This is a genomic window from Citrifermentans bremense R1 (assembly GCF_000426865.1).
Taxonomy (GTDB): domain Bacteria; phylum Desulfobacterota; class Desulfuromonadia; order Geobacterales; family Geobacteraceae; genus Geomonas; species Geomonas bremensis.
Window position 1 is genome coordinate 280,558 of sequence record NZ_KE384581.1, and the last position, 57,133, is coordinate 337,690.

49 protein-coding genes (1 of these 49 cut by a window edge) are annotated in these 57,133 nt (G+C 61.6%); 33 read left to right on the top strand and 16 right to left on the bottom strand.

Annotation, left to right across the window (positions count from 1 at the left end; translation table 11 throughout):
* The 3 genes from K419_RS22540 to K419_RS0120215 form a co-directional block, all read left to right on the top strand.
* Positions 1-1,854, top strand: a 1,854-nt coding sequence (locus K419_RS22540) for a DUF11 domain-containing protein (RefSeq protein WP_035497657.1), incomplete at its 5' end; no start/stop codon positions are given.
* Position 1,855: 1 nt separating this feature from the next.
* Positions 1,856-2,458, top strand: coding sequence for a LysM peptidoglycan-binding domain-containing protein (locus tag K419_RS0120210; RefSeq protein ID WP_026843127.1), 603 nt, complete (start codon positions 1,856-1,858; stop codon positions 2,456-2,458).
* Positions 2,459-2,607: 149 nt separating this feature from the next.
* Positions 2,608-3,081 carry a hypothetical protein gene (locus K419_RS0120215; RefSeq protein ID WP_012529130.1) on the top strand — a complete coding sequence of 158 codons (474 nt, stop codon included), beginning with the start codon at positions 2,608-2,610 and terminating at the stop codon, positions 3,079-3,081.
* A 2-nt stretch (positions 3,082-3,083) separates the two neighbouring features.
* Here K419_RS0120215 and K419_RS0120220 read toward each other — a convergent pair whose 3' ends face one another.
* Genes K419_RS0120220 through K419_RS0120230 form a run of 3 tightly spaced genes read right to left on the bottom strand, consistent with a single transcriptional unit; the run spans position 3,084 to position 4,861 of the window.
* Positions 3,084-3,890 carry an amidohydrolase family protein gene (locus K419_RS0120220; RefSeq protein ID WP_035497660.1) on the bottom strand — a complete coding sequence of 269 codons (807 nt, stop codon included), beginning with the start codon at positions 3,888-3,890 and terminating at the stop codon, positions 3,084-3,086.
* 22 nt (positions 3,891-3,912) lie between these two features.
* Positions 3,913-4,356, bottom strand: a complete 444-nt coding sequence (locus tag K419_RS0120225; RefSeq protein ID WP_012529132.1) for a DUF2721 domain-containing protein — start codon at positions 4,354-4,356, stop codon at positions 3,913-3,915.
* A 13-nt stretch (positions 4,357-4,369) separates the two neighbouring features.
* Complete coding sequence (locus K419_RS0120230; protein ID WP_026843129.1) at positions 4,370-4,861, bottom strand: hypothetical protein; 492 nt, start codon at positions 4,859-4,861, stop codon at positions 4,370-4,372.
* A 376-nt stretch (positions 4,862-5,237) separates the two neighbouring features.
* Between K419_RS0120230 and K419_RS0120235 the strand changes: the two genes are divergently transcribed.
* The 10 genes from K419_RS0120235 to K419_RS0120280 all read left to right on the top strand — a co-directional run bounded on the left by K419_RS0120235 (position 5,238) and on the right by K419_RS0120280 (position 19,765).
* A complete protein-coding gene (locus K419_RS0120235; protein WP_026843130.1) occupies positions 5,238-7,997 on the top strand; it encodes an Rne/Rng family ribonuclease in 2,760 nt (919 codons plus the stop codon).
* 142 nt (positions 7,998-8,139) lie between these two features.
* Positions 8,140-8,514, top strand: coding sequence for a fluoride efflux transporter CrcB (gene crcB / locus K419_RS0120240; RefSeq protein WP_026843131.1), 375 nt, complete (start codon positions 8,140-8,142; stop codon positions 8,512-8,514).
* Positions 8,515-8,574: 60 nt separating this feature from the next.
* The gene (locus K419_RS0120245; RefSeq protein ID WP_084154298.1) at positions 8,575-8,952 is read left to right on the top strand and encodes a DUF190 domain-containing protein; all 378 of its coding nucleotides are present in this window, start codon (positions 8,575-8,577) and stop codon (positions 8,950-8,952) included.
* Positions 8,953-9,018: 66 nt separating this feature from the next.
* Positions 9,019-11,709, top strand: coding sequence for a 2-oxoglutarate dehydrogenase E1 component (locus K419_RS0120250; protein WP_026843133.1), 2,691 nt, complete (start codon positions 9,019-9,021; stop codon positions 11,707-11,709).
* A gap of 160 nt (positions 11,710-11,869) precedes the next feature.
* Positions 11,870-13,141 carry a 2-oxoglutarate dehydrogenase complex dihydrolipoyllysine-residue succinyltransferase gene (gene odhB / locus K419_RS0120255; RefSeq protein ID WP_026843134.1) on the top strand — a complete coding sequence of 424 codons (1,272 nt, stop codon included), beginning with the start codon at positions 11,870-11,872 and terminating at the stop codon, positions 13,139-13,141.
* A gap of 51 nt (positions 13,142-13,192) precedes the next feature.
* Positions 13,193-14,605: a dihydrolipoyl dehydrogenase gene (gene lpdA, locus K419_RS0120260; RefSeq protein ID WP_026843135.1), complete on the top strand. Its 1,413-nt coding sequence runs from the start codon at positions 13,193-13,195 to the stop codon at positions 14,603-14,605.
* A gap of 21 nt (positions 14,606-14,626) precedes the next feature.
* On the top strand, positions 14,627-15,241 hold the full coding sequence (lipB, locus tag K419_RS0120265) for a lipoyl(octanoyl) transferase LipB (protein ID WP_026843136.1): 615 nt from the start codon (positions 14,627-14,629) through the stop codon (positions 15,239-15,241).
* A gap of 30 nt (positions 15,242-15,271) precedes the next feature.
* Positions 15,272-17,731 carry a Lon protease family protein gene (locus K419_RS0120270; protein ID WP_026843137.1) on the top strand — a complete coding sequence of 820 codons (2,460 nt, stop codon included), beginning with the start codon at positions 15,272-15,274 and terminating at the stop codon, positions 17,729-17,731.
* 266 nt (positions 17,732-17,997) lie between these two features.
* The gene (locus K419_RS0120275; protein WP_026843138.1) at positions 17,998-18,867 is read left to right on the top strand and encodes a diacylglycerol/lipid kinase family protein; all 870 of its coding nucleotides are present in this window, start codon (positions 17,998-18,000) and stop codon (positions 18,865-18,867) included.
* A gap of 175 nt (positions 18,868-19,042) precedes the next feature.
* Positions 19,043-19,765 (top strand): response regulator, encoded by a 723-nt coding sequence (locus K419_RS0120280; protein ID WP_026843139.1) that lies wholly within the window; start codon positions 19,043-19,045, stop codon positions 19,763-19,765.
* Here K419_RS0120280 and K419_RS0120285 read toward each other — a convergent pair.
* The 3 genes from K419_RS0120285 to K419_RS0120295 all read right to left on the bottom strand — a co-directional run bounded on the left by K419_RS0120285 (position 19,762) and on the right by K419_RS0120295 (position 23,827).
* Positions 19,762-20,808 carry a TIGR04283 family arsenosugar biosynthesis glycosyltransferase gene (locus K419_RS0120285; RefSeq protein ID WP_026843140.1) on the bottom strand — a complete coding sequence of 349 codons (1,047 nt, stop codon included), beginning with the start codon at positions 20,806-20,808 and terminating at the stop codon, positions 19,762-19,764. The genes K419_RS0120280 and K419_RS0120285 overlap by 4 nt on opposite strands.
* Positions 20,798-21,739 carry a chemotaxis protein CheV gene (locus K419_RS0120290; RefSeq protein WP_026843141.1) on the bottom strand — a complete coding sequence of 314 codons (942 nt, stop codon included), beginning with the start codon at positions 21,737-21,739 and terminating at the stop codon, positions 20,798-20,800. Before K419_RS0120290 ends, K419_RS0120285 begins: the two co-directional genes overlap by 11 nt.
* 81 nt (positions 21,740-21,820) lie before the next feature.
* Positions 21,821-23,827 (bottom strand): molybdopterin oxidoreductase family protein, encoded by a 2,007-nt coding sequence (locus K419_RS0120295; protein ID WP_026843142.1) that lies wholly within the window; start codon positions 23,825-23,827, stop codon positions 21,821-21,823.
* Positions 23,828-24,052: 225 nt separating this feature from the next.
* Here K419_RS0120295 and K419_RS0120300 point away from each other — a divergent pair, with 225 nt between their 5' ends.
* Positions 24,053-24,589 carry a chromate transporter gene (locus tag K419_RS0120300; RefSeq protein ID WP_404813219.1) on the top strand — a complete coding sequence of 179 codons (537 nt, stop codon included), beginning with the start codon at positions 24,053-24,055 and terminating at the stop codon, positions 24,587-24,589.
* A complete protein-coding gene (locus K419_RS0120305) occupies positions 24,589-25,113 on the top strand; it encodes a chromate transporter (protein WP_026843144.1) in 525 nt (174 codons plus the stop codon). The genes K419_RS0120300 and K419_RS0120305 overlap by 1 nt, the downstream gene beginning before the upstream one ends.
* Positions 25,114-25,119: 6 nt before the next feature.
* Here the strand turns inward: K419_RS0120305 and K419_RS0120310 are convergent, their stop codons facing one another.
* Entirely contained in the window at positions 25,120-25,428 is a 309-nt protein-coding gene (locus K419_RS0120310) for a cytochrome c3 family protein (RefSeq protein ID WP_026843145.1), read from the bottom strand.
* Positions 25,429-25,620: 192 nt separating this feature from the next.
* Here K419_RS0120310 and K419_RS0120315 point away from each other — a divergent pair, with 192 nt between their 5' ends.
* Positions 25,621-26,616, top strand: a complete 996-nt coding sequence (locus tag K419_RS0120315) for a PilZ-like domain-containing protein (RefSeq protein WP_026843146.1) — start codon at positions 25,621-25,623, stop codon at positions 26,614-26,616.
* A gap of 232 nt (positions 26,617-26,848) precedes the next feature.
* On the top strand, positions 26,849-27,325 hold the full coding sequence (locus K419_RS0120320; protein ID WP_026843147.1) for a GreA/GreB family elongation factor: 477 nt from the start codon (positions 26,849-26,851) through the stop codon (positions 27,323-27,325).
* Positions 27,326-27,331: 6 nt separating this feature from the next.
* Here the strand turns inward: K419_RS0120320 and K419_RS0120325 are convergent, their stop codons facing one another.
* Complete coding sequence (locus K419_RS0120325; protein ID WP_026843148.1) at positions 27,332-27,601, bottom strand: phosphopantetheine-binding protein; 270 nt, start codon at positions 27,599-27,601, stop codon at positions 27,332-27,334.
* Between the two features lie 282 nt (positions 27,602-27,883).
* On the opposite strand from K419_RS0120325, the gene K419_RS0120330 reads away from it, so the two are divergent.
* Positions 27,884-28,570 (top strand): PilZ domain-containing protein, encoded by a 687-nt coding sequence (locus K419_RS0120330; protein ID WP_026843149.1) that lies wholly within the window; start codon positions 27,884-27,886, stop codon positions 28,568-28,570.
* 23 nt (positions 28,571-28,593) lie between these two features.
* A complete protein-coding gene (locus K419_RS0120335; protein WP_026843150.1) occupies positions 28,594-29,370 on the top strand; it encodes an NRDE family protein in 777 nt (258 codons plus the stop codon).
* Positions 29,371-29,498: 128 nt separating this feature from the next.
* Here K419_RS0120335 and K419_RS0120340 read toward each other — a convergent pair whose 3' ends face one another.
* Positions 29,499-30,686, bottom strand: coding sequence for a hypothetical protein (locus K419_RS0120340; protein ID WP_026843151.1), 1,188 nt, complete (start codon positions 30,684-30,686; stop codon positions 29,499-29,501).
* A 533-nt stretch (positions 30,687-31,219) separates the two neighbouring features.
* Between K419_RS0120340 and K419_RS0120345 the strand changes: the two genes are divergently transcribed.
* The 5 genes from K419_RS0120345 to hisG all read left to right on the top strand — a co-directional run bounded on the left by K419_RS0120345 (position 31,220) and on the right by hisG (position 35,688).
* On the top strand, positions 31,220-32,218 hold the full coding sequence (locus K419_RS0120345; RefSeq protein WP_026843152.1) for an ABC transporter substrate-binding protein: 999 nt from the start codon (positions 31,220-31,222) through the stop codon (positions 32,216-32,218).
* A gap of 153 nt (positions 32,219-32,371) precedes the next feature.
* The gene (locus K419_RS0120350; RefSeq protein WP_026843153.1) at positions 32,372-33,271 is read left to right on the top strand and encodes an ABC transporter permease; all 900 of its coding nucleotides are present in this window, start codon (positions 32,372-32,374) and stop codon (positions 33,269-33,271) included.
* Positions 33,268-34,065 (top strand): ABC transporter ATP-binding protein, encoded by a 798-nt coding sequence (locus K419_RS0120355; protein WP_026843154.1) that lies wholly within the window; start codon positions 33,268-33,270, stop codon positions 34,063-34,065. Before K419_RS0120350 ends, K419_RS0120355 begins: the two co-directional genes overlap by 4 nt.
* 220 nt (positions 34,066-34,285) lie before the next feature.
* Positions 34,286-34,663, top strand: coding sequence for a phosphoribosyl-AMP cyclohydrolase (gene hisI / locus K419_RS0120360; RefSeq protein WP_012529160.1), 378 nt, complete (start codon positions 34,286-34,288; stop codon positions 34,661-34,663).
* Positions 34,664-34,815: 152 nt separating this feature from the next.
* The gene (hisG, locus tag K419_RS0120365; protein ID WP_026843155.1) at positions 34,816-35,688 is read left to right on the top strand and encodes an ATP phosphoribosyltransferase; all 873 of its coding nucleotides are present in this window, start codon (positions 34,816-34,818) and stop codon (positions 35,686-35,688) included.
* 111 nt (positions 35,689-35,799) lie between these two features.
* On the opposite strand, the gene K419_RS24220 is transcribed toward hisG, so the two are convergent.
* Complete coding sequence (locus tag K419_RS24220) at positions 35,800-39,351, bottom strand: PAS domain S-box protein (RefSeq protein ID WP_084154299.1); 3,552 nt, start codon at positions 39,349-39,351, stop codon at positions 35,800-35,802.
* 423 nt (positions 39,352-39,774) lie between these two features.
* Between K419_RS24220 and K419_RS0120375 the strand changes: the two genes are divergently transcribed.
* Entirely contained in the window at positions 39,775-41,388 is a 1,614-nt protein-coding gene (locus K419_RS0120375; protein WP_035497663.1) for a methyl-accepting chemotaxis protein, read from the top strand.
* A 127-nt stretch (positions 41,389-41,515) separates the two neighbouring features.
* Here K419_RS0120375 and K419_RS0120380 read toward each other — a convergent pair whose 3' ends face one another.
* Positions 41,516-41,704 (bottom strand): hypothetical protein, encoded by a 189-nt coding sequence (locus K419_RS0120380; protein WP_012529163.1) that lies wholly within the window; start codon positions 41,702-41,704, stop codon positions 41,516-41,518.
* Positions 41,705-42,350: 646 nt separating this feature from the next.
* Positions 42,351-42,713, bottom strand: a complete 363-nt coding sequence (locus K419_RS0120390) for a hypothetical protein (protein ID WP_026843158.1) — start codon at positions 42,711-42,713, stop codon at positions 42,351-42,353.
* 209 nt (positions 42,714-42,922) lie between these two features.
* On the opposite strand from K419_RS0120390, the gene K419_RS22550 reads away from it, so the two are divergent.
* Entirely contained in the window at positions 42,923-44,119 is a 1,197-nt protein-coding gene (locus K419_RS22550; RefSeq protein ID WP_084154300.1) for a PP2C family protein-serine/threonine phosphatase, read from the top strand.
* A gap of 49 nt (positions 44,120-44,168) precedes the next feature.
* Here the strand turns inward: K419_RS22550 and K419_RS0120400 are convergent, their stop codons facing one another.
* From K419_RS0120400 to K419_RS0120410, 3 genes are all read right to left on the bottom strand, one after another.
* Positions 44,169-44,360 carry a hypothetical protein gene (locus tag K419_RS0120400; protein WP_026843159.1) on the bottom strand — a complete coding sequence of 64 codons (192 nt, stop codon included), beginning with the start codon at positions 44,358-44,360 and terminating at the stop codon, positions 44,169-44,171.
* 51 nt (positions 44,361-44,411) lie between these two features.
* A complete protein-coding gene (gene pckA, locus K419_RS0120405) occupies positions 44,412-46,001 on the bottom strand; it encodes a phosphoenolpyruvate carboxykinase (ATP) (protein WP_026843160.1) in 1,590 nt (529 codons plus the stop codon).
* A 146-nt stretch (positions 46,002-46,147) separates the two neighbouring features.
* The gene (locus tag K419_RS0120410) at positions 46,148-48,064 is read right to left on the bottom strand and encodes a phosphoenolpyruvate carboxykinase (GTP) (RefSeq protein WP_156912269.1); all 1,917 of its coding nucleotides are present in this window, start codon (positions 48,062-48,064) and stop codon (positions 46,148-46,150) included.
* 610 nt (positions 48,065-48,674) lie between these two features.
* Here K419_RS0120410 and rd point away from each other — a divergent pair.
* Positions 48,675-48,833 (top strand): rubredoxin, encoded by a 159-nt coding sequence (gene rd / locus K419_RS0120415; RefSeq protein WP_012529168.1) that lies wholly within the window; start codon positions 48,675-48,677, stop codon positions 48,831-48,833.
* Between the two features lie 44 nt (positions 48,834-48,877).
* On the opposite strand, the gene K419_RS0120420 is transcribed toward rd, so the two are convergent.
* On the bottom strand, positions 48,878-49,948 hold the full coding sequence (locus K419_RS0120420) for a pyridoxal-phosphate-dependent aminotransferase family protein (protein WP_026843162.1): 1,071 nt from the start codon (positions 49,946-49,948) through the stop codon (positions 48,878-48,880).
* Between the two features lie 348 nt (positions 49,949-50,296).
* Here K419_RS0120420 and der point away from each other — a divergent pair, with 348 nt between their 5' ends.
* From der to K419_RS0120450, 6 genes are all read left to right on the top strand, one after another.
* On the top strand, positions 50,297-51,619 hold the full coding sequence (der, locus tag K419_RS0120425; protein WP_026843163.1) for a ribosome biogenesis GTPase Der: 1,323 nt from the start codon (positions 50,297-50,299) through the stop codon (positions 51,617-51,619).
* Positions 51,620-51,696: 77 nt separating this feature from the next.
* The gene (locus K419_RS0120430) at positions 51,697-53,475 is read left to right on the top strand and encodes a DUF4388 domain-containing protein (RefSeq protein WP_026843164.1); all 1,779 of its coding nucleotides are present in this window, start codon (positions 51,697-51,699) and stop codon (positions 53,473-53,475) included.
* Between the two features lies 1 nt (position 53,476).
* Positions 53,477-53,842, top strand: a complete 366-nt coding sequence (locus K419_RS0120435; protein WP_012529172.1) for a response regulator — start codon at positions 53,477-53,479, stop codon at positions 53,840-53,842.
* Positions 53,843-54,099: 257 nt separating this feature from the next.
* Positions 54,100-56,160: a chemotaxis protein CheA gene (locus K419_RS0120440; RefSeq protein ID WP_026843165.1), complete on the top strand. Its 2,061-nt coding sequence runs from the start codon at positions 54,100-54,102 to the stop codon at positions 56,158-56,160.
* A complete protein-coding gene (locus K419_RS0120445) occupies positions 56,160-56,960 on the top strand; it encodes an ExeA family protein (RefSeq protein WP_026843166.1) in 801 nt (266 codons plus the stop codon). Before K419_RS0120440 ends, K419_RS0120445 begins: the two co-directional genes overlap by 1 nt.
* Positions 56,961-57,003: 43 nt before the next feature.
* A protein-coding gene (locus tag K419_RS0120450; protein ID WP_026843167.1) for a chemotaxis protein CheW crosses the window boundary here: on the top strand, positions 57,004-57,133 show its 5' portion. The gene runs 698 nt beyond the window's last position; only the first 130 of its 828 coding nucleotides appear in the window; the start codon lies at positions 57,004-57,006; the stop codon falls past the right edge of the window.

The window sequence follows — 57,133 nt, forward strand, 5'->3', positions numbered from 1 at the left end:
GCTGCAGAGAAGGCCGCTGCAGAGAAGGCCGCTGCAGAGAAGGCCGCTGCAGAGAAGGCCGCTGCCGAGAAGGCCGCTGCCGAGAAGGCCGCTGCAGAGAAAGCCGCTGCCGAGAAGGCCGCTGCCGACAAGGTCGCTGCAAATAGAGCCGTTGCTGAGAAGGCCGCCAGCCAGAAGGCGGCGCGGCAGAAGACAAAGCAGAGTAAGAAAAGGGAAACCCGCGAGCAGAAGACGGCCAACGCTATGCGCGCCAAAGCCATTGCAGCATACAAAGACGTTATCGACCGCTACCCCGGAACTACTGCTGCCGCGAATGCCTCTGCCAAGCTGCAGCAGATGGGCATCGACTACCCCGCTGCCCAGAAAGCTGCTGCAAGTGCCGCTCCCCAGGCCGAAGTCTCGCAGGTTTTCAACCTGGAGGTGGCTCAATACGCCGACCTCGACGTCGCATTCGGCCCGGCGGCTGAGACCCAGGAAGCAGGCAAAAAATTCATCATTCCGCTGGACATAGTCAACAACGGCAACGGCAGTGACAGCTTCTATCTGGAATCCGGTTTCCCCTCCGAGTACGCTTTCCATTTTGCAGCCGCGACTTCCCCCGACACCCCTATCAACACCACTCCCCCTCTTGAGGTAGGGGAGAAGTTCCGCGCCGTTGCTGTAGGCATCATGCCGCGCGGCACCATAGACGGCCAAAAGAGCAGCTTCCCGGTGAAGATCGGCTCCGCGTTCGCTCGCGAGGTGTCCCTGTCCAGGGAAATCACGCTGGTTGCTTCCGCACCGCTGCTGCGTGCCGTGGTGAAGAGCGACAAGGCGAAACTGCTCCCGGGCGAGAAGATCTCCTACCGGATCTCATTGCTGAACATCGGCACCGCCGCCGCGCGTGGGGTCACCATGAGGCTCAACTATCCGCCGCAGTACGAGCCGGTCAGCTTCCTCCCCACCGGGTTCCGACAGGAGGCGAAGGCTGCCCTGGTGCTCGATGGGATGCAGCTCAAGTCGGGCGAGAGCCAGGACTTCAACGTCACCTTCCAGTTGAAGGACGAGGCGCTCGCCGACCAGGAACTCTTCGTCCGGGCCGACGTCGTCAACAACGACCTCGACAAGAAGGAGTCGTTCGTATCGGCAACCAGCGTGGTGCAGAAGGTCAGCTCTGTCGCCGCGAGGAGCACCGCCGGCAAGCTGGTGGTCATCCCCGGCCAGACGGTGGCGATTCCGTTGATCGTGACCAACACCGGAAACGCCCGCGACCTGTACCTGATCAAGTCGACGGTGCCGGCGAACGCCAGCTACACCTTCTTTGACGACGTCAACCGCGACGGGAAGCGGCAGGCCGACGAGCCGATCATCAACCACGTCGGGCCGCTTTCTCCCAAGGAAGAGGCCTACATCGTGCTGGAAATCTCCACCCCGACTACCGCAGCTGACGGTGCCGTTGCCGCGGCGTCTGTCCAGTTCCAGCCGGAGAACGCCACCGACAGGTTCGCCTCCGTCAATCTGCAGCTGACTTATTCCCGCCCCATCCTCGAACTCACCATGGCTGCGAAGGGTGGAAGGCTCAAGCCGGGCGAGGTCTCCTCGCTGGAACTGAACTGCATCAATCGCGGTACCAACCTGGCCAAGCAGGTGACCCTGCAAAGCTTCCTTCCGGCCCAGTTGGAGCTGGTGGCGGCCGATCCAGGCTTTGCCCGGGCCGATAACGGCGTCTATACCTGGCGCTTCGACGAGCTGGGCGCCGGCGAGAAGCGCAACATCAAGGTTACCTATCGCGTCAAACCGGGCATAGCCGTCGGAACCAACATGCAGCTCAAGAACCTGCTGAACTACCAGGATCCCATCGGAAACAGGTACTAAGATGGCACGTCGCAACCTACTGATCGTCACCTCCCTGCTGGTGCTGTCCGTCGCAGGGGCCCTTCCTTGCCGCGGCGAGGAGATGCTTCTCTATGCCCCCAAGCCCGCCGCAGGGGAACAGGCCCCGGCCGATCCGAAGGACGGGGTGCTGGTCACGACGGTGACGGTCAAGCGTGGCGACACGCTAAAGAACATCTCCAAAAAACACATCGGCGTTGCCGGCTGGTTCCCCCAGGTCCTCGTCTTCAATACCATCAAGAACCCTGACCTGATTCACCCGGGCGACAAGCTGCTGGTGCCGGTGCGCCCCGGCAAGTCTACGTCTGTACCGGCGCCTGCCTCCCGCCGAGCCTCGCATCGTGCCGCGCACCGCACCACGCATCGCGCGAAAGCTGCAGCCGGACACCCCCTCCATGTCACCAACCCTGCCCAGGCCGGAGAAACTGAGAGCTTCCATCAGGCTCGCAAAGCGTACCTGGACCGGAATTACCAGAGGGCGCTGGAGCTCTTTTCCGGCTTCCTGAAAAAGTTTCCCCGCTCCGGCTATGCGGCTGACGCTTCCCTTTACCGCGCTGACTGTTACCTGCACTTGTCCGGGGAGTAGGGACAGCCTCCCGATCACGGACACGAAAAGCAGCCTGATTACCGCCCGGGCTCTACCTCTGCCGGTGCGGGCGCGACTTCTGTGCGGACGGCGCAGGATGTTATGCAATGCGATGCAGTCATTTGATGGAATGTCACAGGAGAGAAAAAATGCCTTTCAGTATTGATGCAGGCATGGTCGAGGTCTTGGGCGTGTGCGAGAAAGCCGAATTCGCCTGTGCCGAGCTGTACCACTACTTCGCGGATCTTTACAAGGACGACCGGGAGATCTTTTACCTCTGGCTAAGGACGGCGCTGGAGGAGGAGAACCGAGCCCGGCTCTTCGCTTTGATGGCCAAGCTGCGGCACGACAACATCATCGCCTCGGTGGTGTTGGAACTGGCTCAGGCGGAAGAGACTCTGCAGCACATCCGCGGTTTGCTGACGGAGCTTAAGGAAAATCCTCCCACTTTGAGAGAGGCGCTGCAGATTGGGATGGAGCTGGAGACCCAGTTGGACCACCTCATGAGGCAGAACGTGGTGCAGTTCGCGGACGAGACCTACGAGAAATCCTTCCTGGCGATCACCAACAGCAAGCGCCTGGAGTTGCTGCAGGAGGCCTGCCAGCGTCTGGCTGGGGCCTGAACCTAACCCGAAACAAAGGCCGCAGAGCCGTTCTTCGCCGGCCGGTAGAACGACAGGGCATTTTGGTAAAGCGCCTTTCTTGCCAATTCCTCCCCCAGCGTATCCAGCACCAGGAGCAGGTCCTCGTCCCGGTAGGGGCGCGGCGCCCGGGTCGAGGGAAGATCGGTACCGAACATGAGCGCCTCGGGGTTTGCCGAGGCTATATCCCTCAGAGCCTGCTTCACGTCGAAGTCCACCCGCCCAAAGCCGGTCGCCTTGACCCGCACCCCGCGCTCGGCCAGCTTCAACAGCGTCTTGAACCCCTCTTTTGACAACCCCAGATGGTCGATGCTCACCGCCGGCAGTGTGAGCAGTGTCTGCTCCAATCCGCCCAGCTCTCTCGAATCGATATAAAGCTCTACGTGCCAGCGCAGCAACTGGTAGACCCTGCGCGCCATCTGCTCCAGGTGCTCGATCCCCTCCGATCCCCCCCGCTTGATGTTGAAACGGACCGCCCGCACCCCGGCCGCGTCCAGCTTCGCCAGTTCGGCGTCGCTCACCGTCGACGGCAGCTGTGTGACGCCGACGAAGGCCGGCCCAAGGGTGGCGAGCGCGTCCAGCAGGTAGACCTGGTCCATGGCCTGGAAGGATCCGGAAACGACGGCGCCGCCGCAAAGGGCCATGTCGCCGGTGCGCGCGAGATAGTCCCCGCAGGCGAAGTCGTCGGGGAGATACCCCTGGTTCGGCACCAGGGGGAAGCGGCGATCCACGATGTGGAAGTGACTGTCGAAGACGGGAATCCCCCCTGCTAGCTTCAGTGCTCCTGACATGGATACCTCCGGAGTTGCCGCCTTAGTTAGGTCCTATCTTGAGGCTTCCCTTGGCGATGAAGATCTCGCGCAGGAAATTGATCAGCCCCACAACCATCAGCATCATGGCCAGGATGAAGAGGATGGCGACGGGAAGCGAGATGTCGTAACGGAGGTAGTCCCCCAGAAAAAGCATGGCGATAACGGTGCAAACCAGCACAGCGGTAGCGGTGCAAAGAAAGATGGCGTGACCGATCAGGTCGGCCCGTCGCGACAGCACGCGCAGGTACGCGTGCAGCTCCGGGACCGTGTCCGCGGAGGCAGTCTCCAGCTTCCCCTCGTGGTAGCGGGCGCGGTCTATGATGCGCGCCAGCCGGCTGGTCATCACGCTCAGCATGGTGCCGACCGCCGTGAGGAGAAAGACCGGGGCGACCGAAAGTTGGATGACGTGGGCGACAGCCCCAAGCGATTGCGTATCCCGCAGCATATGTGCTCCTTATCTATGAGCTTTCGAATCTCTGCTCAACCTCGGACCTGAACTGCTCCAGGTCGATTCCCTTCAGCCTGATCAGGTCGTTCATGACCGGGTCCAGCATGCCGTTGGCGATGTTTACCGCCGACCGCTTCTCCTGGATCTCCTTAAGCGCTTTTTCCCGCCCCTCATGGCTCAGCAGGAGGTCCGAGCGCTCGTTGTAGAAGCGGTGGATCAGGAAGTTGCGCGCCCTCTGGGCCTTGCGCAGCGCCAGTACCGCTTCGTCGGTGAACCCGACCCTCTGCTTGATCTCCTCCATGAGGCGCCCCAAGGTCTGGCTCCCCAGGTTCTCCATGTACCCGCGGAATTCGTGGTCGGAGAGGCTGCCGTCGCTTAGGTCGGTAAGGAGGGTGACGATGAAGGAGATGTAAAGCTCTATGCGCTGGCAATCCTGCACGGCCGCTCCCATCTCCAGATAGATCGGGTTCAGCGCTGAGGTATCGATCTTGACGCCCGGCATGGCATGCCCTCTCAGGGAAGATTTTTACCAATGCATTAGCACAAAAAAGAAAGGTCATAAACAGCTAATTACCTGAAGTCGTTTCGCGCGGAATTTTGGTTAGAAGGATGCTGAGGGATCCTCATGGGAAAAGCCGCTGACGCCTCGGAACCACAATGCCGCGAGGAGATTGCGCTTTTTTGTGTGCGACAAACACATTCTCTGTTATAATCACTCGGTTTTCATTAATCTTGACAGCCCCCTAATGCTGGGGGGATGGATATAAAGAAAGTCTCAAGCCGGGATGTCCGGCGGGAACAATACTAGGCGCGAGGCGTGCCGGCGGTCAGTTGCGACCAGGCAACGCAGCCCCTAAAGGAAAGGGAAATAAGGATTTATGTCAAAAAAAATGCTGATTAATGCGCTCCACCCAGAGGAAGCGCGAGTGGCGATCGTCGAGGACGGCCGCCTGGTGGATCTGGATGTAGAAATCGCCGGCAACGAGCAGATTCGCGGCAACATCTACAAGGGGGTCGTGGTCCGCGTGGAGCAGGGTCTGCAGGCCGCCTTCGTAGACATCGGGCTGAAGAAGCTCGGCTTCCTGCAGATGGGCGAACTGCATCCGGAGAACTGGAAGTGGCGCGACGACATCCCCGAGGACCAGAGGCACCGCCGCCCGCGCATCCAGGAAGTGCTGCGCAGGGGGCAGGAGCTGATCGTCCAGGTGGAGAAGGGGGAGCGGGACAACAAGGGCTCCGCGCTCACCACCTACGTCTCTTTGCCTGGGCGCTACATGGTGCTGATGCCGGGGAGCGATTCGGCCGGCATCTCCAGGAAGGTCGAGGGGGAAGGAGAGCGCAAGAAGCTCAAGGAAATCATCGCCGAGATGACCATTCCCGAGGGGTACGGCTACATCATCCGGACCGAGGCGATGGGAAGGACCCGCGAAGAGCTCCAGAAGGACCTCGACAACCTGATTGCGACCTACCAGGGGATACGCTCGAAAGGTCTGGCCATGAAGGGAGCGGGGATGATCTACCAGGAGTCCGCGCTCATCATCAGGACCATCCGGGACTACTTCTCCGCCGACATCGACGAGGTTCTGGTGGACAGCAAGGACGTCTACAACGATGTCCGCGACTGCTTGAAGGAGATCGACCCGGCCTTCGAAAAGCTGGTCAAGATGCACCAGGAGAAGCGCCCCATCTTCTCGCGCTATCAGTTGGAGGAGCAGATCGACCTGATTTACGAGAAGAAGGTCCCCCTGAAGTCGGGCGGGTCCATCTTCATCGAACCGACCGAGGCGCTGGTCTCGATCGACGTCAACTCGGGCAAGTCCACCGGCGAGAAGGGGGTCGAGGATACCGCGTTCAAGACCAACCTGGAAGCGGCCGAGGAAGCCGCGCGGCAACTGCGGCTGCGCGACCTGGGCGGGCTCATCGTCATCGACTTCATCGACATGCGCGACCGCAAGCACAACGCCGAGGTGGAAAAAACGCTGAAGACAGCGCTCAAGGCCGACAAGGCGCGGGTGAACGTCTCGCGCATCTCGGAATTCGGCCTTTTGGAGATGTCGCGCCAGCGCATCCGCCAGACCCTGAACCAGGCCTCCACCCTGGAATGTCCGCACTGCGACGGCAGGGGGAAGGTGAAATCGGTCGAGGCGATGGCGCTCTCGTTTCTTAGGAAGGTGCACGCCGCCGCGGCCAAGGGGACCATCGGCGAGGTGGTGGGTGGCCTGCCGCTGGAGGTGGCCTACTACCTCTTGAACCGCAAACGCCATGAACTTTCCCAGATCGAGAACGACTACGACATCGAGGTGACGGTCAAAGGTAAACCGTCGTACCTCCTGAACCAGATGGATCTGGAACTGATCAAGCGTGAGAAGGCCGCAGACGAGCTGCCGCTGGAGAAGCCGGCCCATGGGCGTCCGCTGCCCAAGGAAGACGCGGCCCAGGAGCCCGCAGCCGAAGGGCGCAAGAAAAAGAAGAAGGGGAAAAAGGCCCAGGAGCCGGAGGCCGCAGCTCACGCCGAGGCGCTGCCGGTTGCCGTTGTGGAGGAGCCGACCGGCGCCGAGCTGGTGGTGACCGTCGAGGGCGAACCCGACGAGCACAAGAAAAAGCGCCGCCGCAAGCGCAAGCGGGGCAAGGGAGGCGCAGCCGAAGCGGGTGCCGAGGCCGCTGCGCCGCAATCGGCCGAAGCAGAAGTGGAGCTGCCGGCCGCAGAGGCTGGGACCCTTCCCGCGCCGGGACCGGTCACGGAGCAGGCGGCTGCCGCCGAGGGCGAGCAGCTCCAGCACGAGACGGGCGAGGAAGTGAAGAAGAAGCGCCGGCGCAAAAGGCGGCGCGGCAAGGGGGGGCACGAGGCGCAGTTGCATGAGCCCGGCGCCGAGTTCCCGCCGCAGTTGGAAGCTTTCGCGGCAGCGGGTGCCATCCCGGTGCAGGAAGTGACCCCGGTGATAACAGCCTCCGTCGTTTCCGCCGAACCTGGCGCAGCAGCGAAGAAGGGGCGCAAAAGGGGTAAGGCGCGTGCCGAGGAGCCTGCTGTTTCGGCGGGCGCGGCTCAGGTTGAGGCGATAACCGTTCCGGCAGAGGTCATCGAGTCGGCGGAACCCGCCGCGAAGCCGAAGCGTCCGCGCGGCGGCAGGAAGGCAAAAGAAGCCTCCGCAGAGCAGGGCGCGGCGGCTGTGGTCGCAGCGGCGCCCGGTGGGGCACCTGAAGCACCCGCCGGAGCCGCGGCCCCCGCCGAGCCTGCGAAGGGCAAAAGGAAACCGAGGGGAGCTAAAGCAGCCAAGGGCGCTGAAGCGCTCCCCGTCCCGGAAGCCGGCGAGGCAAAGGCCGCGCCGGCCGGAAAGAAAGCCCCCGCCGCGGTGACCGAAGGAGCGGAGGCTCCCGCCAAGGCCAAGGGCAAGAGCACCAAGGGTAAGAGCGCCAAGGCTCCCAAGGCGAAAAAGGAGCAGGAAGCTGCCACCGCAGCGCCTGAACCGCCCCCCGTACCGGCTCAGGATAAAGCGCCTGCCAAGGCTCGCGCACCCCGTGCCTCGCGCAAGAAAGAGGCCCCGGAGGGCACCGGGCAGGCGCCGGCCGCGCCGGTCGAGGAGAAGCCCAAGAAGCCGCGGGCTCCCCGCAAGAAAAAAGAAGAAGCGCCCGCAGAATAGCCAAGGGGAGGTGATGGAGACATCCCTCCTTTCTCTGCTGCTTTGGGCCACGAGCTACCTTCAGCCCGAATCCTCCTCCGACATCTTCGGCGCGAGCCTCGGATGGAGCTTCAGACATCACCAATCCAGGGCGGTCTCCCACATGGAGCAGTTGGTCTACATAGCGCTTTTAGGCGCCCTCGGCTGTCTCTGCCGTTATTTCCTTTCCGGCTTTGTCTACCAGATTTTCGGCACCTCCTTTCCCTATGGAACCCTTGCCGTTAACCTGATCGGGGCTTTCCTGATCGGGCTCATCATGGAGTTTTCCGTGAGGAGCGCCGCCATTCCCCCCACCCTGCGCTTTGCCGTCACCATAGGGTTTCTCGGGGGACTCACCACCTTTTCCACCTTCAGTTTCGAGACCTTCAGGCTTTTGGAAGACGGCGCGCTGCTGATCGCTTTCGTTAACGTCCTGGTCAGCGTCGTCGCCTGCCTTACCTGCACCTGGGTCGGGATCATGGTGGCGCGTGCGCTTTAGGCCATCCGGCAGGGAACCGGCAACCGCTTCAACCTGCATTTATATTAAATAGGAGATTGCATGGACAGCAGGAACATGACGCTGGAAGAAGACAGAAACACGATGCTCGGCGAGCGAGTGCTGCTCAGGATCTTCATTGGAGAAAGGGACAAGTATAAGCACATACCCCTGTACGAGGCCCTGGTAGAGCTGTTCCGCAAGGAAGGGCTTGCCGGCGCCACGGTGCTGCGCGGGATAGCAGGTTTCGGCGCGCACAGCATGTACCACACGGACCGGCTGCTGCGCCTTTCCACCGACCTCCCGATAGTGCTGGAAGTGGTGGACCAGAGGGAGCGCATAGAGGCGGTGCTTCCGACAGTGGAGGAGATGATGGACGGCGGGCTCATCACCATGGAAAAGGTGCTGGTGTTGCGCTACGCGAGGAAGCGCTCAAGCTAGCCTTTGGCTTGAAACGAAATCTTCGTCTGCTACACTCTGTCAATTCATGATAACGGGGAGCTAAAGATGGGGATATTGGACAACCTGAGTCCGCTTTGGATCGAGAACCAGTACGAGGTATGGAAGAAGGATCCGGAGCAGCTTTCCGAGGCATGGCGCGCCTTCTTCAACGGCTTCGAACTGGGAGTCAATCAACCGCCCCAAGAGGCCGCCACTCTTGGGCTGAAGGAGGCTTTGAAGCACTCGGGGGTCCAATCCCTCATCTACCGCTACCGCGACATCGGGCACCTGCTCGCCTGCACCGACCCGCTTTCTCCCTGCCAGATAGAACACCCGCTCCTCTCCCTGGACGCCTTCGGCCTGGAGCCGTCCGACCTCGATAAGACCTTCCATACCAAGCGTTTCATGAAGCAGAGCGCCACCCTGAAGGAGATCCTGCAGGTGATGCGCAGCACCTACTGCGGCTCCATCGGCGTTGAATTCATGCACCTGCAAAACCCCGAAGAGCGGCAGTGGCTCATCGACCGCATGGAGCCCGTGGCGAACCGGGGACGCTTCGACGCCGAAAGGCGGCTCAGGCTCTTGAAGAAGCTCAAGGAGGCGGCGCTTTTCGAACGCGAACTGCACAAGAAGTTCCCGGGACAGACCCGCTTCTCGCTGGAAGGGGGGGACGCCCTGATCCCGCTTTTGGACGCCGCCGTAGTGAAAGCCGCCGAGCTCGGCGTCACCGACGTCGTCTTCGGAATGCCGCACCGCGGCCGCCTCAACGTTTTGGCCAACGTCTTCGGCATGCCTTACGAGAACCTCTTCGCCGAATTCGGCGACAACAGGGAATATGGCGTCGTCGGCGAGGGGGACGTCAAGTACCACAAGGGCTATTCCGTCGATCTCATCTTGGCCGGAGAGCGCGCCATCCACTTAACCCTCACTTCCAACCCGAGCCACCTTGAGGCGATCGACCCGGTGGTGCAGGGGAAATGCCGGGCCCGCCAGGACAGGATGGGGGAGGGAGCTGAGGCGAGGGTGCTGCCGCTATTGATCCACGGGGACGCGGCTTTCGCGGGGCAAGGGGTGGTGGCGGAGACCTTGAACCTCTCGCAACTTGCCGGCTACAGGACCGGCGGCACGCTGCACGTCGTCCTCAACAACCAGATTGGTTTCACCACCTCGGCCGCCGACGCCCGGTCCAGCCACTACGCCACCGACGTGGCCAAGATGGTGCGGGCGCCGGTCTTCCACGTCTACGGCGACGACGCCGAGGCGGTGGTGCACATCGCGCAACTGGCGCTCGAGTACCGGGACCGCTACCGAAAGGACGTGGTGGTCGAGGTCATCTGCTACCGCAGGCACGGCCACAACGAGGGGGACGAGCCCTACTTCACCCAGCCGCTCATGTACGAGCAGATCAAGCTGCGCCCCCCGCTGCACTCACTCTATGAGATGGAGCTTTTGGGGGAGGGATTCGCCGAGGAGGAGTTGAAGGAGGTCGGGAACGAGGTGGTGCAGCGCCTGGCGCAGGCGGGGGGGAAAAGCGCGGAGCCGGTCGAGAGCGCCTTCCTGGCACGCTGGAGCGGCATGAAGCCCGGAACCGAAAAGGCGCCCGTCTCCACCGCGGTGGCGGCGGATTCGCTCATGGAGCTCTCGGAAAAGCTCAACCTCATCCCCGACGGCTTCCAGCCGCACCCCAAGGTGACGGGCATCCTGCAGAAGCGGCGCGACGCGGTATTGAAGGGCGGACCGCTCGACTGGGGGAACGTGGAGGCGCTGGCCTTCGCCACCCTGCTGGCGCAGGGAGTCCCGGTCCGCCTTTCGGGGCAGGACGTCAGGCGCGGCACCTTCAGCCACCGCCACGCCGTCCTCTTCGACCAGCGAAACGGCCGCTCCCATCTCCCCTTGTCGGGAGCCGTCGCCAAAGGGACGCTCTTCTGCGTCTACGACAGCATGCTGGCCGAGTTCTCTGTCCTGGGATTCGAGTACGGCTATTCCATTGAGGCCCCCGAGGCCCTCACCATCTGGGAGGCGCAGTACGGCGACTTCGCCAACGGCGCCCAGGTTATCATCGACCAGTTCATCGCAAGCGGCGAGGCCAAGTGGGAGCGCTCCAGCGGTCTCGTGCTGATGCTCCCGCACGGCTACGAAGGGCAGGGGGCCGAGCATTCCAGCGCCCGCATCGAGCGCTTCCTCGAACTGGCTGCGGCGGGGAACATTCAGGTTGTCTCCCCCACCACGCCCGCGCAGCTCTTCCACGTGCTCAGGCGGCAGATGCTGCAGCCTTTCCGCAAGCCGCTCATCCTTTTCACCCCCAAGAGCCTGCTACGGCACCCCGACTGCGTTTCCAAGCTGGAGGAGCTTTCCTCCGGAGGCTTCAAAGAGGTGATCGCGGAGCCCTCGGCGGGTGGAGAGGTGCAAGAGGTGCTTCTTTGCAGCGGCAAGATCTACTACGACCTTCTGGGGCGGATCAGCAAGGACCAGGTGCAGGGACGCGCGCTGGTGCGTATCGAGCAGCTCTACCCCCTGCCGATGGACCTGCTGCGGAAGGAGTTGCAGCGCTATCCCTCCGGCGTCCGTTACAGCTGGGTGCAGGAGGAGCCTCGCAACATGGGAGGGTGGCGATTCCTGCACGAGCCTCTTTGCGAGATACTCGGGGTGGTGCCCCGTTACGTCGGGCGGCCGGAAGCAGCGGCGCCGGCCTCCGGCTCGCACCGGTTGGATCGGGTGGAGCAGGAGCGCATCATAGAGGACGCGCTGCAGCGTTGAGTGCCTGCAGATCACATAGCGTCTCCCTCCGTGGTAATGCACCGCAACAAATTATGCTTGACGCTTTTGCCTAGCGCTTAACTCAGTAATCAAGAAGCACCGGTCCCGGTGAAGGTCAAAGCCGTGAACCTGCACCTTTGGCCGGTTTAGGAGTCGGAAAATGGATATCAAGGTTCCCGCGGTGGGCGAGTCGGTCTATGAGGCGGTCATCGCCAGGTGGCTCAAGAAGTCGGGCGAGGTTGTGGCCAAGGATGAGCCGCTTTGCGAAATTGAAACGGACAAGGTGACCCTGGAGGTGACCTCGGAGGCGGACGGCGTGCTGACCACGCTGGCGGCCGAGGGGGAGACGGTGAAGATCGGCGCGGTGATAGCGACCATAGACGCCCGCGGCGCAGAGGCCGCGCCCCCCTCGGGGAGTGCCGCCCCTCCTGAGCCCCCGCCTTCCGGCGCCCCGGCAGCCGGGACCGCCCCGGCCAAAGCGACCCCGAAGGGTATGGCGCCTCCCATCTCCCCCTCGGGGCGCAAGCTGGCGCGCGAGCTGGGCGTGGAGCCCCAGGATGTCAAGGGGACCGGGCGCGGAGGGCGCGTGACCAGGGAAGACCTTTTGAAGGCCGAGGGGGCGGAGCACGCTCCCGCCGAGGCCGAACCCTCCCTTGCGGCACAGCCTGCGCCGGTCGCAAAACCTGAGCCGACACCCGTTTCCCCGTCCCGTCCCGCCACTGCCGAAGAAGGGGAACGCGTGGTCCGCAAGCCGATGACGCAGATCAGAAAGCGCATTGCGGAGCGGCTGGTCTCGGTGCGGCAGCAGACCGCCATGCTCACCACCTTCAACGAGGCGGACATGAGCCAGGTGATGCTGCTGCGCCAGAAGTACGGCGAACATTTCCTGAAGCGCCACGGCGTGAAGCTGGGGTTCATGTCCTTTTTCGTCCGCGCCTGCTGCGAGGCGCTGGCCCAGTATCCCGAGGTGAACGCGCAGATCGACGGCGACGACATCGTCTACCACAACTTCTGCGACATCGGCATCGCCGTCGGGAGCGAGAGGGGGCTGGTGGTGCCGGTCTTGAGAGGTGCCGAGTCGCTGACCCTGGCGGGGATCGAGCAGCAGATCGCTCAGTACGCCGAGAAGGTGCGCCAAAACCGCATCGCCATCGCCGACCTGGAGGGGGGGACCTTCACCATCTCCAACGGCGGGGTCTACGGTTCCATGCTCTCCACTCCCATCCTCAACCCGCCGCAAAGCGGGGTGCTGGGGATGCACGCGATACAGCCGCGCGCCGTGGTTGTCGACGGCGAGATCGTGGTCCGCCCCATGATGTACCTGGCGCTCTCCTACGATCACCGCATCGTGGACGGGCAGGGGGCGGTGGGGTTTTTGAAGCTGGTCAAGGAGTACATCGAGGAGCCGGAGGAGTTGCTGCTCGAAGGGTAGCTACAACGCACACCGCTGCCCGCGTGGCAGGGGGAGTAGTAGGGAGGCGAGATGGCAGAAGAAATTTTCGATCTGGTGGTTATCGGGGCGGGGCCCGGCGGCTACGTCGCCGCCATACGCGCAGCGCAGCTGGGAATGACGGTGGCAGTGGTGGAGAAGCGGGGGGCACTCGGTGGCGTCTGCCTCAACGAGGGGTGCATCCCCAGTAAGGCGCTCCTCGATTCCAGTGAGCTCTTTCATCTGGCCGGGCATCGCTTCTCCGCGCACGGCATCGAGGTGGCGCCCCCGACCCTGAACCTCGGGCAGATGATGGCCAGAAAGGACGACGTGGTGAAGAAGCTCACCGACGGCGTAGCCTACCTCTTCAAGAAAAACAAGATCAGGAGCGTGAACGGTACGGCAAGGCTTGCCGGCAGCGAGGCGGGCGGGGTGCACAAGGTAGAGGTGCAGGGAGCGCAGGGGGGGGAGCAGATCCTTGCCAAGAAGGTGCTTCTCGCCACCGGCAGCGACGCGGTAGAGCTTCCCTCCCTTCCTTTCGACGGCGAAGCCGTTGTGAGCGCCCGCGAGGCCTTGAGTTTCGGCAAGGTCCCGGAACACCTCCTCGTCGTCGGTGGCGGGTACATCGGCCTTGAGCTCGGTTCGGTCTGGCTCAGGCTCGGCGCCCAGGTCACCGTGGTGGAGATGCTCCCCAGGCTCATCGCCGGTAGCGACGGGCAGGTGGCGGAGGCGCTTTTGCGTTCGCTCAAGAAGCAGGGGATGCGCTTTTTGCTGGGTGGCAAGGTTGCCGGTGTCGAAAAGCGCGAAGGGGCTTTGCTGGCGCGGGTGGAGGTCGAGGGAGAGGTGCAGGAAATAAGCTGCGACAAGGTGCTGGTGGCGGTGGGGCGCAGGCCGCTGACGGAGGGGCTGGGGCTGGAAGAGCTGGGCGTCGCCCTGGAAAAAGGGCGGGTCCAGGTGAACGAAGAGTACCAGACCAGCGTCCCCGGAATCTACGCCATCGGAGACCTGATAGCGGGGCCGATGCTGGCGCACAAGGCCATGGAGGAAGGGGCGGTCTGCGTCGAGAGGATGCGCGGGGAGCCGAGCCTGGTCGATTACGGCTGCGTCCCCGGCGTCTGCTACACCTGGCCCGAGGCGGCGTCGGTAGGGAAAACCGAGGATGCCCTCAAAGAAGAAGGTATCCCCTATAAAAGCGGCAAGTACAACTTCATGGGCAACGGGCGCGCCAAGTGCATGGACGAGACCGAAGGTTTCGTCAAGGTGCTCTCCGACGCGGAAGGGACGCGGCTTCTAGGGGTGCACATCTTCGGCCCGCGCGCCTCCGACATGATCGCCGAAGCGGTCACCGTGATGAGCTTCGGCGGCAGCAGCGAGGACATCGCCCTCATCATGCATGCCCACCCGACCCTCTCCGAGGCGATGAAGGAGGCGGCGCTGGACGTGGACAAGAGGGCGATACACGCCTGATTTCAGGTTTCGGTGAATCATATGATATTCAAGGACGTCGGCGTCATCGGCTACGCCGAGGCGCTCAGAATACAGGAACAACTGGTGGCGGAGGTGCAACAGGGGGGCGAGGAGGCCCTCTTGCTGCTTGAGCACCTCCCCGTCTACACCATCGGCGCGGGGGGGAACCGGGACAACGTCCTCGATCCGGAATTGGAGCCGCTCCGGGTGAACCGCGGCGGGGACGTCACCTACCACGGCCCGGGCCAGCTGGTCTGCTACCCGATCCTCGACCTGTCCCGGCGCGGGCGCGACCTGCACCGCTACCTTCGTTTCCTGGAGCGCTTCCTGGTCGAGCTTTGCGCCGGCCTCGGGGTTGCCTGCCACACCGTCCCCGGGCGCACCGGCGTCTGGACCGAAAACGGCAAGCTCGCCTCGATAGGGGTAGGGGTTAGGCGCTGGGTCTCCATGCACGGCTTCGCGCTCAACGTCTCCCCCGACACAGCCCCCTTCTCCAGGATCAACCCCTGCGGCATGCCCGACTGCAGCATCACCTCCCTGAGCCTGGAACTGGGGGAGGAGCTTTTAGTCGACGACTTGAAAGAAATGGTCGCCATCCGTTTCCAACCGCTTTTGAACCTGCACCTGCCACGATAGCCCAACGAAAGGTGGGCGAGGAGGCTCCTCATGTCCGAAACCGACTGCCGCGTACCTGTAGAGAAGCTTCGCTGGGTGTGCGATCCCGCCCTCTTCAATTTCAAGACCACCGAAGAAATCGCCGGGCTGGAGGGGAGCGTCACCCAGCACCGCGCCACGGCTGCGATCGACTTCGGCCTGGGCATGCCCAACAACGGGTTCAACATCTACCTCGCCGGGGACGCCGGGACCGGAAGGACCTCCACCATCCGGCAGATGCTGCAGAAGTACGTCAAGGACACCTCCCCCCCCAGCGACTGGTGCTATGTCCACAACTTCCACTCCCCCGACGCCCCCTTGGCCTTGGCCCTTCCCGCCGGCATGGGGAAGGAGCTTGCCGCCGACATGCGGGAACTCCTGGATTACATGCGCTCCGACATCCCGACGGCCCTGGAGAGCAAGGAGTACGAGACCAACCGGGTCACCCTGATCGAGCAGTTCCAGGAGAAAAACGGCGAGATCTTCTCCGCGCTGGAAAAGGAGGCGTCGGACCGCGGCTTCGCGCTGCAGCGTACCGTCTCCGGCCTGGTGATCGTCCCACAGAAGGAGGGGCGCAACTTCACCCAGGAGGAATACGAGGCGCTGGAGAAGGACGAGCGTGAGCAACTGGACTCCGTCGGGCGCGCCCTCACCGAAAGGCTCAACGACTGCCTCAGGCAGGTGCGCGAGAACGAGAAATTGCTGCGCGACGCCCTGTCGCAGCTGGACCGCGAACTGGGGCTATCCGCCGTCGGGCACCACCTTGACCCCCTCAAGGAAAAGTACGTCGGCTTCCAGAAGGTCCAGAAGTACCTGGACGACGTCCAGGAGGATCTCCTTTTGAACCTGGAGGACTTCAAGCCGCAGGCGGCCCCTCCCCAGATCCCTGGGTTGAAGCTTCCCAAGCAGGAGCCGACCTTCGAGCGCTACGAGGTGAACGTCCTGGTGGAGAACAACCCGGAAAACGGCGCGCCGATGGTGTTCGAATCCAACCCCACCTACACCAACCTCTTCGGGCGGATCGAGAACATCATGCAGATGGGAGGGATGGCCAGCACCAACTTCACCCTGATAAAGCCGGGCGCCCTGCACCGCGCCAACGGCGGCTACCTCATCGTGGACGCGCGCGAGGTGCTGATCAACCCGTTCGCCTGGGAGTCCTTGAAGCGCTGCATCAGGAACATGGAGATCAAGATCGAGGACGTCCTGGAGCAGTACCGCTTCATGACCGTGGTCTCGCTCAAGCCCGAACCGATACCGCTTAACGCCAAGATCATCATGATCGGCTCGCTCTGGATCTACTACCTCCTCTTCCACATGGAGCCCGACTACCGGAAGTTCTTCAAGGTGAAGGCGGACTTCGACAACCGGATCAACCGTACCCCAGAGGTGATGCACGACTACGCCCTTTTCGTGGCGGCGCACTGCTGCAAGGAGGGGCTGCTCCCCTTCGACGCTACCGGCGTCGCCGCCCTTCTGGAGCACGCCTCGCGCCTGGTGGAGGACCAGGAGCGGCTTTCCTCGCAGTTCACCGAACTCTCCGACCTGATCCGCGAGGCGAGTTACTGGGCCAAGCGCGAGGGGGCCGAGGTGGTGGATCGCGGCTGGGTGAAGCGGGCGGTGCATGAGAAGACCTTCCGCTCCAACCGGATCGAGGAGCGGATCCAGGAGTACCTGGCCCAGGGGGTGATCCTGTGCGACACCAAGGGGAGCGTGGTGGGCCAGATCAACGGACTCTCCGTGATGACCCTCGGGGACTACGCCTTCGGCCGCCCCTCCCGCCTCACCATACGCGTCTCCCAGGGGCGGGCCGGCATGGTCAACATCGAGCGCGAGGTCAAGCTTTCCGGTCCGATCCACGACAAGGGGGTGCTGATCCTGACCGGCTACCTCGCGGGCAAGTTCGCCCAGGACCAGCCGCTCTCCTTCTCCGCCCACATCTGCTTCGAGCAGTCCTACGAGGGGGTCGAGGGGGACAGCGCCTCCAGCGCCGAACTCTACGGCCTTCTCTCCGCGATATCGGGGCTTCCCATCCGGCAGGGGATAGCGGTGACCGGGAGCGTCAACCAGCACGGCCAGATCCAGCCCATCGGCGGGGTGAACTACAAGATCGAGGGGTTCTACAACGTCTGCAAGGCCAAGGGGCTCACCGGCGAGCAGGGGGTGCTCATTCCCAAGATCAACGAGCACAACCTGATGCTGAGCGACGAGGTGGTGCAGGCGGTCCAGGAGGGGATGTTCCACATCTGGAGCGTTCAGGAAGTGGACCAGGGGATCGAGATCCTGACCGGCATGGAGGCGGGGAAGATGGGCGAGGATGGGAGCTACCCCGAGGGGAGCGTCAACTTCCTGGTGCAGCAGCGGCTGAAGAAGATGTTCGACAACATGCGGCGGCTGGCGCAGCAGGACAAGGAGCAGGCGAAGGAAGAGGGGGCTCTTCCCCTTCCCGAGCCAGGTCCGTTGAAGGATTGAATCGGGTAAGAGTACTTGAAAAGGGGAGGGTGATTTGGTACCTTCCCGCGAGGGCCGCACGCCGCGGCCCTTTTTTATTGATCTGGTTCCCAAGGTCCACCTTGGGAACCAGAAGGAAAGTGCTCCAAGAGCCCCCGCCCCCGGAGGGGGAGGGTTAGGGAGGGGGCGCCTGTCCTTCCCCCCTCCCGGCCTCCCCCCTCCGGGGGAAGGAGAGCTGGGAAGACGCTGAGCTGCCAGTTTTTATTCTATCCGGAGAGGAGTCCCGCTTGACCAGACGCTGCTTTCTCATCGTGAACCCCACCTCGGGAAGCTATTCCCAGAAAACCGTGGACCGGATCATGGCGGGCCTCAGGGAAAGGGGGCTCGCCCCCGAGCTGATGCCGACGGGTAGCGCCGCCGACCCGGCCCTCTTCGCCGCGCGCCTTTGCGCCGAACACTCCGATCCGCTGGTCGTAGTCGCCGGCGGCGACGGTACGGTGAACGGCGTCCTGAACGGCATGGTCCCAGGGAGGGCGACCCTCGGGGTGGTCCCCTTGGGGACCGCCAACGTCCTGGCGCAGGAGTTGGGCATCTCTTCCGTCGTCGACGCCCTGGATCGCCTGGCCCGAGGAACGACCCGACCCATCTCCGTGGGCGAGATCGAGCGGGACGGGGAGAAGAGGCGCTTCCTCTTGATGGCAGGCGCCGGGATGGACAGTGCGGTGGTGCGCGGGGTGCGCCTTTCCGAGAAGCGGGTCATAGGAAAAGGGGCCTACCTCCTCTCGGCGCTCAGGGTGCTCCTTTCTTGGGACCGGTCGGAACTCCGGGTCACAGGCGGCGGGCGGAGCCTCTCCTGCCACGGCGTGATCGTCTGCAACGCCGCCAAGTACGGCGGCAACTTCGTCCTCGCCCCCGAGGCGGACCTCTTCTCCCCGGGTTTCCAGGTGCTCTGCATCGAGGGGGGGCGGCTCGCCTACCTGAAGCTCGGCCTCATGCTGCTATCCGGCAGGGGTGCGCCCCCCCGCTGCGTGACCTCGTTCGCCGCGACGGAACTGGAGCTCTCCGGCGACAAGGCGGTGCAACTGGACGGCGACTATTTCTGCTGCACCCCGTTGCACATCAGGACGCTCCCGGAGTTGGTCCGCCTGGTGGTCTGAGGCGCCGCCGGCGGGCAAATTCCTTCGTTGACAAAGTAACGGCAATATCGGATTAATGTGGCATTTGCCGCCTGCCGGGGCTCGGCGTTCCCGGCGGCTTGGCTTGCAGGCGGCTCTTCAGCGCGGTTTCAAGTTGGACTTTTAGCTGCAGACATGCATCACAGGGGGACTTGGCATGGCTTATCCCAAGATAATGCTGGTGGACGACACCCGGCTGATACTGGAGCTGGAAAAGAGTTTCCTCAAGTTGTCGCATGTGGACGTGGTAACCGCCGGCAACGGTGCGGAGGCGCTGGAGCTGATACGGAAGGATCCCCCCGATTTGATCTTCATGGATATGCATATGCCGGTCATGGACGGCATCGCCTGCTGTACCGAACTCAAGGCCGACCCGTTTCTTTGCGGCATCCCGGTGGTGATGTTGACGACGGCGGGGAAGGAGGAAGACCGCGAGCGGGCCAAGGAGGCCGGCTGCGACAACTTCCTGACCAAGCCGGTAGACCGCCGCTTGTTCCTGGACCTGGCCCGCAAGTACACCAACGCCGTGGACCGGCGCGAGCAGCGTCTCCCCTGCCGTTTGCCGGCTCTGTTCCTGGTGGGCAAGACCCCCGCCGCCGGGCTTGTCCTCGACATAGGCGACGGCGGCGTCTTCGTGTCAACCCGGGAGCGGCTGCTCTTGCACCAGAGGCTGCGCCTTGCGCTCTACCTGGAGGGGGAGCGTCCGGTACTGCTGGAACTAAAAGGGTGGGCGGCCTGGCTGAACGAGGAGGGAAAACGCGTGCACAGTTCGCTGCCGGCCGGCTTCGGGATGGAGTTCCTGGAGTTGGGCGAAGAGGAGAGTGCGGCGCTGAAATCGTACCTCGCCTCGCTCAGGCCGGAAGAGCCGTCGGCATCCTAGCGGCAAAGACGCAAGGTTGCCTGAAACCAGAACCAGGTGAAAAGGGCCGCGGCGCAGTTGCCGGCCCTGTTGTCGATGAGCCGCCCCAAAAGGCGGTCGTGCAGCGAGAGAAAACTTCCCCCCTTCCCTTCCCCCGCCCCCCCCGTCACCACGTCCAGAAAAAACGCGATCTGCCAGGCGTTGCTCCTCACGTAGCTCCCGGTCCGGTACCAAAGCCGCCACCGTTCCCGGCGCGGCAGTTGCGCCATCTTCAGCTTGAGGGGGCGCAGCATGGGGCGCAGCTCCAGACGCTTCGCCGCGTCCTGGCTGCGATAGCTTTGCCGCAGGGATTCGATCAGCGATAGGTGCCCGAGGGTGGCCAGGTTCGTCAGGATGGCGTTCAGGCTCTGCCGGGGGAGGAGCCCCTCCGTGAGGAAGCGGCGGGGCGAGGTGGCGATGCGGGCGGGAAAGAGGATCCAGCTCCCCTTTTCCCTCACCCTCTCGGCGAGGAAGGTGTCTTCCATGAGTGGGAGCGCGCTCTGGAAGGTGCCGAGCTCGTTGAAGAAGTCGCTCCCCATCATGAACCCCTGGTCGCCGTGGGTGCATCCGGGGCGGTCCAAGGTCGCCTTGGCGCCGTAGAAGCGGTAGGGGAGCGGGACGGCCCCCTCGAAATCGAAGCGGAGCGAGAAGCGGCCGGCGACCCTTTGTCCTTCCCGGCGTGCTTTTACGAGCGCGTCCACGGCTTTTCTCAGCGCCAGAGGGTCGTCGAACCTCGAATCCACATGGAGAAAGAGCAAAAGGGGAGCACGCGCCGCGTCCGCCCCTAGATTCAACTGTGCTCCCCTTCCCTTGGTCCCCTCGATTACTGTCACCGCAAAGGGGGCGTCCTTGGCGAAGGCGCGGGCAACCCCGATGCCGCCGTCGCTGGACCCCCCGTCGGAGATGATCACCTCCAGGTGCAGCTCGCGCTGCCTCGCCATCGCGCCCAAGAAGGGGAGCAGGTTCCCCTCCTCGTTGTACACCGGCACGACGACCGACAGCTCGGGGCTCCCCTCAAAGGACAAGGTTGTCCGCCTTCTCGACCAGGTGGGGGAGGTCGGGTTTGGTGAGGATGCCGCTTGCCCCGAGGTCGCGCCACTTAAGCTTGTTGTCATCGCTGGCGAGGGAGGAGAAGATCACAACCGGGAGCTTATCGAGCGTCCCTTCCTTCCTGATCAGGGAGGTGAGGTGCAGCCCGTCCATGCGGGGCATCTCGATGTCTGTGATGACCAGGTGCAGGTTGTCGGTTACCGCCTTGCCGCTTTCGGCGCACTGCTGGCGCACGCTGCAGACGTACTCCCAGGCCTCCTCGCCGTTTTCCGCCTCTACCACCTGGTAGCCGGCTTCGCGCAGGGTCCCGCACATGGTCTTGCGTATGAAGGCGGAGTCGTCCGCGACGAGGATGGTTTTCTCGTTGCGGTTGATCGACGAGTGGGCGAGCATGAGGTCGTCCGTTGGGGCGGCCAGCGCCATGGTGGAGGAGAGTTCCCCTATGATCTTTTCGAAGTCGAGGATCAGGATGATGCGGTCCTCCATCTTGACCACGCCGGTGATGTTGGCGTCGTGGATCGCCTTTACCGGCGGCTCCACGTGCTCCCAGGAGATGCGGTAGATGCGGGAGACCGAGTGGACCTGGATCCCCACGATGATCCTGTTGAATTCAAGGACGATGACGCGGTCCGCCACGATCCCTTCGCAGTTCTTGTTCAGCGCGCGGGAGAGGTCTATCAGCGTGATCACCTGGTCTCTCAGCTTGATCATGCCGCTTACCGACGGGTTCGCGTTCACCACCTTGCGCGTGTTTGGGAGCCTGATGATCTCGCGCACCTTGGCGACGTTGACGCCGAAGTAGCAAGGGACCACGTTCCCTTTGCCGTCGAGTTCGTCTATTCTGAATTCCACTATTTCCAGTTCGTTGGTGCCGCTTTCCAACAGGATCTTGTTGCTCGGTTCCATGTGCCCCCCGCATCGCTTTTTTAGCCGCTTTCTCCTTGCTACATCGGCACAATGATTAAAAGCATGAGGCAAAAATCTCCATTAGAGCTCCCGGCGCACGTCGACGCGGTTGTCGTAGAAGGTGCTTCCTCCGCCCTCGTCGGTCAGGCGCTGCGAGGTGAGGGCGTTCACCGAGCGGTTCCCTGGCGCGTAGGCGAGCCACCACACCCCCTCCGCGACCACGAGGCCGGCGGGGACCTTGTCCGTCGTCTTGAGCAGGAAGGTCACCTCCCCTAGCGCATTCCAGGCCACCACCCGCTCGCCGTCGGCAAGCCCCTTGGCCGCGGCGTCGGCCGGGTTCATCCGGAGCTGCATCCCCCCCTGCCGCGCCCTTAGTTCCTCCCGCTCGTAGAAGGTGGCGTTCAGGGCGTAGGGGTTAGGGGCGGTCATGAGCCTGAAGGGGAGGGGGCCGTTCTCCTCGTGGGTGGGGAGGTAAACGGGGAGCGGGTGCGCCAGTTGCCGGTTCAGGATCTCTATCTTTCCCGAGGGGGTCCGGTATCCCCCTTCCCGCGCGGCGAGTTCCACCGGGAGTCCCGCGGCGAGCGCCTCCTCGTCGATCCCCAGGCGCAGCGGCGTAGGGACGGCTAAGAGCCGGTCGATCACCTGGTCTGCGGAGAGGGTGAAGAGCTCCTCCTCAAAACCGAGCTCTGCCGCGAGGAGCGAGAAGACCTCCCAGTTGGACCTGCTCTCCCCGACGGGATCGATCGCCCCCTGCGCCCTCTGAATGCAGTAGGTGCCGTAGGAGCGGTAGATGTCGCTGTGCTCAAGGGAAGAGGTGGCGGGGAGCACGATATCGGCGTAGCGCGCCGTGTCGGTCATGAAGCGCTCGTGCACCACGGTGAAGAGCTCCTCCCGCGCGAGCCCCTTCAGGACCGCGTTCTGGTCCGGGGTGACCGCGGCGGGGTTGGAGTGGTAGACGTAGAGCCCCATGACCGGCGGGTCCGAGAGCTCGTTCAGCGCCTGTCCCAGCTGGTTCATGTTGATAAGGCGCGGCGATCCCTGGATCAGGTCCTCCCGAAGCAAGAGCCCCATGGGAAAGGCGGCGCCGGTGGCGGTGTCGGGGAAGCATCCCGCTCCTTCCTTGCCGTAGGCCCCGACAAGAGCCGGGAGGCAGCAGATGGTCCGCACGGTCATGGCGCCGTTGCCGTAGCGCGACAGTGCGCTACCCAGGCGTATGAAGGGGGCGCGGGCGGAAGCATAGGCGCGGGCCATCAGTTCGATCTCTTCAACGTTTAGACCGGTGATGCGGGAGCATACCTCCGGCGGGTAGAGCGGGAGCACCTCGCACTTAAGCTCCTCATAACCCTGCACCTGCGAGTCGAGAAACGCCGTATCGGTGAGCCCCTCCCGGGCGAGGATGTGCATGATCCCCAAGGCCAGGGCCCCGTCGCTTCCCGGGCGGACCAGGAAGGTGCGGTCCGCCGCCGAGGCGGTCGGGGTCTCGTAGGTGTCGATCAGCCACACCTTTCCCCCTTTTGCCTGCACCTCCTTGGCCTGGTTCAGGAAATGGATGCTGGTGGCGGCCGCGTTGATCCCCCAAAGGATCAGTAGGTCGCTTTTGCCGGCTGTCTCCGGGGCGGGTGTCGCCGTCTGCCCCATCACTGCCTGCCACCCCGCACCCTTAGCCGGGGAGCAGATGGTGCGGTCCAGCCGGGAGGCCCCCAGCCGGTGGAAGAAGGGGTGCCCGGCGTTTCTCTGCACGATCCCCATGGTGCCCGCATAGGAGTAGGGGAGGATCGCCTCTGCCCCGTGCTCGGCGATGATGGCGCGCCAGCGAGAAGCGATGGTCGCGACCGCCTCCTCCCAGGAGATGGGGGCGAATTCGCCGCTTCCCTTGGCGCCGGTTCTCTTGAGCGGGGTGGTGAGCCTCAGGGGGGAGTGCACGCTTTTCTCGTAGTGGCGCATCTTCGGGCAGAGGGTGCCGTGGCTGAAGGGGTGCAGCGGGTCTCCCTTCACGCTTACCGCTTTTCCCTCCTCCACCTCCACCAGCATGCCGCAGGTGTCCGGGCAGTCGAAGGGGCAGACCGATCTCTTGGTAATGACGCTCATCTCTATCTCCTTTGCTCAGGGAAAAGCTTCGTCCCGATCCTCCCTTGTATATGTTTTCGCCGCTTTTGAGCAACATAAAACCGAAAAGGGGACAGGCTACTTTTTCTTTTGAAAAAGTAGCCTGTCCCCCTTCCTGTTCCCCTTCCCCCTTCGCAGCAGAAAATCGCCCTTTTCTAAAGGCGGCGATCCTGCTATAAAGCCCGGATGGAAAAAAAGGCGCAAAAAGTGTCCCTGGCCGAACTGGCGGCGACCTTCTTCATGATAGGTGCGACCGGCTTCGGCGGGGGGATGGCGGTGGTGGCGCTGATCGAGCGGCGCTGCGTGAACGAGAAAAAATGGCTGGAACACACCGAGTTCATGCACGGGCTTGCCTTCAGCCAGATCCTCGGTCCTTTTTCGCTTAACAGCTGCACCTTCGTCGGCTATTACCTGCGCGGAGCCTTGGGCGGCATCGTCGCCGCCACCTCGTTCATCGCCCCGTCGTTTCTGCTGGTCTGCCTTTTGAGCCTGCTTTACTTCCGCTACCACCAGCTCCCGGAGCTGAAGTCCGCCCTCCTTGGCTCCAACCCGATCGTCATCGCGCTGATCCTGGTGGCGGCTCTGGGGATGGCGCGCAAAAACGCCACCCGCTGGCACAGCGCGGCCATCGCCTTGATTGCCTTTGCCGCCAGCGCCTTTTTCGGGGTGAACGGTCTCACCGTCCTGGCCATCGCCGGGTGCTGGGGTTTGTACCAGGGGTGGCGCGCCGGGAGGAGCAACTGATGGCGGCGCTGCTGCAGCTTTGCGGGGTGTTTCTCAAGATCGGGGTGGTCTTTTTCGGAGGGGGATACGTCCTGATCCCGCTTTTGCACCGGGTCATGGTGGATCAGATGCAGTGGCTCTCCCTGAAGGAGTTCCTGGACGGGGTGGCGCTCTCGCAGCTTACCCCCGGACCTTTGGCTATGCTCGCCACCTTCTCCGGGTTCAAGGCCGGGGGATTCGCTGGGGCGCTGGCCGGGACCGTCTGCATCTTCCTTCCCTGCACCGCGCTCATGCTCCTCATTTCGAGCCGCTACCGGCAGTTCAGCAAGATTCAGGCGGTGAAACACTTCCTGAACGGGATACTCCCGGCGGTGGTGGGGCTGGTTCTGGCCGCCGCCTTCACGCTGGGGCGGAACTCCCTTGTCTCTGCCCGCGACTTCATACTCCTGGGCGCCGGGTTCCTGCTGCTCCAGTTCACGGCCATAGCTCCTATGGCCGTGATCCTTGGGGCTGCCGCCGTCGGGTTGCTGCTGAATTTCAGTTGATGCAGCCTACTTCTTGTGACACTTGGCACAGTTGCCGGCAGGCTTGAACGCCCTCTTGCCGTTGTGGCACTCGCCGCAGTACTTTCCGCCGTTGATGTCCGCCATCTTCATCTGGGCCGCATCTTTCTTCATCTTGAAGATCTTCGTGTGGCATTCGTTGCACTTCATCCCTTTGCCGGCGTGGTCTTTACCCTCGAAAATCACCTTCCCCATGGAGGTGTTCCACTCCAGCTTCTTGCCGTTGCCGACGGCCAGGGCCTGCGACGCTGCAAATACCACGACAACTGCTGCTGCCGATCTGGCGATCTTCTTCATAAGTCTCCTCTCCTCCTCTGTCTCATTAATTACAACCCTTCCTGTGATAACACAGGCCGATTCTTTGTCAAGGCGGCCTCCTTCCCTGTCGTTTCAGTAATTCTCTGCATCTTCACCCTTGCAAAACGTCGCGAGTCGAGTTTAATGTGTATGTCAGGTTAATTTCTTATTAAGACAGCGCACGGGCCCACGATGGAAGACGAATACAGCGAGTACAGGGAATACCTGGGCGAGGGGATGCGCCTCGAGATCGGGATCCCGCTTTCGGGCGGGGGCGTGTTCCGGGATTGGGCCGAAGTCAGCGAGGGGAACCAGGACGAACTGGTGGTGCAGATCTCGCGCGACGTCCTCCCTTCCGAGGTGCGCTTCGACATCGGCTTCATCCTCGATGTCAGCATCCGGGCGGGGATCGACGTCTACACCTGCAGCGGCATAGTCATCGAGAAACTGGGGGGGCGGGTGCTGCGCATCCGCCTCTTCGGCTCGTTCACGCTGCGCGAGCGGCGCCAGTTCTTCCGCATCGAGCTGGGGATGAGGGTCAAGTACGACATCGTCGACGAATCGCTGCGCAGGGACGTGGAAAAGGACTGGGAGGTCCGAAAAGAGCACGAGCACATGAAGTTCCAGGGGTATGACGATTACGTCATCGCGGCCCAGATGGCCCGCTTCCGCCCCGCCAAGCCGATCGAGTGGCAGGACCTGTTGCGTGCGCAGCTGAACCTCGGGGGGGGCGGGGTCTGCCTGAGGATCCCGCAGAAGGTCCAGCCCGAGCAGTTGATGAACCTGGAGCTGCATCTTCCCCTCGATCCTCCGCGGGTGGTGCATACGGTGGTCAGGGTGATCCACACCAAGCCTCCCCGGCAGCTCAAGGACGGCTCCTACCGCTACGACACCGGGATGCAGTTCGACCTTTTGGACGAGAGGGACCGCGACCTGATCTTCAAGCAGATCTCCGTGGCTCAGATCGAGCACCTGCGCAAGATAGCGGACAAGCGTGAGCTTGGAGAGACCGACGGCTATGGCCGGCGCAAACTGACACCGCGGCAGATCCTGGCGCGGCTTGCCTGGGTCGCTTTCTTGCTGCTTTTGACCTGGGCCCTGACCAGGTTTTTCAGCAACTATTCCCCTTCCAACGAAATCGAGAAGACCTACGAGCAATCCCTCAAGAAGTACCGGCACCAGGACTGAGAGCAGGCGAGACCGCCACAATTGCGGCTTTGGCCTGATTCACGTACGCTCCCGCCCTGGCTGGTGTTCCCGTATTGCCTTGCGCGCCAAACTCGATTATCATGCTCCCCCGGCCCGCTCCCCTTCGGGTGCCCCTTCTCCGCCCGAACAGTGAGCGGCAAAAGCGGCGCGCGTTTCGAGCTCAGGGACTGGCGCCTTCTGGCGACTAACGGTTAACAAGGAAGTGGAAATAATGGTAAGCAACATGATCAGCGCGGAAGGGCGCAAACGGCTGCAGGAGCGCTACGACTTCCTGTGGGAGACGGAGCGGCCGCGCATGGTTAAGAATATGGCGGACGCGGCTGCGGAAGGGGACCGCTCCGAAAATGCCGAGTACATCTATTCGAAGAAGAGGCTGCGCGAGATCGATCGGGAACTGAGGCACCTGGGAGACCGGCTTAAGGTGGTGAAGGTGATTTACCCGCCGCTGAATCCGTCCACGGTGAGCTTCGGCTGCTGGGTCAGCTATGAGGATGAGGAAGGGGAGGAACGCTGCTATCAGTTGGTGGGACCCGACGAGTTCGACGTAACCGCGGGAAAGATCAGCGTCGACTCGCCGGTCGGCAAGGCTCTGCTGGGGCGCAGGGTTGACGACGAGATCACCATCAAGCGCCCCGCGGGGGACCTGACCGTAACCATTGTCGCCATCAGTTCCACTAGGCCCGGGTAACGGGCGTTACCCCTTGTTCTTTTTCTTCCGCTTCTTCTCCACCAGGGCGTAGATGGTTTCCACCGACCTGAAGTTGTCGAGCGCCATGTCCTCGTCGCCGATCTTGACGTCGAACTGGTCTTCCAGAAACAGGATGAGTTTCATCACAGCAAGGGAGTCCATCACCTTCGCCTCTATCAGGTCGTCGCTCTCGTTCAGGTGATGGACGTGCTTTCCCTTTCCCAGCTCTGTCTTGATGAAGTCGATTAGCGTTACCAGGCCATGATCGATGTGCATAATCGCTCTCCCGCTGTTGAACTGTTTGCAGAATAAGGGTTTAACTGGACGCCTTAGAGTTTATCCATCTATAGGGCAATGTCAAAACCGCTTCGAGGCTTAGAACTTCCTGTTCATGTTCCTGGAGCCTTTGGGTCTGAAAGCGTTTGACCTTCTTTTATGAGCGGTTATAGTGTAGATGTCCGGATGCGGTGACTTTGCACGTTTGCAATGCAGCAAGCTTTGAAAGCCATCCGCCGATTACTCCAGTAGCCTCATGGCACCAAAGGAAGAAATACTCCGATGTCAGAAATAAGGATACTCATAGTCGTAAAAGATGCTGAGACAGCCTGCGCGTACGTCGATGCGGTGACAGATAGTGGAGCCACCTGTGACGTCGCGCACTCCTTCCAGGAGATGTCCGCCCTGGCGACAGAGAAGGTCTACAACGGGATTGTCGTCGACATCCTCACCCTGGTGCGCTGCAGCAAGGAAGAGAAAGTCATCGCCTACGAGATCATCAACCTCTTCCCGGTATTGCGGGTCAAGTGGGAGCCGCGGCACAAGAAGATCAAGCTGACCCCGCTGGAGCAGAGCTTTTCGCCGGACACCGACTCGGCGCTCAGGTTTTTCATCCAGACCCGCTGCAAGGCTTTTCCCGCGCGGTCGCTGCGCAAGGAGAAGCGCAAGCTGGTCAACCTGAACCTTCTTTACTGCCGTGACAGCCGCTTCCTGGACGGGGAGACTTTCAAGTCGTTCACCATCAACATCAGCCCGACCGGGGTGTTTCTGCACACCATGGAGGAATTCCGGGTCGGCGAAACGATCTGGCTCCGTTTTCTGGAGTTCGCCGACCAGACCCCAGTCGAGGCCACCGTCTGCTGGTCGCAGCGGTGGGGAGTCACCCGCTGCGTCCCCGGCGCCGGCGTCAAGTTCGAGTCTCTTACCGAGAGGCAGAGAAAGGACGTAGAGGCCGTCGTCAACCTCTGAACTCTTCCCCAGCAGGAAATTCCATGTGCACTCTGCTTTTGGCCTGCCGCGCCCACCCGCGTTACCCCCTTGTCCTCCTCGCCAACAGGGACGAGTACTACGAACGTCCCACCGCCCAGGCCTCCTTCTGGGAGGACGCGCCGCAGCTCTTCGGCGGGAGGGATCTTTTGCATGGCGGGACCTGGCTCGGCATCACCGCGACCGCGAGGATAGCAGCGCTCACCAACTACCGCGACCCTGCCGACCTGGTCAGGCACGGGCTGTCCCGCGGCAGGCTGGTGAGCGGCTTTTTGAAGGGAACAGGCGACTCCGAAGCGTACCTGGAGTGCCTGAGGGAGGCGGCCGGCCCCTTCGGCGGCTACAACCTCCTCGTGGGGACGCCTGAGCGCCTCAGCTGTTATTCCAGCAAGACCGACCGGACCGTCATCCTTGAGCCGGGGATCCACGGGCTGAGCAACCGGCTTTTGGACACACCCTGGCCCAAGGTGGTGCGTGGGAAAAAGGCGCTGGAGCAAGCGCTCCTCGCAGCCGACCCGGATCTGGAGGAGCTCTTCGCCATTCTCTCGGACCGGACCCGCCCTCCCGACGACCAGCTGCCGGATACGGGAGTCGGGCTGGAACTGGAGCGGCTTTTGTCCCCCATTTTCATCGAAAGCGAGCGCTACGGGACGCGCTCTAGCACGGTGCTGCTGGTGGATCGCGACGGGGAGGCGAGGTTCGTCGAGAGGAGCTTCGAGGGAGGAAGGCCGAGCGAGGCTGCCGTCACCATGGACTGGTCCGGTGTCCTGGCAGTGGGGTGAGGGGACTGGCTCCGCAGGTGCCTGTCCCCCTTGAAGTGTCCCCCTTGAAGCAAAAAAAGCGGCACCCTTCGCGATGGCCTCGGGCCTTCATCGCGGAGGATGCCGCTTTTTCAGTTCAATCGGGTTCGTTACTGGTACTGGATGTAGAGCGGCTTCGGGTTCAGCATCAGCACCTCTTTCGGGGTGAGCAGCGCGTCACCCTTCTTGGTGTCGTTGTGGTAGAAGAGCTTGAATCCGGTGTACTCGACCGGCTCGGAGACGACGTAGTCCTTGTACGAGTCGCGCTTCAGCCAGGGGGCGCCCCAGCCGTCCATGTTCATCACGATTTGCACCTCGGGGCGCAGCGCGATGTTCTTCGCGTTGGTGACGCCGTTGCGGGTGAAGCGGTGCACCACGAAGACCTTAGGCGGGAGGTTGTACTTCTTCACCAGGTCCTTCAGGTAGCTAGAGGCGTAGTTGATGTCGGCGGCATCGTAGGTGCCGATCTTGGTCCCGGGCTTCTTCCCGCTCTTGATCAGGTTGAACTCCGGGTCGATCCCCAGGTGCACGTCCGGGTTCTTGAGGATCCACTCGAAGCGCGGCAGTATGTTGCGGATGTTGTCGTGCCCGGTCTGGATGTCGATGAACATGATGGCGTTGGCCTGCTTGGCCCAACTGTACACGTCGTTGATGATCTTGTCCGGCATCACCATGCGGTACAGACCCGCCTTGCCCGGCTCGCCCTGGGCGACCACGGCGATCAGGTGCAGGGCCGGCTGAACCGGGTGCGCCGGGTCGGCTGCCTGCCACTTGGCGGCTTCGCGCTTGAGGCGCTGCAGCATGTCGTCCTTCTGGTATTCGCCCAAGGCCCCCATCCTCTTGGAGAGGGGGTTGCCGTAGTAGGCGACGATCCTCTTCTGGGGGAGGATGGAGCCGGGGAGCGTAGCCGGAGTCTTCACCGGCCACCCTTTCCTGGCGGCGTAGTCCGGGTCCTCGCCGGAGCGGTAGGCAACCTTGGGAGCGGCGGCACCCTTTTCCTTGGCGCCCTTGGCCCCCTTAGGGGTTGCCGCGCCGGTCTGGTTGTTGAAACCGGGCGCGGTGCCGGGGGCTTGACCCTGCGTTGCCGCTGGAGCAGCCGGGACTGCGGGAGCCGAGGGTTCGGCCTGCGGCTGCGCTGCAGCCGAGCTTGCCTGTCCCTGGGTCACGGTCTGTGCGGACGCGGTGGCTGCGCCGGATTTGTTATCCTTGCATCCCCAAAGCCCGATGGGGAGCGCCAAAAGGGCAAATAGCAGCATGGCGCTGCGATGTTGACGATTGAGCAGGTGCGGGTGCTTCACGTAGTTTCTCCTTGAATGGGTATGTCAATGCCGCAAACGGCTGGTAACTCATTTTGGTCGCACGACCTTAAGGCCGTCTCTGTCCGAGACCGCAGATCTCTAGATGTTTTCTTTATCGGAAGATTGCTGGGAAATACCGGATCGGCGTCCAGAGACCGATTACGCCGTTAAAGGGGCGGGCTCTTCTTGCCTGGTACTCATTGCAAAAGCTCAAAACCTTGCAGCTCGCGGTACTTTACCTTTTTTACCGCGGCGGTGTCAACAGTGAGCCGCCTAGTTTTTGTAAGGAATTCTAATTGATTGTCGGGTTTTGCCATTAAAAGGCGTTTTTTTCCGTTTTATCAAAGCTTTGTTCCACCAATTTACAGTATGAAGTTGACGGTAGCTCTTCATGAGTGATATGCTCCTGCACCGAAATCGGTCTGACCTCTTGCGCCCGCCTTGCATTAGCCGGGTAGACTTCCCACGATTATCGCCACTTGCCATATGGAGTCGCAGCAAAAATCTACTTACAATGTAACTGGAGGTGTCTGGTGAGCAAGAATTTTCGTAGCGTGATGCTCTGTTTCGCTTTGTCCCTGGTCTGCGCCGCAACGGCTTTCGCGGCGGCCCCGTCCAAGCAGGTGCAGATCGGCATCTCTAAGATCGTTTCCCACCCCGCGCTGGATGCGGTGGTCAAGGGGGTCCAGGACGAACTGAAGGACGCCAAGATCAACGCGACCTTCGACGTGCAAAACGCCAACGGCGACATCAACACTGCGGCTTCCATCGCCAACAAGTTCCAGTCCCAGAAGGTGAACCTCGCCGTCGGCGTCGCCACTCCGACCGCCCAGGCCCTGGTGAACACGCTCAAGGGAATTCCTATCGTCTTCTCCGCGGTCACCGATCCGGTCAAAGCGGGCCTCGTTCCCTCCCTCGCCAAGGGTGGCAAGAACATAACCGGCGTCTCCGACATGACCCCGGTCCGGCAGCAGATCGAGATGCTGCTCAGGATCAAGCCGAAGACCAAGCGCATCGGCCACATCTACACCAGTTCGGAGGAGAATGCCGTGGTCCTTGCCGGGATGGTAAAACAGGTGTGCAAGGAGAAGAAGCTTGAATTCGTCGAGACCACCGTCACCAAGTCGGCAGAGGTGAAGCAGGCGGCCCAGGCTATTGCTAACCGCGTCGACGCCTTTTACATCAGCACCGACAACACCGTGGTCTCCGCCATGAGCGCGGTAGCGGACGTGGCAAGCAAGGCGAAGATCCCCATCGTGTCCGCCGACCCGAGCTCCTCCGAGACCTATGACGTCCTCGCCGCCTGGGGCTTCGACTATTACAAGATGGGGCGCGCCACCGGCAAGATGGTGGTCGAGATCCTGAAGGGGAAGAAGCCAGAGCAGATGCCGACCCGCTTCATGACCAAGGCCTCCGACGTCGACCTTTTGGTCAACCTCGACGGGGCCAAGAAGCTCGGCCTCACCGTCCCGGCGGACATCGTGAAGAGTGCTAAGACCGTGCGCCAGAACGGCAAGCTGACCAAAAAGTAAAACCACAAACCGTTGGCATGGAGGAAATCTGAGAACTTCTGAGAAAACCGCTTATGGGGTCCCCCTCAAGCCTTGCTTTCTCAGATTTACTCAGAAGTTCTCCTTGCCAATGGTTTTGATTTTGTTTCTTCAGAAGGGTGGACGGTTCCAGTTATGATCGAAGGCATTTTTGTTGAAGGGCTTATTTACGGCATCATGGTTCTCGGGGTGTTCATCTCCTTCCGGATCCTCGACTTTCCCGACCTTACCGTCGATGGTTCCTTTCCCCTGGGGGCCGCTCTCATGGTACAGTGCCTCCTCATGGGGATGAACGGCTGGCTAGCGCTCCTGGTGGCCTTTGCCGGCGGTGTTACGGCAGGCGCCGTCACGGCGCTGATCCACAACCACTTAAGGGTGCCGAACCTTTTGGCCGGTATCCTCACCATGACCATGCTCTACTCGGTCAACATCCGGATCCTGGGCAACCGCGCCAATGTCCCCATCCTGGATCAGCCGACCCTCCTGAAGCAGGTCACCGAGAAGTTCACCGGCATCATCCCGGACGAGTACATCCTCCTGGTGTTTTTCCTGGTCGTCGCCCTGGTGGTGAAGGTGCTGCTCGACCTCTTTTTCCGCACCGACCTCGGCATGACCCTGGGCGCCATGGGGAATAACGAGCAGATGGTCATCTCGCAGGGGGTGAACCCCAAGACCCTGAAGACGATTGGGGTCGGCCTCTCCAATGGCCTGGTCGCCGTCTCCGGCGCCTTCGCCGCGCAGTACCTGGGCTTTGCCGACGTGGGGTTGGGCCAGGGGATCATCGTTTCCGGGCTGGCTTCGGTCATGATCGGCGAATTCCTGATGCTCAAGAGCAACCGGATCGGCGTCCTCACCTTCTGTGCCATTGCCGGCTCCATATGCTTTTACGCCGTCATGTATGTCGGGCGCTTCTACGGGTACCTCATCCACATGACCCCGAGCGACCTGAACCTCATCAAGGGCGTGCTGATCATCGTCCTGCTCATCGCGACCCAGGCGAAGAAACTGAAGGTCCCGTTCAAGGTGGCAAAATGATCGAGCTTAAAAACGTTTCCGTCGTCTTTGGCCAGGGGACCATCAACGAAAACAAGGCCCTGAAGAACATCAACCTCAAGGTGAAGGAAGGCGACTTCATCACCATCATCGGCTCCAACGGAGCCGGCAAGTCGACCCTGTTCAACACCATCGCCGGAACCTATCTTCCCAGCGAGGGACAGATCCTGGCCAACGACAAGAACGTGACCAGGGATCCGGAATACAAGAGGGCGAAGTACATCGGCCGCATCTTCCAGAACCCGCTGCTCGGCACCGCCGGCAACATGAGCCTGGAAGACAACATGACCATCACCCATAAAAAGGGGATGAAGTGGTTGCGCCGCAGCCTTAACAACAAGACCCGCGAGCTCTTCAGGCAGCAACTGGTGCAGCTCAAGATGGGGCTCGAGCACCGCATGAAGGAGAACCTGGTGATGTTCTCCGGCGGCCAGCGCCAGGCGCTCACCCTGCTCATGATGGTCTTTTCCAAGCCGTCCCTGATCCTTTTGGACGAGCACACCGCGGCTCTCGATCCCAAGAACGCCGAGATCGTGCTGGAGCTGACCGACAAGTTCATCAGCGAGTACAACCTGACCGGCATGATGATCACCCACAACATGACTCACGCCATAGAGTTCGGCAACCGCCTGCTCATGATGGACGGCGGCGAGATCATCTTCGACATCGAGGGGGAGGAGAAGAAGGCGCTTACCGTGGAGAAGCTGATTCAGAAGTTCCACGAACTGCGTAACAAGACCTTCGAGAACGACAGGACCCTGCTCGCCGAAGAGTAGGTGTGGGGGTAAGAAGAGACAATCGGAGGGGCCCGGCGGACACGTTCTGTCGGGCCTTTTTGTTTTCAAAAGAAGAAACCGTCGGCCACGGGGAAAATCTGAGAGCGGAGAAGTGGCTAATGGTTTTACTGTCTACATAATCGTTGACACAGCTCGCGCCGAAGGTGTATTAAAAGACACTTTTTTTCTATTAAATGCTGCATAAGGACTGAGAGAAACCATGATTAAGATCGATTTCGAGAAAATGGGTGGATTGATCCCGGCAGTTATCCAGGACAACGAGAGCGGGGAAGTATTGATGGTCGCGTTCATGGACGAGAAGACCCTGAACCTGACCCTGGAAAGCGGCAAGACCTGGTTCTTCAGCCGCACCAGGAACAAGTACTGGATGAAGGGGGAGGAGTCCGGCAACACGCAGGACGTGGTCGAGGTGCTGACTGACTGCGACGCCGACACCGTCGTCATCAAGGTGAAGCAAAACGGCCCCGCCGCCTGCCACACCGGCAACCGCAGCTGCTTCTATGTCAGATACGAGAACGGCGCCTGGGTCGAGCACTCAAACCCGCTCTTCGATCCCAACACTGTGTACAAGAAGTAAGACAAAACCATTGGCAAGGAGGAAATCTGAGAACTTCTGAGAAAGCTTTGGATTTTCTCAAGCCTTTTGCTTGTCTCAGATTTCCTCAGAAGTTCTCCTTGCTAATGGTTCTCGGGTTTTCTGCTTCTATTCCATTTAATCGAGAGGGCATCATGGAACAGTTGAAACTCGGCATCCCCAAGGGGAGCCTGGAAAGCGCCACCGTCGATCTCTTCAAAAAGGCCGGCTGGCAGATATCCATCTCGTCACGCAGCTACTTCCCCACTATCGACGACGAGGAAATCAAGTGCTCGCTGATGCGCCCGCAGGAGATGGCGAAGTACGTCGAGCGCGGCACCATCGACGTCGGCATCGCCGGCCGCGACTGGGTGCGGGAAAACCAGTCGGACGTCATTGAACTGTGCGAGATGGTGTACTCCAAGGTTTCCCGCCGCCCGGCCCGCTGGGTGCTGGTGGTAAACGGCGACTCCAAGGTGCAGGGCCCTGAGGACCTGCGCGGCGCGACCATCTCGACGGAACTCGTGGGCTTCACCAAGCGCTACTTCGCCGAAAGGAACATCCCGGTCAACGTGGAGTTTTCCTGGGGCGCCACCGAGGCGAAAGTGGTCGAGGGGCTCTGCGACGCGATCGTCGAGGTGACCGAGACCGGCTCCACCATCAAGGCCAATGGCCTGCGCATCGTCACCGAACTGATGGAGTCCGTCCCGGTCATGGTGGTCAACAAGGCCTCTTGGGAAGATCCCTGGAAGAAGGCGAAGATCCAGCAGATCGCCACCCTGCTCCAGTCTGCGCTTAGGGCCGAGGGGATGGTCGGGCTGAAGATGAACGCGCCCGGGGCGAAGGTGCCGGCCATCACCGCCATCCTCCCGAGCCTCAACAACCCGACCGTTTCCAACCTCTACAACTCGGACTGGGTCTCCATCGAGAGCATCATGCCCGAGCAGGAGGTGCGCCGCATCGTTCCCGAACTGCTGAAGCTGGGAGCGGAGGGAATAGTGGAGTACTCGCTCAACAAGATCATCTAAAGATCAAAGGCTTTGAACCGTTGGCCACGGAGAAAATCTGAGAAATTCACTGTGCTTCTCTCAGAAGTTCTCCGTGGCAAATGGTTCAGGTTTTCTTCGTTTTTCTTCCTACTAGATATATTTCCTGATCGCCTCTTGCAGTTTGGCCAGGTCGTACGGTTTTTGGATGAAGCCGCACGGGGCTCCTTCGAGGTCGTGTGCGATCTCCTGTTCGTTGAAGCCGCTGGACATGATCACCTTGACCGCAGGATCCAACCGGCGCAGTTCTCTCAGGCACTGCCTGCCGTCCATCCGCGGCATGGTCAGGTCGAGGATCACGAAGGAAACCTCCTCTCCCCTTCCGAAGACCTCGACTGCCTCTTCGCCGTCTCTAGCTGTGACCGCTTTGAGACCAAGGCTCTCCAGCATTTGCACCCCTATCTCCCGCACCGTATCCTCGTCCTCCACCAAAAGCACCGTGCCGCTCCCCTGCCAAGCGTCGGCGCCGGTGTGGTCGCGGCTTGTAGTCGGCATCTCACCCGGCGCTTCTGCGACAGGGAGGCATATGGTGAACGTCGTCCCTGTGCCGGGCTCGCTGGAGATGTCTATGGAGCCGTTGTGCCCCTTCACGATCCCCTGGACTGCGGCCATCCCCAAACCGCGGCCGGTGAATTTGGTGGTGAAGAACGGATCGAAAATCTTGGCCACCGTTTCACTGTCCATGCCGCAACCGGTGTCTGCGACCATGAGATAGACGCATTGCGTCTCGCTCTGGGCGCGGCTAACCCTTCTCCCTTTCCGGCACTCCTCAACGCACTGCGAATACCCTGTGGAGATGGTTATTTCACCGCTGTTGTCCCCGATCGCCTCGGAGGCGTTGATCACCAGGTTCATCACCACTTGCCGAATCTGGGTCGCGTCGGCAACGATGTGCGGGAGCGACTGGTGCAGGTTGAATTTCAAGGCCGCTTTCTTCGAGATGGAGACCTCAAGCAGGTGCAGCATGTTGTCCAGCAGGCGGTTCAGGTCTATCCGCTCCACCACGAACCTTCCCTTGCCGGAATAGGCGAGCATCTGGCTGGTCAGGTCCGCGGCGCGCGACGCTGCGTACTGGATCCTCTGCAGGTTCTCTGTGGCCGGTGACGCGTCGTCGAGGCGGATCTGGGCGAGGTCGGCGTTGCCGATGATCGCCATCAGGATGTTGTTGAAGTCATGGGCGATCCCCCCGGCCAGAACCCCGAGGCTTTCGAGCTTTTGCGCATGCAGCAGCTGCTGCTCCAACTCCACGGCCTGCTTCCTCTGTGTGATATCCCTGGTTATGCCGTGGTAGCCGGTGATCGTTCCGCCGGCGTCATGGTCAGCGGTGAAGAAGATCTCGGTCCAGATGAGTTGCCCGTCCTTGCAGCGCTGCTGTATTTCCAGGGGGGACGTCTCCCGGGCATCCTCGCCGGGGCGCATCTTTTCGGTTATGGCGGCATGCCACTCGCTTGTCGTCTGCTCCAGGATGGTGTGCCCTAAGACCTCGTCGGCCCGATAGCCCCGCAGGCGCTCGTCGGCGGGGCTGATGTAGGTGAAACGGTAACCGGCGTCCAACTTCCACACCACATCGGCGACGTCCTCGGTGAGCAGGCGGTAGTGGGTTTCGCTCGCGCGCAGCTGGCTTTCCATGGCCTTGCGCTCGGAGATGTCCTGGACCATCCAGATGAATCCATCCTCGGGTGCACCTGGGTTCACCATCTGCACCACGAGGTTGCACCAGATCAAGGAGCCGTCCTTTCTTTTCAGCTCCATGTCGGCGCTATGGATCCCGCCTTTGGCTGTCGCACTGCTTGCGGCGGACCAAAACTGCCGATACAACTGCATGTCCGGGTGCAATTGCGCCGTGTCCATCCCCAGAGTCTTACCCGGTCCGTACCCGGTAATCTTGTCGAAGGCCGGGTTGGCCATGCGTATCTTCCGGTCCGCCAAAAGGCATGCGCCTATCGGCATGGTCGTCAATATGGTCCGCTGCTCGCTTGCCAGTCGCTCCACCTGCTGCGTCCGCTCCGCTACCCGCTGCTCCAGGGTGTCGTTGAGCAGTTGCAGTTCGGTGAGGTGTTCCTCGATGGTTTCGCTCATCACCTGGAAATTCTCGATCAGATTGTTGGTCTCCGTTATCCCGCTTTGCGGCCAATCGACAAATCCGCCAGAGGCGAGCCTCGAGGGGAGGTCGTTGGTAACCTTGCGCAGGTTCTCTATGCTGACCATGATCCGGCGCCCCAAAAAAGTCGCCAGCGCGAGCGCCATGAGCGTCAGCAGCGAGATCAGGATCAGCTTCTTGGTGGCGCTGTTGTAAAGCTGTTTCTGGAAAGGCGCCACAGGCTGTTCCAGCACCAGTCTCCACTCCGCCTGTTCTCCTATGACGGACTCGGCGCCGTAGAGGGATTTTTTCCAACGCTCGGACAGCGGCGTATGGGGGGAAGCGTCCGGCACAAACTGGCTGATGCCGTTATCCAGGCTCTTCATGGTTCCCTTGCCGTGCCGAAAAGGTGTCATCGCCGTCTGGTCTGAGCGGTTGCTCATGATGACGGTACCTTTCCTGTCAATAAGGGTATAAAGCATCCCCTTTGGGTTGCAGTCCGAATCCAGCCGCTCCTTTATCCGCTGCAGGCTGAGCGCTCCTAGGACATAGCCGCGGTACTCTCCCCGGACTACGACCGGAGCAAGCATCGATACCTGCAGTTTGGCGCCGTCCGCGTTGGCCTGAACCGGTTCAGACAGTATGGGCTTTAGCGTCTGCTTCAGTTTGGGGATGTAGTGCCCGTTGACGAAGGCCTTGCCGACGTTTTTCTCCCCCAGGTCGTCGTGCGACGGATAAAAAGATTTGACGGCGGCGGTTTTGTCAAGCAGCCCGGCGCTCAGCAAGTTGGTGTCGAACTTCGTCGTCTGCTCCAGGTACGGTTGCATCTGTTGGGGGGGGAGCGACCCTGCAAGTTCGGCCAGGTTCCCTATCACGGTCTTCCGGTTCTTCACCCATGTTTCCAACTGGGCCGCCTCCCGGTCGATGTCCTGTTTCAGCCCGGCGCGAATGCGTTGGTCGGCTTCTGCGAAGTCGGCCCTCCCTTCCATGGCCAACAGCAAAAGGGCCGGTGCCACAACGAAAAAAGCGAGCAGGCTCGTAATCATCTCCCTGAACGGGATCATCGCGGAACGCGACCTGAGGGCAAAAACGGTGAAGAGAAGCCTGGCCACGATGGCGTTCGCTACACCGTTCATGGCCTGCTTCGAGGCGATGATGTGGACGTTACTCAGCGGGACATGCATGGCGCCGTGGTAAAACAGGTAAACGAGCGGCACGCCCATGAAGACCCAGTACAGGATGTCTGCCGAGATCATGCCGAACTTGCGGCGCTCCATCAGGGCGCCTACTGCCGCGGCCTCGGCAGCGAGGATGATGGTGGCGTAAGGGTGGTTCCAGAGAACGTAGGTATAGCATCCGATCAGCGCTGCTGCCGCAGTGCCGAGGCGGAGACCAAAAAGCTGAAGTGCGAGCAGCGCGAAGATGCTGCCGAAGAGAAAGTCGATGTTTAGGAAGAGGGTAAACTTGAAATAATTGCCCGCCAAGCCGGCGGCGGCGAGCATTAAAAAGATAAGGGTACTGCTGCAGGTACGACCTCTTGCGAGGTTGCCATCGTCCGTGAACATCAAGGTCTCCCAATCAGATATTTGTTTCCCTCCAGCGACAACTACTCCACGTCATTTCCTGGGTCCACAGTTTTCACGCAAAAGGTTATCTGTATCAGGCAGGTCTTCTTCGTCAGAGCATGCGGCAGACGGCGAGGCCGCGGCAAAGCGGCATACGGTATGGCAGATTCAGCATGCCATATATTAATGACACGCTGCCTTCCGTTGGATTAATGATAGCAGGGACTTGGTTTCCGTGCAACTTGAGCACCTATGCATTTTTGCCTCTGCCGGACGCTGAACCTCGTTCATCCTGAACTGCGCGATCGGGAGAATTATTCTTCAGGACGGTTTTCCTGCTCAAGTTAACATCGCGAAGGACGATATGGACCGGACGGAGTAGCTAACGGGTGCCATCGAAGTGGGATCGATAGGAGATCAGGGATGAAAATCGGAGTTCGCCTCGGAGCATGTTTTGGAATCATCATAGTCATCATGTTTTCGGTTACCGCCTTTACCGGCAACAGGCTTTCGTACATCAACAGCCGGGTGAAGGTTATCGTTGACGACAAGTATCCTAAGACCGTTCTTCTGAACCAGGTGAACGAGAACATCAACGTCATCGCCCGCACCTTGCGCAACGCCGTCATCGTCGAAGATCCAGCCCTCGCGAAAAAGGAACTGGAGCGGATTCCCGAGATCAGCAAGAGCACGGTGCAGTGCTTCGAAAAGCTGAAGAAGACGGCGACGAACCCGGCTGAGCTTGCCGCCTTCAAGGAAATCGATGCGGTGAGGGGACCGTACAAGGATGCCCAGAAGGAGCTGGTGGCGCTGATCGAGGCAAACTCCAAGGCAGATGCGGGGACGCTGCTTTTGGGAAGGTACCGGGATGCGCAGAGGGAGTACATAGCGGCGGTGAAGAAGATGATCGACGTGCAGTCGAACCATCTGGTTGATCTCGGGCGCAACGTCGAGGATGCCTATAAGCTCGCCAGGAACCTCAGTATACTCTTCTCCGCCATCGCCATGGTGCTCGGCGGGATCTTCGCCTACCTGGTCACCAGGAGCATCACGAAGCCGGTCGAGAACCTGGTGTCGGTCAACGCCCGGCTCGCCGAAGGCGACCTGACCGCCGTCCCCGGAGTGCACGGCAGCGATGAACTTGGCCTTCTTGCCGAATCGACCCGCAAGGTGGTGGCCAACATGCGCGAGGTTCTGGGGCAGGTGGCGCAAGCCTCGACCTCGGTCGCCTCGGCCTCCCAGAGGCTGCAGCAGACCGCTTCGGCCATCGCCACCGGCGCCGAGGACATGGTGGGGCAGATCAGCACAGTAGCGGTGGCGAGCGAAGAGATGGCCGCCACCAGCAACGATATCGCCTGCAACTGCGGCATGGCGGCGGAGAGTTCCCAGGCTACCAGCAACGCGGCTGTGAAGGGTAGCGGCGTCGTCGACGAGACCATACAGGGGATGGGAAGGATCGCCGAGCAGGTAAAGGAGTCCTCGCGGACGGTGGAGAGCCTCGGGGTGCGCTCGGAGCAGATCGGCGAGATCGTGGGTACCATCGAAGACATCGCCGACCAGACCAACCTCCTTGCCTTGAACGCCGCCATAGAGGCCGCCCGTGCGGGAGAGCAGGGGAGGGGGTTCGCGGTCGTGGCAGACGAGGTGCGGGCGCTGGCGGAGCGGACCACCAGGGCGACCAGAGAGATCTCAGGGATGATCCAGAACATCCAGGGCGAGACCAGGGCCGCCGTAAAGGCGATGGAAGAAGGCGTAGCCCAAGTGGTCAAGGGTGCGGCCAGCTCCGAGCAGTCGGGGGAGGCCCTGCAAGAAATCCTGCAGCAGGTGAACGAGCTTTCCATGCAGATCAACCAGGTGGCTACCGCGGCGGCGGAACAGACGGCGACCACCAACGAGATTACGGCCAACGTGCAGCGGGTGAGCTGCGTGATCCAGGATACGGCCCGCGGCGCCGGCGACACTGCGGCAGCGGCGGCCCAATTGGCGGCCCACGCCGATCAACTGCAGGGGCTGGTGCGCAGGTTCCGGCTGGCCTAGCCATCATTTATGATTCAAGGGACCCATAGCAATCAGCGGGTCCTTTTCCAGGCGCAAAACGAGAGAGCCGCATCCATGACGCGGCTCTCTCGTTTTACATTAAAAGGCAACGATTCGCCTCAGGGGGTCACACCATTTCGCAGTCGTCCTCCGGCCAGCTGTCCAGGCTGCCATCGGCCAACTCTACCTGCACCGTGTCCCCTTCTATGGTGCAGCCGTAGGAGAGGCCGGCTTCGCCGGTCTTTTTATTCCTCACCTGTACCCTTTGTTCTCTTCTTTCGGTGGTATCGCAAATCTCAGAATGTGGTCCTTTCATGACTGACCTCCTTCCTTTGGCTTAATGATAGCAGGGGCTGTTACCTTGCGCAACTAGACCAAAGTGGATCTACTGCACCGTGCCCCGGAGAGCAGGCCCTGGAGAATTTTACAGACCCGTAAGGGTAGATGACTCGTACATCGCGGTGTGTAATTCATGCATCGCGGTAGATGACTCGTGCATCGCGGTATGTAATTCATGCATCGCGGTAGACGACTCGTACATCGCGGTATGTAATTTATGCATCGCGGTAGATGGCTCGTACATCGCGGCATGTAATTCATGCATCACGGTAGATGACTCGTGCATCGCGGCAGATGACTCGTACATCGCGGAAGGTAAATGGTGTATCGCGGTGTGTAATTCGTGCAACGGGGAATGTAATTCGTGCAACTGGGGGAGTAACTCGTGCAACTGGGGGAGTAACTCGTGCAACTGGGGGAGTAACTCGTGCAACTGGGGGAGTAACTCGTGCAACGTGGGGAGTAACTCGTGCAACGTGGGGAGTAACTCGTGCAACGTGGGGAGTAACTCGTACAACGCAATGTGTAACTCGTACATCCCGGTAGATGCCCCTACTCCCGTGCCGGTTCGAACTCTCCGTCTCCTTTGGCGAGTTTGCCCGCCGTAGCATTGCCAAGGCGGGTCACCGCCCCCTTCTTTCTTTGACGACATCGAATCCCGAAGCGACGAGGATGTCGGGAGTGCGCACGGCTGCCATTTCGAGGAGAGCCGCGATCTCATCCAGGTAGACTACGAGTTGCGCCTGGAGTAACGCGCGTTCCGCAATGACCAGCCTGCTGCCCAGCATGGACTCGTGGTACAGTGCGTCGTGCTTGTCCGATGCCGAGAGATACGACGGGAGCAGCGTGGCGTCGGCACTCCATATCGAATCGGGGAATCTCATTTTTTCGGCCAAAGCAGTTTTCACCTTTTGGTTGAAGCTATGAAACTTCGTGGGAGCGACGTTCCTATAGTTCCGCAGTATCCGGTTACACTGACTTGTCACGTTGCACCTCCATCTTGTTCCGGGCTATGGAAATGCTTTAAGTTACACAGTTACCACGGCAATGCAAGCTCAGCGGGACACAAAACGGTTGCACCACGAGGTTCCGGGGCCTGAATGAAGCCCCCTGCACTCATGTCCGGGCCTTTGCCTGCCGATAAGTGCAAGTGACCTCTTTTCTTTCATTCGGCAGTGTATTCGCGGTGGTTTTTATGCGTGCGACAATCCTCGTGGTTGATGACAGCAAGTCCATGCGCAGGATTATTGTGGACTCCCTTAAGGACGAGGGCTATGAATGCAGGTCCGCGGAGGATGTGGACACCGCCCTGATCGCCTTGGACGGGTGCGAGTTCAGTCTTGTGCTCTGCGACATCGAGATGCCTGGGCGCAACGGCATCTTCCTGCTCAACGAGATCCGCACCACACGCCCAGACACCTACGTCGTCATGCTGACCGGGGTCACCGACCCGGAGACGGTGATGCATTGCATCCACTTAGGCGCAAACGATTACCTGATGAAGCCGTTTACCTTGGAGCGCCTGCTGCTCACGGTCAGGAATTCCCTCCGGCAGCGAAAGCTCTACCTTGAGCACAGGTCATATCAGGAGACCCTGGAGCAGAAGGTCCTGGAACAAACCGAGCAGATACGCGCGAGCCTGTTGGAAAAAGCGCTCATCACCAAGGAGATGGAGATCGCCGGCGCCATACACGCGGCACTGGTCCTACGGTTCATACCTTCTACCCCGCGCCTCTCCTTTGCCGCCCACTACCTCTCCGCCGGCCCCCTGGGAGGAGACTATTTCGACATATTTCACCGTGGCGACGGCTTGGTGGACGTTGTCGTCGCCGATGTCGCCGGCCATAACATAGGCTCCGCGCTTATCGTGGCGCAGCTGCGCGGTGCCTTGCGCGTGCAGGCGTCGGCCTCGCGCCTTGGCTGCGCGGAGATGCTGAAGCTGATCAACGAATCCTTTTACGAAGATCTGACCGGCGCCGAACTCTTCGTGAGCATGCTGTACCTCCGCCTGGACGAGGTGAGCATGCAGCTGCAATACGCCTGCGCCGGCCATAACCCGGGCGTCATGCTCCGCGCCGACGGCTCCGTGCTGGAACTGGACGCCGAGGGGATGATCATCGGCGTGGCGCGCGAGGTTGAATTCGAGGAGAAAGCGCTTCCCCTTGAGGCCGGGAGCCGCCTGGTGCTTTATACCGACGGGATAGTGGAGGCGGAAAACGGTGCAGGTGAGCTGTTCGGGCTTGCCAGGTTTGTCTCATCGCTCAACGAGGCGCGGGAGGGGGAGGGGGAGCCGGGCGCGCTGATCGAGGCTGCGCTCTCTTCGATGAAGCGCTTCACCTCGGCCGTGCCGCTAAAGGACGACCTGACGGTCGTGGTGGTGGGAGTCTCATAAAGGAAAGGCCGCCCGGATTGCCGGACGGCCTTTCTTCTTTGTCTTGCTCTCAGGAAATCATCTCGCAATCATCCTCGGGCCAGCTGTCGAGGCTGCCGTCGGAGAGTTCGACCTGGACGGTATCCCCCTCGATGGTGCAGCCGTAGCTCAAGCCTATCTCGCCGGTCCTGGTGTTCTTCACCTGCACCCGCTGCTCTTTCCTCTCGGTCGTGTCGCATATCTCTGAATGCACCTTTTTCATGGCAGCCTCCTCGGCTTCGAATTGGTGACAGCTGCGCCATCCGCTTTACAGCTAAAGGACGGAGGCGATCTCCGGCGACGTGGTGCTCTTGAACTGCTCGAAGTTGTGACGGAACATCTCCACCAGTTTCTGGGCGGTGGCGTCGTAGGCGCCCTTGTCGTTCCAGACGTTCCTCGGATTGAGGATCTCGGCGGGAAGGCCGGGACAGGCGGCGGGGATGTCGAGGCCGAAGACCGGGTCCTTCACGAAGCTGCCGGCACCGAGGGTGCCGTCCAGGGCGGCGTTGACGAGGGCTCGGGAGTAGGCGATCTTCATCCTTTCCCCGATGCCAGGGCCGCCGCCGCTCCAGCCGGTGTTGACGAGCCAGCAGCAAACCTGGTGCGAGGCGATCTTCTTTCCCAGGAGGTCGGCGTAAAGAGAGGGCCTGAGCGCCATGAACGGCGCTCCCAAGCAGGCGGAGAAGGTCGCCTGCGGTTCGGTGACGCCGGCTTCGGTCCCCGCCACCTTCGCCGTGTACCCGGAGAGGAAGTGGTACATCGCCTGCGCAGGGGTAAGCCTGGCGATGGGGGGGAGCACGCCGAAGGCGTCGCAGGTGAGCATGATGACGTGGTTCGGGTGTCCGCCACACCCTTCGCCGACGATGTTGGGGATGTGGGTGATGGGGTAGGAGGCCCGGGTGTTCTCGGTGAAGGAGGCGTCGTCGAGGTCTATGCGGCGCGAGATGGTGTCGATGGCGACGTTCTCCAGGATGGTGCCGAACTTCCTGGTGCACTGGTAGATCTCCGGTTCGCTCTGCGGGGAGAGGTTGATCACCTTGGCGTAGCACCCTCCCTCGAAGTTGAAGACGCCGGCGTCGTCCCAGCCGTGCTCGTCGTCGCCGATGAGAAGCCGGTTGGAAGCGGCGGAGAGGGTGGTCTTGCCGGTGCCGGAGAGCCCGAAGAAGATGGCGACCTCCCCTTTCTCCCCGGCGTTGGCCGAGCAGTGCATGGACATCACCCCTTTTTGCGGCAAGAGGTAGTTGAGCACGGTGAAGATCGACTTCTTGATCTCGCCGGCGTAGCTGGTGCCGCCTATGATGACGAGCTTCCGGGCGAAGTTGATGATGATGAAGGCTTCGGAGTTGGTCCCGTCGACTTTGGGTTGCGCGTGGAAGGCGGGGAGGTCGATCACGGTGAACTCGGTGTTGTGGGTGAGGAGCTCCTCCGGGGTCGCGCGCAGGAACATGTTGCGCGCAAATAGCGCGTGCCAGGCGCGCTCGGAGATGATGCGCACCGGGATCCTGTGCTCCGGGCTCGCCCCGGCGAAGCAGTCCTGCACGAAGAGGTCGCGCCCCTGCATGTAGTTGGTCATCTTCTTGTAGAGGTGGTCGAAGCTCTCCGGCGGGAAGGGGCGGTTCACCTTGCCCCAGTTGATATGGCTGCTGCTTTGCGGCTCGTCGACGATGAACTTGTCGTTGGCGGCGCGCCCGGTATAGTGGCCGGTCTTTACGGTCAAAGCACCCAGGTGGGAGATGAGCCCCTCGCCTCTTCTTACCACCTGCTCGTAAAGCACCGAGGTGGGGGAGGTCCAGTAGATGAGGTTCGGGTTAGTGATGCCGTGCTGCTCCAGTCCGCTTCCCCGTGTGATGTCGTTGAATCTCACGGCGCCCCCCTTTTCATTCTCATTGGATTTGCAACAAGCTAATAAGATAGCAGGGGCGGGTATCTTTGCAACCGGCGCGGCAAAGCAAAGGGGCCCCGGTCGTTAAGACCGGGGCCCCTGCTTGTTTCATTGGATTTTCAACTTCTCTAGTCGTTGAACCCTTCGGCGGACATCGGGTTGAACTGCTCCCAATGCTCCGGGGAGCGCCAAAGGCCGGAGAGGATCATCTCACGGATGTGGAGGAACTCTTTGGGGAGACGGTCGTACATCTTCACGAACAGCTCCTCGTGGGAGAGGATCTCCTCCTTCCAGACGTCGCGGTCGATGGACATGAGCTCGTGGTACTGCTCCCGGCTGACGGAGTTGAGGCCGGTCCAGTCGATGTCCTCGTAGCGCGGCATCCACCCCAGAGGGCTTTCCACGGAAGCTCCGCGGCCGTTGGCGCGGTCGGCGATCCACTTGAGGATGCGCATGTTGTCGCCGAAGCCCGGCCAGAGGAACTTGCCGTTGGCGTCTTTTCTGAACCAGTTGACCGAGAAGATGCGCGGCGGGTTCGGGGTGGTGCGCCCGACCTGCAGCCAGTGGTTGAAGTAGTCGGCCACGTGGTACCCGGTGAAGGGGAGCATCGCGAACGGGTCGCGGCGCACGTTGCCGATGGCGCCGACCGCAGCCGCGGTGGTCTCGCTCCCCATGGTGGCCGCGAGGTAGACGCCGTAGCTCCAGTTGAAGGACTGGTACACCAGCGGGATCACGTTGTTGCGGCGGCCGCCGAACACGAAGGCCTTCATCGGCACGCCTTTGGGATCTTCCCAGGCCGGGTCGATGGAGGGGCACTGGTTGGCCGGGGAGGTGAAGCGGGAGTTCGGGTGCGCGGCGTTCCTGCCGCATCCTGCGGTCCACTCGTTACCCTGCCAGTCGGTCAGCTTCGCCGGGAGTTCGTCGGTCATCCCCTCCCACCAGACGTCGCCGTCCGGGGTGAGCGCCACGTTGGTGAAGATGGTGTTCTTGGCGCAGGAGTGCATGGCGTTGGGGTTGGACTTGAAAGAGGTGCCGGGGGCCACGCCGAAGAAGCCCGCTTCCGGGTTGATGGCGTAGAGCTGGCCGTCGGCGCCGGGCTTGATCCAGGCGATGTCGTCGCCCACGGTGGAAACCTTCCAGCCGCTGTTCTTGAAGTGGTCGGGCGGGACCAGCATGGAGAGGTTGGTCTTGCCGCAGGCGCTCGGGAAGGCGGCGCCCAGGTAGGTCTTCTCCCCTTCCGGGTTCTCGAGGCCGAGAATCAGCATGTGCTCGGCAAGCCACCCTTCGTCCTTGGCGATCTTGGAGGCGATCCTAAGCGCCAGGCACTTCTTGCCCAGAAGGGCGTTCCCGCCGTAGCCGGAGCCGAAGGACCAGATGGAGCGCTCTTCGGGGAAGTGGACGATGTACTTCTCCTTGTTGCAGGGCCAGGTGACGTCCTTTTGTCCCGCGGCGAGCGGTGCGCCGACCGAGTGCAGGCAGGGGACGAACTCGCCGTTCTCGCCCAGGATGTCGACCACCTTCTTACCCATGCGGGTCATGATCTTCATGTTGACGGCGACGTAGGCGGAGTCGGAGATCTCGACGCCGATCTTGGCGATGTTGGAGCCCAGGGGACCCATGCTGAAGGGGATGACGTACATGGTGCGCCCCTTCATGCAGCCGGTGAAGAGCCCGGTGAGGGTCTTCTTCATCTCTTTGGGGGGCATCCAGTTGTTGGTCGGGCCTGCGTCCTGCTTGGCGAGGCTGCAGATGAAGGTGCGGTCCTCGACGCGGGCGACGTCGCCCGGATCGGAGCAGGCAAGGTAGCTGTTCGGGCGCTTCTCGGGGTTCAGCTTACGGAAGGTGCCGCCTTTGACCAGCAGATCGCACAGGCTGTTGTACTCCTCCTCGCTCCCGTCGCACCAGTGGATGCTGTCGGGCTGGCACATCTCTGCTACTTCCTTGACCCAGGCGAGCAGCTGCTTGTTCTTTACCTCGTAACTCATTTTTACTCCCTCCTTTGGGTATGACTCAATCGCATGCTTGGAAGAGACTGCGGTCTGCATGGTGCTGCCGATTTCCATCGTTTCCATGGCTGCCCTCCTCTGCCGTTCGTGGCAGGAAGACCGAAAGGAGACGGAACGGAATCCCTGTCGCCGGGTCCGCTGCTGATTCCGGTCTGCGGTTAGTGTTTCGATGACGGGAAATGGGTCTGACACAGTTACGTGGGATTTTCTGAACGTCGCGTGCGGGTATTGGGAAGTGAGGCCCTCGCCCTTATTGACGATTCGCTCTCTGATATCGCGGTGCATTTTCGCTTTACTGTCTCTTGAGCTGCCCTGAGAGACCTGCACCTTTTTTGATGTCATGGAACGAAGTTTCTGTCCCCTCTCTGAGCCAAATTTTAATTATGGCAAAGTAACACAACGGGTATCAAAAGCAAGTTTAAATTGCGGCTGGCGCCTGAATTGACACGCTGTCTCCGTCTGTTAGACTAATGCCGGACTTGCCGCTGCGGCGCTGTCAGTAGCGTTTTTCTTCACTAAGTGCAGCTACCGGCCACTGAGGAAGTTTACGCAATTATGAGCAGCTTTTATACAGGCGGCGGGTCCCCGCCGGGTCGCCTGCGGCAGCCGCGGGGAGACAGGACGCACCAAGGAAAACAGGAGGTATCAAATGGAGCCTTATATCTGCACCGTCTGCCAATACGTCTACGACCCTTATCTCGGCGACCCCGACAACGGTGTCCCCCCCGGGACCCCGTTCGCCGACCTTCCGGTCGACTGGGTCTGCCCGGTCTGCGGGGTGGGCAAGGAGGCCTTCGAGCCGGAGTAACCGCAAAAAGGGGGGGAGCATGAACTGCTCCCCCCCTCGTCGTTCTAGAGACCCTGCAGGATCCCCTCCATCTCGGTTGTGATTTCCTTGAGGTTTTCCAGCTGCATGTCCCCCATGTGGGCCACCCGGAAGGTTTTCCCCTTGATTTTGCCGTAGCCGTCGTCGAAGGCGAAGCCACGTTCGCCCAGCTGCTTCTTGATAAGGCCCAGGTCGACGCCGCGGTCGTTGGAGGCGCAGGTGAGGGTGACCGAGCGGTACCCTTCCGCCGGGAAGAGGCCGAAGCCATGTTCCTTAACCCAGGCGCGCATGAACTCCGCCATTTTCGCGTGCCGCTCCCATCTCTTTTCCAGCCCCTCTGCGAAGATGCGCTCCAGCTGCAGGTCCATCGCATAGATGAGCGAGATGCAAGGGGTGGACGGGGTGTTGTTCTTCTCGTCTGCCGCCAGGAACTCGAGGAAGTCGAAGTAGTAGCCGCGCCCGGGAACCCCCTTGGCGCGCTCCAGCGCTTTCTCGCTGGCGGTGAAGACGGCAAGTCCCGGAGGGAGGGCGAACGCCTTCTGCACGCCGAAGACGCAGCAGTCGATTCCCAGCTCGTCCACGGGGAGCTTCAACGCGCTCATGGAGGAGACGGTGTCGACGATGGAGACCACCTCCGGGTACTTTTTGAGCACCTGGGCGATCTCGGGAAGCGGGGACATGACCCCGGTCGAGGTCTCGTTGTGGATCAGGGTGATGGCGTCGTACTTGCCGGTGGCAAGCGCCGAGTCGACCAGTTCAGGGGTGATGGGCTCGCCCCAGGCGACCTTGAAGGGGTCGGCTTCCTTGCCGCAGGCGAGGGTGACGTTGTGCCACTTGTCGGAGAAGGCGCCGTTGCAGAAGTTGGCGCAACGCTTGCCCACGAGGTTTCTGACCGCACCCTCCATGGCGCCGAAGGCGCTGGAGGTGGAGAGGAAAACCCGCTCCTTGGTGAACATCAACTGCTTCAGCTTGTCCGTCACGCCCTTGTGCAGTTGCGCGTACTCGGGCATACGGTGGCCGATCATCGGCGTGCCCATGGCCTTGAGTATCTCCGGGCTGACCTCGATCGGTCCCGGGATGAACAGCTTCTTGTGCATGGTCGCTCCATTTTCGTGCTTTGGATTTATCCAGGTCGGCAGCTCGGGCGTCGTTCAGGCGGGGGGAGAGGTGCGGCGCCGCTCGGGCCGGGCGATATGCCTGTTGCCGGCGGAGCGCCAACGTATCAGATGACGAGCCCAATGTCAATTGCGTCAATGGGGTTCACTGCGGGTGGTTTGCCGGCGGAAAAACCGGGTAAAGGGGAGGCGGCTGTTTTCTATCCGCTGGTATCTGTTGCTTATTCTCCTGCAAAATGTTACAGATAGCGGTTAGTTGTCAAATACATTAAAACGGAAAGTTGCGCCTTTTAACCAGTTTGAGGGCGACGTCTTTCCAGCCGGAACCAAATGAAACCAATTATTGCCATCGTCGGGCGCCCGAACGTCGGGAAGTCCACCCTCTTCAACAGGCTGGTCGGGCGCCGCAAGGCGATGGTCGACGATATGCCCGGGGTGACCCGGGACCGAAACTACGCGGAGGTGAGCCGCTTCGACGTCCCCTTTATCCTGGTTGATACCGGCGGCTTCGAGCCCGAGACCTCCGACCGGCTTTTGCAGCAGATGAGGGAGCAGTCCCGCTTCGCCATGGACGAGGCGGACCTGATCCTCTTCATCATGGACGCCCGCGGGGGGCTGACCCCTGCCGACCGTGACGTCGTGGACATGCTCCGGCGCATCAACAAGCCGGTCTTCTACATCATCAACAAGGTGGACGGGGAAAAGCAGGAGGCCGAGGCGGGCGATTTCTATTCGCTTGGGGTCGATCACATCCACACCATCTCCGCCGAGCACAACCGCGGCGTGGGCGATCTGATGGACGAGGTGCTGGCCGCCATCCCCTACGACCGGGAGAAGGAGCAGGACGAGGAGATCACCAGGATCGCGGTGGTCGGGCGCCCGAACGTCGGCAAGTCCACCCTGGTGAACCGGCTTTTGGGGTACGAGCGCGTGGTGGCGAACCCCACCGCCGGCACCACGAGGGACGCGGTCGACACCCGCTTCACGGTGAACAAGAAGCCCTACCTCTTGATCGACACGGCGGGGATCCGCAGGAAAGGGAAGACGGTCCAGAAGGTGGAGAAGTACTCGGTCATGGACGCGCTGCGCTCCATCGAGCGCGCCGACGTGGTCCTCATCGTGCTGAACGCGGAAGAAGGTGTTACCGAGCAGGACTCGAAGATCGCGGGATATGCCTACGAGGCGGGGCGCGGCTGCATCTTCGTGGTGAACAAGTGGGACACCCTGCAAAAGGACAACTCCAGCATCGCCAAGTTCACCGAGGAGATCCGGCGCAACTTCAAGTACCTCCCCTTCGCGCCGATCCTGTTCGTCTCGGCGGAAACCGGGCAGAGGACCGGCAAGATCATCGCCGAGGTGGACCAGGTGATGGAGCAGTACTGCAAGCGCGTCACCACCGGCGAGTTGAACCGGGTCTTCACCCAGGCGGTGGACGAGAACCACGCGCCCCTTTCCGCGGGAAGAAGGGTGAAGTTCTACTTCGCCACGCAGGTGGCGGTAAAGCCCCCCTCTTTCGTCGTCTTCACCAACTGCCCTGAGGGGATCCACTTCTCCTATGAGCGCTATATCATGAACCGGTTTAGAGAGGCCTTCGGTTTCAACGGCACGCCGCTGAAGCTGATTTTCCGCGGCAGGGACAAGAAAGACGCCTAAATCATCCTTGCCTTGCCCGATACGATGGTTTAGTATATGCCAATTTTTAACCCACCCCCCATGAGAGAGCGGCATCCATGAGTCTTGTCGGCAACTTGGAAGATCTCGGACTTGGTGAGATCCTGCAGATCGTCAGCTTGAGCAGGAGATCCGGCGTGCTCTCCCTCGAAAGCCGGGGGAGGGAGGCGCGGGTGATCTTCCGCAACGGCCAGGTGATCCGCGCCAACTCGACCACCTTCCAGCAAAACCTGGGGGAAGTGCTGATCCAGCAGGGGGTCATCGACCTGGCCATCCTGAAGCGCGCCCTGAGCATCCAGGCGGAGGAGGGGTACTCCCAGCTTCTGGGCGGCATCATGATCGACCGCTTCGGGGTGAGCGCCGACGCCATCGAGGCGGTGGTGCGGGAGCAGATCGAGAACGTGGTCTACTCCCTGTTCGCCTGGGCCGAGGGGACCTTCGAGTTCGAGCTGCAGGAGGTGAACGAGGCGGACAGCACCAGGCTCGACCCCGTGCAGTTCATGCTGAAGCAGGGGTTGAACCCCCAGTACCTGGCCATGGAAGGCTCCCGCATCATCGACGAGCAGCGCCACCGCGGCGAGTCGGGGGAAGGGTGGGACCCGCCTGCTGCGCCCGAGGAAACCCTCGACCTTGCCTTCGACCTGTTGCAGGACGCGCCGCCCCAGCCAGTGGCGTCCGCAGCGCCGATTCCCACGCCCGATTTCACGCCCCAGCAACCAGACGAGCAGCCAGACGAGCAGCTTTTCCCTGCCGACCCTTTCGCGAGCGCCGCCGAGGCCGAAGAGCCTGCCGCGGCGGAGGCCCCAAGCCGCCTGGTGCTCGTGGACGACGACCCCGAGACGCTGGCCGCGCTGGCCGGGCTTTTGGAGCGGGAGGGGTACCTCGTGGACGCCCTGGAGAAGGGAGAGGACGCCCTGATCCGTGTCGACTCCCTCTTTCGCGAAGGGGTGCAGCCCACCGTAGTGGTCGACCTGATCATGCCGAGGATGGACGGCACCGGCATCCTGGGGGGGCTCGAATTGATGGAGCTTGTGCGCAACAACTTTCCCGAGATCCAGCTTCTGGGCCTTTCCGACTTCCACAACGACGAGGCGCAAAAAAAGCTGCGCAGCATGGGGATTCCCATCCTGATCAAGCCGCTCAAGGGGGAGCTTGAGGATGCGCTGGACGTCTTCGCCCCCAGGCTTTTCAAGGCGCTAGCCAACCTCTCTTCGGTGGAGGAAGTCAGTTTCAGCAGCGTCAACATAGGCGACGAGTTGAGGCTGGAGCTGGGAGAAGAGCCGGCGCTCGCGGCGCCGCACGCAAATCAGAGCACCGGGATATCGCAGCTGCGCGGCATGCTGGAGGAGTTGAACAACCCGCAATTGGGGGGCGGGATCATCCTTTTGGTGCTCCGTTTCGCCGCCGAATTCGTGAATCGGGCCGTGGTGCTGCTGGTCAAGAAGGAGGCCGTGCAGGGGCTCGGCCAATTCGGGCTTCAGGATAAGGACGGTAGTGCCGATTATAGAATCAGGAACCTAAGCATTCCCAAGGCGGAAGCATCGCTCTTTACCGAGGTGCTGGAGACCCGGTTCCCCGTGAAGGGGGAGGTGGAGCCCAGCCACTGGAGCAACTACTTCCTTGAGCAGCTAGGCGGCGGGCGCCCTGCCGAGGTGTTTGTCGGGCCGATCGTAAGCGAGGGGAAGGTAGTTGCCGTGCTCTACGGCGACAACCTCCCGGACGAGAAGCCTATAGGCGACACCGATTCGCTGGAGATATTCCTGAGCCAGGCCGGCATCGCGATGGAGAAAGCCCTGCTGCAGCGCAGGCTGCAAGACCAGGGACGGGGAGAAATTTGACGTGAAGAGGATTTTGATAGCAGAGGATTCGAACACCATGCGTTCCATGCTGGTGTCGACCATAGACGAGTTGGAGAAGTACAGCATAGTGGAAGCCGCCAGCGGGTTCGAAGCCCTGCGTCTTTTGCCGCGCGAGCAGGTGGACCTGATCATCACCGACATCAACATGCCCGACATAAACGGCCTGGAGCTGATCAGCTACGTGCGCAACAACCCCAACTACCAGTTGATCCCGCTCTTCATCGTTTCCACCGAGAGCGGCGAGAAGGACCTGGAGAAGGGATTGGCCCTGGGGGCTAACGAGTACATCGTGAAGCCGTTCGACCCGGTCCGGCTGCAGGAGCTGGTCTCCAAGTATCTCGACTAAACTGCCGTTCAATGTTCAACGTTCGAGAGGCATTCCGGCCAGTAGCGCCCCGTACCGCGACGGCACCGTCAAGATGGAGCAAACGGAAGAGATGCTGTAGCTGAACGTTGACCCTAGAACGTTGAACCGGTTTTAAGTTAGAGCCGTCACGATGGACTCGAACGCGAGCAAATGCAGCAATTGAACGTTGAACATGTTTCAGAGGTGCAGTTGCTGAACGTTGAACATTGAACGTTGAACGTTTTTGGGAAGGGTCTATGAGCGTTGACGAAAGCATAGGGAAGGCGGTTAAGGATTTCCTGGCGGAAGCAGAGGAAATCCTGGACCAGCTGAGCCTGGATCTGGTCTCCTTGAGCGACTGCGCGGACGGCGGCGAATGCAGCCCGGACCTGGTGAACTCGGTCTTCCGCGGGGCGCACTCGCTGAAAGGGCTCGCGGGGATGTTCGGCTTCACCGATATCGCCGAGCTTGGGCACCACCTGGAGAACCTCCTCGACGCGCTTAGGCTGGGCAAGGTGGAGCTGGACCAGTCCGTGGTGAGTACGCTCTTCGAGTCGACGGAGCTTTTGGGGACGCTGGTCAGAAACGCGGGCGAAGCGGTGGCGGAGCCGGTTGATCTCTCCGCCGCCATGCAGCACATCAACGATTGCCTCAGCAAAAAACCGGCGGGAGCGGGCGATTCGCCGCTGGCCAAGCTGAACCTCCCCGAGCGCGTCCTTAGCTCCATGACCGAGTACGAGGAGCACCGGCTCCTGGAGAACGTGAAGAAGGGGCGCCGGATCTATTCGATCCACATCTCGCTGCAGTTGACCAGCTTCGACTCGGACCTCATGGAGTTGACCGAGCAGTTGAAACTCGTGGGCGAGGTGATCAGTACCCTCCCCTCCGCCTCGGGGGGGCTCGCCGGCGGCATCGACTTCGAGATCCTCTTCGGCTGCGACCTGGAGGGCGCGGAACTCGCGCCGCTCATCGACCGCGACAACCTGGAGCTGACCGAGTTCGGGAAGCCGGCCGCCGCACCCGCCGTATCCGGTCGCGCCGCGGAGCCGGGACAGGCGCCGGACCAGGAGCCGGCCGAAGAGGAAGCCCACCTCCCGGCACCGGTCGAGCCGGGGGGGATCAGCGCCAAGAGCATGAGCCGGACGGTCCGGGTGGATATCGGCAAGCTGGACCTTTTGATGAACATCGTGGGCGAACTGGTGCTCTCGCACTCCATGATCGCCGACGTGGCGGGGCGCATGCGCCTTAACGGGCTCCACGTCCCTTCGCAGGAGCTGGGGAAGGCGGCCAAGGGGCTGGAGAAGAAGCTTTCCGAACTGCAGAAGGGGGTCATGGAGATCCGCATGATCCCGGTGGGGCAACTCTTCGAGAAGATGTCCCGCATCGTCAGGAAGATCTCCCGCGAGCAGGGAAAGAAGGTGGAGTTGAAGCTCTTCGGGGCGGATACCGAGCTGGACAAGCTGATCATCGAGGACATCTCCGACCCGGTGATGCACATCGTGAGAAACTCCATCGACCACGGCATCGAGACCCCCGAGGCGCGGGTGGCCGCCGGCAAGGACGAGAAGGGGACCATAACCCTTTCCTCCTACCAGAAGGGGAATCACGTAGTCATCGAGGTGGACGACGACGGCGGCGGCATCGACGTATCAAGGGTGAAGCAGAAGGCGCTGCAGCTCGGGATGATCGGCACGCTCGACGAGGTGAGCGATCGCGACGCCTTGGACTTCATCTTCCGCCCGGGCTTTTCCACCACCGACACGGTGAGCGAGATCTCCGGCCGGGGCGTCGGCATGGACGTGGTGCGCACCAACATAGCCGCCCTCTCCGGCATGATCGACCTGGAGAACTACCCCGGGCAGGGGGCGCGCTTCATCATCACGCTCCCCATCACGCTCGCCATCATCAAGGCGCTCATCATCACCGCGGCCGGCCGTACCTACGCGCTTCCCATCACCTCGGTCCTCGAAAGCATCATCGTGGAGCAAAAGGAGATCATGACCGTGGAGCGCAAGGAGGTGATCCAGCTGCGCGAGGCGACCCTTCCGCTTTTGCGCCTCTCCGAGTTCTTCCAGCTGAAGGGGGGGGAGTCGTCGCCCGAGTCGTGCTACGTGGTGGTGGTGGGGGTTGCCGAGAAACGCCTGGGGATCGTGGTCGACGACCTTTTGGGGCAGCAGGACATCGTGATCAAGTCCATCGGCGACACCTTCGCCGGCTTCCGCGGCATCTCGGGAGCGGCGGACCTGGGGGACCAGCGCACCATCCTGGTGCTCGACGTGGGTAGCGTGATCGGCGAGGCGACCCGGGGGAGTGCCTGATGTACAAAGAGTTTTACGGCCTGGCCGAAAAGCCGTTCAGCAAGACCCCGGATCCCCGTTTTCTCTATATGAGCTCGGGGCACCAGGAGGCCCTGGCGCGGCTTGAGTACGCGGTGGAAGAGAGCGAGATCGCCCTTTTGACCGGCGACATCGGCTGCGGCAAGACCACCATTTCGCGCGCGCTCATGGACCGGATGGGGGACCGCTACCACTTCCTGTTCGTGTTCAACCCGAGGCTCACAGCTGACGAGCTTTTGCGCGTGATCGCGTCGGGTCTTCAGGTGGAGAGCCCTTCGCTGCAAAAAGATCTGCTGCTGCAGGAGATCACCGGCGCGCTCTACCGCATGCACGGCGAGGGCCGCATCCCGGTGGTGGTCATCGACGAGGCCCAGCTGATCCCGGACCGCGAGCTCTTCGACGAGTTGCGGCTGTTGACCAACTTCCAACTCGACGACATGAACCTGGTCAGCGTCATCGTCATGGGGCAGCCGGAGTTGCGCGGCATGCTGGCCTCGCCGGTTTACGAACCGTTCCGCCAGCGCATCTCGCTCAACTTCCACCTGGCGCCGCTGGGGCTGGAGGAAACCCTGGAGTACCTCGATTTCCGCATCGTCGCGGCCGGAGGGGAGCCTGGGCTGTTCTCGCCCGACGCGGTGCAGCGGATCTACGAGCTTTCCGGAGGGGTGCCGCGCCGGATCAACTCGGTGGCCACCAACGCCCTTCTCATCGGCTTTGGAAGGGACGCCTCCTGGATCGATGCTTCCATCGTCGAGGAGACCGCGGCGGAGCTGCTCTCCTAGCAATTCAAAGCAGCAGACAGAACGGACAACGGGTTTAGGGACTATGAATCTAGCCGAGATCAGAAAGAAGGCTCTCAGGGGAGAGACGCAAGGTACCGCCAGGGAAGAGGCTTCCGAGCCGGTGGCGTCGTGGCAGATCCCCGTCATCGATCCGTCCCCGGTTGCCGTGGTGG

Excerpts from the sequence above, each read along its gene's own strand:
- K419_RS0120210 (WP_026843127.1), top strand. The coding sequence starts at position 1,856 with ATGGCACGTCGCAACCTACTGATCGTCACCTCCCTGCTGGTGCTGTCC.
- K419_RS0120215 (WP_012529130.1), top strand. The coding sequence starts at position 2,608 with ATGCCTTTCAGTATTGATGCAGGCATGGTCGAGGTCTTGGGCGTGTGC.
- K419_RS0120220 (WP_035497660.1), bottom strand. The coding sequence starts at position 3,890 with ATGTCAGGAGCACTGAAGCTAGCAGGGGGGATTCCCGTCTTCGACAGT.
- K419_RS0120225 (WP_012529132.1), bottom strand. The coding sequence starts at position 4,356 with ATGCTGCGGGATACGCAATCGCTTGGGGCTGTCGCCCACGTCATCCAA.
- K419_RS0120230 (WP_026843129.1), bottom strand. The coding sequence starts at position 4,861 with ATGCCGGGCGTCAAGATCGATACCTCAGCGCTGAACCCGATCTATCTG.
- K419_RS0120235 (WP_026843130.1), top strand. The coding sequence starts at position 5,238 with ATGTCAAAAAAAATGCTGATTAATGCGCTCCACCCAGAGGAAGCGCGA.
- crcB (WP_026843131.1), top strand. The coding sequence starts at position 8,140 with ATGGAGCAGTTGGTCTACATAGCGCTTTTAGGCGCCCTCGGCTGTCTC.
- K419_RS0120245 (WP_084154298.1), top strand. The coding sequence starts at position 8,575 with ATGGACAGCAGGAACATGACGCTGGAAGAAGACAGAAACACGATGCTC.
- K419_RS0120250 (WP_026843133.1), top strand. The coding sequence starts at position 9,019 with ATGGGGATATTGGACAACCTGAGTCCGCTTTGGATCGAGAACCAGTAC.
- odhB (WP_026843134.1), top strand. The coding sequence starts at position 11,870 with ATGGATATCAAGGTTCCCGCGGTGGGCGAGTCGGTCTATGAGGCGGTC.
- lpdA (WP_026843135.1), top strand. The coding sequence starts at position 13,193 with ATGGCAGAAGAAATTTTCGATCTGGTGGTTATCGGGGCGGGGCCCGGC.
- lipB (WP_026843136.1), top strand. The coding sequence starts at position 14,627 with ATGATATTCAAGGACGTCGGCGTCATCGGCTACGCCGAGGCGCTCAGA.
- K419_RS0120270 (WP_026843137.1), top strand. The coding sequence starts at position 15,272 with ATGTCCGAAACCGACTGCCGCGTACCTGTAGAGAAGCTTCGCTGGGTG.
- K419_RS0120280 (WP_026843139.1), top strand. The coding sequence starts at position 19,043 with ATGGCTTATCCCAAGATAATGCTGGTGGACGACACCCGGCTGATACTG.
- K419_RS0120290 (WP_026843141.1), bottom strand. The coding sequence starts at position 21,739 with ATGGAACCGAGCAACAAGATCCTGTTGGAAAGCGGCACCAACGAACTG.
- K419_RS0120295 (WP_026843142.1), bottom strand. The coding sequence starts at position 23,827 with ATGAGCGTCATTACCAAGAGATCGGTCTGCCCCTTCGACTGCCCGGAC.
- K419_RS0120305 (WP_026843144.1), top strand. The coding sequence starts at position 24,589 with ATGGCGGCGCTGCTGCAGCTTTGCGGGGTGTTTCTCAAGATCGGGGTG.
- K419_RS0120310 (WP_026843145.1), bottom strand. The coding sequence starts at position 25,428 with ATGAAGAAGATCGCCAGATCGGCAGCAGCAGTTGTCGTGGTATTTGCA.
- K419_RS0120315 (WP_026843146.1), top strand. The coding sequence starts at position 25,621 with ATGGAAGACGAATACAGCGAGTACAGGGAATACCTGGGCGAGGGGATG.
- K419_RS0120320 (WP_026843147.1), top strand. The coding sequence starts at position 26,849 with ATGGTAAGCAACATGATCAGCGCGGAAGGGCGCAAACGGCTGCAGGAG.
- K419_RS0120325 (WP_026843148.1), bottom strand. The coding sequence starts at position 27,601 with ATGCACATCGATCATGGCCTGGTAACGCTAATCGACTTCATCAAGACA.
- K419_RS0120330 (WP_026843149.1), top strand. The coding sequence starts at position 27,884 with ATGTCAGAAATAAGGATACTCATAGTCGTAAAAGATGCTGAGACAGCC.
- K419_RS0120335 (WP_026843150.1), top strand. The coding sequence starts at position 28,594 with ATGTGCACTCTGCTTTTGGCCTGCCGCGCCCACCCGCGTTACCCCCTT.
- K419_RS0120350 (WP_026843153.1), top strand. The coding sequence starts at position 32,372 with ATGATCGAAGGCATTTTTGTTGAAGGGCTTATTTACGGCATCATGGTT.
- K419_RS0120355 (WP_026843154.1), top strand. The coding sequence starts at position 33,268 with ATGATCGAGCTTAAAAACGTTTCCGTCGTCTTTGGCCAGGGGACCATC.
- hisI (WP_012529160.1), top strand. The coding sequence starts at position 34,286 with ATGATTAAGATCGATTTCGAGAAAATGGGTGGATTGATCCCGGCAGTT.
- hisG (WP_026843155.1), top strand. The coding sequence starts at position 34,816 with ATGGAACAGTTGAAACTCGGCATCCCCAAGGGGAGCCTGGAAAGCGCC.
- K419_RS24220 (WP_084154299.1), bottom strand. The coding sequence starts at position 39,351 with ATGTTCACGGACGATGGCAACCTCGCAAGAGGTCGTACCTGCAGCAGT.
- K419_RS0120375 (WP_035497663.1), top strand. The coding sequence starts at position 39,775 with ATGAAAATCGGAGTTCGCCTCGGAGCATGTTTTGGAATCATCATAGTC.
- K419_RS0120380 (WP_012529163.1), bottom strand. The coding sequence starts at position 41,704 with ATGAAAGGACCACATTCTGAGATTTGCGATACCACCGAAAGAAGAGAA.
- K419_RS22550 (WP_084154300.1), top strand. The coding sequence starts at position 42,923 with ATGCGTGCGACAATCCTCGTGGTTGATGACAGCAAGTCCATGCGCAGG.
- K419_RS0120400 (WP_026843159.1), bottom strand. The coding sequence starts at position 44,360 with ATGAAAAAGGTGCATTCAGAGATATGCGACACGACCGAGAGGAAAGAG.
- K419_RS0120410 (WP_156912269.1), bottom strand. The coding sequence starts at position 48,064 with ATGCAGACCGCAGTCTCTTCCAAGCATGCGATTGAGTCATACCCAAAG.
- rd (WP_012529168.1), top strand. The coding sequence starts at position 48,675 with ATGGAGCCTTATATCTGCACCGTCTGCCAATACGTCTACGACCCTTAT.
- K419_RS0120420 (WP_026843162.1), bottom strand. The coding sequence starts at position 49,948 with ATGCACAAGAAGCTGTTCATCCCGGGACCGATCGAGGTCAGCCCGGAG.
- der (WP_026843163.1), top strand. The coding sequence starts at position 50,297 with ATGAAACCAATTATTGCCATCGTCGGGCGCCCGAACGTCGGGAAGTCC.
- K419_RS0120430 (WP_026843164.1), top strand. The coding sequence starts at position 51,697 with ATGAGTCTTGTCGGCAACTTGGAAGATCTCGGACTTGGTGAGATCCTG.
- K419_RS0120440 (WP_026843165.1), top strand. The coding sequence starts at position 54,100 with ATGAGCGTTGACGAAAGCATAGGGAAGGCGGTTAAGGATTTCCTGGCG.
- K419_RS0120445 (WP_026843166.1), top strand. The coding sequence starts at position 56,160 with ATGTACAAAGAGTTTTACGGCCTGGCCGAAAAGCCGTTCAGCAAGACC.